Annotated in this window: 38 protein-coding genes; 12 read left to right on the top strand and 26 right to left on the bottom strand. The window is 31.0% G+C overall.

Annotated elements, in window-relative coordinates; genetic code table 11:
- Window positions 1-972: 972 nt before the first annotated feature.
- The 5 genes from AQ1689_RS13190 to AQ1689_RS13170 form a co-directional block, all read right to left on the bottom strand.
- Entirely contained in the window at window positions 973-3222 is a 2250-nt protein-coding gene (locus AQ1689_RS13190) for an inorganic phosphate transporter (RefSeq protein ID WP_101915762.1), read from the bottom strand.
- A 71-nt stretch (window positions 3223-3293) separates the two neighbouring features.
- Window positions 3294-4520: a porin gene (locus tag AQ1689_RS13185; protein ID WP_101956394.1), complete on the bottom strand. Its 1227-nt coding sequence runs from the start codon at window positions 4518-4520 to the stop codon at window positions 3294-3296.
- 232 nt (window positions 4521-4752) lie between these two features.
- The gene (locus AQ1689_RS13180; protein ID WP_101915764.1) at window positions 4753-5637 is read right to left on the bottom strand and encodes a metallophosphoesterase; all 885 of its coding nucleotides are present in this window, start codon (window positions 5635-5637) and stop codon (window positions 4753-4755) included.
- A gap of 80 nt (window positions 5638-5717) precedes the next feature.
- Entirely contained in the window at window positions 5718-7712 is a 1995-nt protein-coding gene (locus AQ1689_RS13175) for a DUF5689 domain-containing protein (RefSeq protein ID WP_101956393.1), read from the bottom strand.
- Between the two features lie 38 nt (window positions 7713-7750).
- Complete coding sequence (locus AQ1689_RS13170; protein ID WP_101956392.1) at window positions 7751-10537, bottom strand: carboxypeptidase-like regulatory domain-containing protein; 2787 nt, start codon at window positions 10535-10537, stop codon at window positions 7751-7753.
- 175 nt (window positions 10538-10712) lie between these two features.
- Between AQ1689_RS13170 and AQ1689_RS13165 the strand changes: the two genes are divergently transcribed.
- Window positions 10713-11768, top strand: a complete 1056-nt coding sequence (locus tag AQ1689_RS13165) for an endonuclease/exonuclease/phosphatase family protein (protein WP_101915567.1) — start codon at window positions 10713-10715, stop codon at window positions 11766-11768.
- 50 nt (window positions 11769-11818) lie between these two features.
- On the opposite strand, the gene AQ1689_RS13160 is transcribed toward AQ1689_RS13165, so the two are convergent.
- The 4 genes from AQ1689_RS13160 to rimP form a co-directional block, all read right to left on the bottom strand.
- A complete protein-coding gene (locus AQ1689_RS13160) occupies window positions 11819-12163 on the bottom strand; it encodes a hypothetical protein (RefSeq protein WP_058884136.1) in 345 nt (114 codons plus the stop codon).
- A gap of 142 nt (window positions 12164-12305) precedes the next feature.
- A complete protein-coding gene (gene infB, locus AQ1689_RS13155; RefSeq protein ID WP_101915568.1) occupies window positions 12306-15167 on the bottom strand; it encodes a translation initiation factor IF-2 in 2862 nt (953 codons plus the stop codon).
- A 130-nt stretch (window positions 15168-15297) separates the two neighbouring features.
- Entirely contained in the window at window positions 15298-16554 is a 1257-nt protein-coding gene (gene nusA, locus AQ1689_RS13150) for a transcription termination factor NusA (RefSeq protein ID WP_058884134.1), read from the bottom strand.
- 12 nt (window positions 16555-16566) lie between these two features.
- Window positions 16567-17028, bottom strand: a complete 462-nt coding sequence (gene rimP / locus AQ1689_RS13145) for a ribosome assembly cofactor RimP (RefSeq protein WP_101915569.1) — start codon at window positions 17026-17028, stop codon at window positions 16567-16569.
- Window positions 17029-17193: 165 nt separating this feature from the next.
- Here rimP and AQ1689_RS13140 point away from each other — a divergent pair, with 165 nt between their 5' ends.
- A complete protein-coding gene (locus AQ1689_RS13140; protein ID WP_101956391.1) occupies window positions 17194-18021 on the top strand; it encodes a universal stress protein in 828 nt (275 codons plus the stop codon).
- Window positions 18022-18092: 71 nt separating this feature from the next.
- On the opposite strand, the gene AQ1689_RS13135 is transcribed toward AQ1689_RS13140, so the two are convergent.
- Both AQ1689_RS13135 and AQ1689_RS13130 read right to left on the bottom strand, forming a co-directional pair.
- On the bottom strand, window positions 18093-18839 hold the full coding sequence (locus tag AQ1689_RS13135) for a glycosyltransferase (protein ID WP_101915576.1): 747 nt from the start codon (window positions 18837-18839) through the stop codon (window positions 18093-18095).
- Between the two features lie 13 nt (window positions 18840-18852).
- A complete protein-coding gene (locus AQ1689_RS13130) occupies window positions 18853-19968 on the bottom strand; it encodes a hypothetical protein (protein ID WP_101956390.1) in 1116 nt (371 codons plus the stop codon).
- 102 nt (window positions 19969-20070) lie between these two features.
- On the opposite strand from AQ1689_RS13130, the gene AQ1689_RS13125 reads away from it, so the two are divergent.
- The 5 genes from AQ1689_RS13125 to recJ all read left to right on the top strand — a co-directional run bounded on the left by AQ1689_RS13125 (window position 20071) and on the right by recJ (window position 24519).
- Window positions 20071-20682 carry a thymidine kinase gene (locus AQ1689_RS13125; protein WP_101915572.1) on the top strand — a complete coding sequence of 204 codons (612 nt, stop codon included), beginning with the start codon at window positions 20071-20073 and terminating at the stop codon, window positions 20680-20682.
- Complete coding sequence (gene alr / locus AQ1689_RS13120) at window positions 20675-21775, top strand: alanine racemase (RefSeq protein ID WP_101956389.1); 1101 nt, start codon at window positions 20675-20677, stop codon at window positions 21773-21775. Before AQ1689_RS13125 ends, alr begins: the two co-directional genes overlap by 8 nt.
- Before the next feature lie 51 nt (window positions 21776-21826).
- Window positions 21827-22228 carry a large-conductance mechanosensitive channel protein MscL gene (mscL, locus tag AQ1689_RS13115; protein WP_198913880.1) on the top strand — a complete coding sequence of 134 codons (402 nt, stop codon included), beginning with the start codon at window positions 21827-21829 and terminating at the stop codon, window positions 22226-22228.
- A 160-nt stretch (window positions 22229-22388) separates the two neighbouring features.
- Window positions 22389-22814 carry an OsmC family protein gene (locus AQ1689_RS13110; RefSeq protein ID WP_101915574.1) on the top strand — a complete coding sequence of 142 codons (426 nt, stop codon included), beginning with the start codon at window positions 22389-22391 and terminating at the stop codon, window positions 22812-22814.
- Between the two features lie 19 nt (window positions 22815-22833).
- Window positions 22834-24519 (top strand): single-stranded-DNA-specific exonuclease RecJ, encoded by a 1686-nt coding sequence (gene recJ / locus AQ1689_RS13105; RefSeq protein WP_101956388.1) that lies wholly within the window; start codon window positions 22834-22836, stop codon window positions 24517-24519.
- A gap of 130 nt (window positions 24520-24649) precedes the next feature.
- Here the strand turns inward: recJ and AQ1689_RS13100 are convergent, their stop codons facing one another.
- From AQ1689_RS13100 to AQ1689_RS13070, 7 genes are all read right to left on the bottom strand, one after another.
- Window positions 24650-26134 (bottom strand): S41 family peptidase, encoded by a 1485-nt coding sequence (locus AQ1689_RS13100; RefSeq protein ID WP_101914462.1) that lies wholly within the window; start codon window positions 26132-26134, stop codon window positions 24650-24652.
- 377 nt (window positions 26135-26511) lie between these two features.
- Window positions 26512-27387 carry an acyl-CoA thioesterase gene (locus tag AQ1689_RS13095; protein ID WP_101956387.1) on the bottom strand — a complete coding sequence of 292 codons (876 nt, stop codon included), beginning with the start codon at window positions 27385-27387 and terminating at the stop codon, window positions 26512-26514.
- 2 nt (window positions 27388-27389) lie between these two features.
- Entirely contained in the window at window positions 27390-28598 is a 1209-nt protein-coding gene (locus AQ1689_RS13090; RefSeq protein ID WP_239759783.1) for a GNAT family N-acetyltransferase, read from the bottom strand.
- A 52-nt stretch (window positions 28599-28650) separates the two neighbouring features.
- Window positions 28651-29610, bottom strand: a complete 960-nt coding sequence (locus tag AQ1689_RS13085) for a hypothetical protein (protein ID WP_101956386.1) — start codon at window positions 29608-29610, stop codon at window positions 28651-28653.
- Window positions 29611-29709: 99 nt separating this feature from the next.
- The gene (locus AQ1689_RS13080) at window positions 29710-30330 is read right to left on the bottom strand and encodes a hypothetical protein (RefSeq protein WP_101914459.1); all 621 of its coding nucleotides are present in this window, start codon (window positions 30328-30330) and stop codon (window positions 29710-29712) included.
- A 104-nt stretch (window positions 30331-30434) separates the two neighbouring features.
- A complete protein-coding gene (locus tag AQ1689_RS13075) occupies window positions 30435-33752 on the bottom strand; it encodes a leucine--tRNA ligase (RefSeq protein WP_101956385.1) in 3318 nt (1105 codons plus the stop codon).
- Between the two features lie 167 nt (window positions 33753-33919).
- Window positions 33920-34462, bottom strand: a complete 543-nt coding sequence (locus tag AQ1689_RS13070; RefSeq protein WP_101956384.1) for a DUF2911 domain-containing protein — start codon at window positions 34460-34462, stop codon at window positions 33920-33922.
- A gap of 291 nt (window positions 34463-34753) precedes the next feature.
- On the opposite strand from AQ1689_RS13070, the gene AQ1689_RS13065 reads away from it, so the two are divergent.
- From AQ1689_RS13065 to AQ1689_RS13050, 4 genes are all read left to right on the top strand, one after another.
- A complete protein-coding gene (locus tag AQ1689_RS13065; protein WP_101956383.1) occupies window positions 34754-35275 on the top strand; it encodes a hypothetical protein in 522 nt (173 codons plus the stop codon).
- A gap of 107 nt (window positions 35276-35382) precedes the next feature.
- The gene (locus AQ1689_RS13060) at window positions 35383-35730 is read left to right on the top strand and encodes a type II toxin-antitoxin system RelE/ParE family toxin (RefSeq protein ID WP_101956382.1); all 348 of its coding nucleotides are present in this window, start codon (window positions 35383-35385) and stop codon (window positions 35728-35730) included.
- A 2-nt stretch (window positions 35731-35732) separates the two neighbouring features.
- A complete protein-coding gene (locus AQ1689_RS13055) occupies window positions 35733-36023 on the top strand; it encodes a helix-turn-helix domain-containing protein (protein ID WP_101956381.1) in 291 nt (96 codons plus the stop codon).
- Window positions 36024-36092: 69 nt separating this feature from the next.
- Complete coding sequence (locus AQ1689_RS13050; protein WP_101918633.1) at window positions 36093-36272, top strand: hypothetical protein; 180 nt, start codon at window positions 36093-36095, stop codon at window positions 36270-36272.
- An 80-nt stretch (window positions 36273-36352) separates the two neighbouring features.
- On the opposite strand, the gene AQ1689_RS13045 is transcribed toward AQ1689_RS13050, so the two are convergent.
- The 8 genes from AQ1689_RS13045 to tyrS all read right to left on the bottom strand — a co-directional run bounded on the left by AQ1689_RS13045 (window position 36353) and on the right by tyrS (window position 45160).
- Complete coding sequence (locus AQ1689_RS13045) at window positions 36353-37624, bottom strand: PepSY-associated TM helix domain-containing protein (RefSeq protein WP_101956380.1); 1272 nt, start codon at window positions 37622-37624, stop codon at window positions 36353-36355.
- Window positions 37625-37722: 98 nt separating this feature from the next.
- A complete protein-coding gene (locus tag AQ1689_RS13040; protein WP_101956379.1) occupies window positions 37723-40122 on the bottom strand; it encodes a TonB-dependent receptor in 2400 nt (799 codons plus the stop codon).
- Between the two features lie 23 nt (window positions 40123-40145).
- Entirely contained in the window at window positions 40146-41123 is a 978-nt protein-coding gene (locus AQ1689_RS13035; protein ID WP_101956378.1) for a hypothetical protein, read from the bottom strand.
- Complete coding sequence (locus tag AQ1689_RS13030; RefSeq protein WP_101956377.1) at window positions 41104-42138, bottom strand: cytochrome-c peroxidase; 1035 nt, start codon at window positions 42136-42138, stop codon at window positions 41104-41106. Before AQ1689_RS13030 ends, AQ1689_RS13035 begins: the two co-directional genes overlap by 20 nt.
- Before the next feature lie 72 nt (window positions 42139-42210).
- Window positions 42211-43011 carry an MbnP family protein gene (locus AQ1689_RS13025; RefSeq protein ID WP_101956376.1) on the bottom strand — a complete coding sequence of 267 codons (801 nt, stop codon included), beginning with the start codon at window positions 43009-43011 and terminating at the stop codon, window positions 42211-42213.
- Window positions 43012-43119: 108 nt separating this feature from the next.
- Window positions 43120-43509, bottom strand: a complete 390-nt coding sequence (locus AQ1689_RS13020) for a hypothetical protein (protein WP_145993615.1) — start codon at window positions 43507-43509, stop codon at window positions 43120-43122.
- 144 nt (window positions 43510-43653) lie between these two features.
- Complete coding sequence (locus AQ1689_RS13015) at window positions 43654-43812, bottom strand: hypothetical protein (RefSeq protein WP_180947600.1); 159 nt, start codon at window positions 43810-43812, stop codon at window positions 43654-43656.
- 46 nt (window positions 43813-43858) lie between these two features.
- The gene (tyrS, locus tag AQ1689_RS13010; protein ID WP_101956375.1) at window positions 43859-45160 is read right to left on the bottom strand and encodes a tyrosine--tRNA ligase; all 1302 of its coding nucleotides are present in this window, start codon (window positions 45158-45160) and stop codon (window positions 43859-43861) included.
- A 161-nt stretch (window positions 45161-45321) separates the two neighbouring features.
- On the opposite strand from tyrS, the gene AQ1689_RS13005 reads away from it, so the two are divergent.
- Complete coding sequence (locus tag AQ1689_RS13005; RefSeq protein ID WP_101956374.1) at window positions 45322-46440, top strand: hypothetical protein; 1119 nt, start codon at window positions 45322-45324, stop codon at window positions 46438-46440.
- Window positions 46441-46549: the final 109 nt, after the last annotated feature.

The following is a 46549-nucleotide window of genomic DNA, read 5'->3' as shown; positions in this document are numbered from 1 at the left end:
GGTTGCAAATATACATCTTTTAATTTGTTTTAAACAAGCTAAATTTAGCTTGTTTTTTACATTTTAATAAAATGTTTTCTGCAGATATTTTAATGATCTTTTGTTAACTTTTAAACTTGCGTTTTGTTGTTAGCGGTTGCAAATCTACGTCCTTTTATTGGACTGACAAGGGCTTTTATTTATTTATTTTTGAAGTATTTTTTTAAGTCTTGATTTTTAATGGGTTGCCTTGTGTGTTTTTTATACTGTTTCGCTTTTAAAAAGTAGTCTTCTACTAAAATTAACACGTATTAATATCTGAAATTATGTTTTTTTTGGAGTGTTAAAAGTGATTAAAAACAGCTTCGAATGTTTTGTATTGCTATTTTAGTAATAGATTTTTATTTGTTTTTTTGATTTTAAGACTGATAAAGTTCTCGATACTATTTTTTTGAAGGAAAAAAAATCACTCGAACTGACAGGGGTTTTGTGGTTTTTCGTATGGAAATTTTAATCAGGTGTAATTACTGAAGATGATTGCCAATCGGGAAAACTCATAGGTTCGTCCCTACGGGTTTTTGTCCTTATATAGGATAGCTTTTCAAATTTAAGATTATTTTGGCTCTTCTTGGTGTGGTCGCGAGCAAGATCCTCGCGATAGCAAACTGATATTTATTATTTGTTAATGGAAATTTCGTTTTAAATTCTCCAAACAAGAACAAACCTCACAGGTTTTAAAAACCTGTGAGGTTTAAATTTTACTGCTCGAAATGATAGTGTGAACTTTGCCTAAATTATAGTTGATTTATCAATTTATCGAAATTAGTACAAATGCCTAGCCCCGATTGACGCTTTGTTTGAGCTCTTTTTTGTTTTTCTTTTTAAAAAACAAAAAAAGCGAGTGCGGAAAGCGGGAAATTGCTGCTAAAAAAAAATCAATAAAAAAACCCTCAATTAGAATTGAGGGTTTTAATGAATTTTAGTAAAAACGAATTAACTGTTTTTACTACTTATATGAAATTCTTCGTAGGTTTCTAACAAACTCATAAGCGCAGAAACTAAATCTTGTGTTTCTAATAAAACACTAAAGTATAATGTAGTGTTTTTAGGGCTTGTTTCGTCTGTTCTAATACGTGCTACTTGTTTTTCAATTGAAGTTGAAACGTCTTTTAATAACTGCTTCTTTTCATTGATTATAAGTTCTAGTTTTTCGAAACTTCTGTTTTCAAAAGTTGTACTAATATCGTCTAATAACTTAGAAAGTGTATCGTCAATATGTTTTAAATCGGTTAATTGTTCTTTCTTTAAGTTTTTATGATTGTTGTTTACATGCTTAAAACTTGCTTTAGATATGTAACTGATAGATTGTGCTACATCTTGTAAATAACCTAATACTAAAATGTAAAATCTACTTGCTTGTACCGAGGTTTCATCTAGTGATTTAATGAAGTAGAATACGCCGTCTTTTAATCCGTCAATTTCATCGTTTAACTTAGCTACATGCTTTTCTGTTTTACGTAACTTGTTTAAATCGTGTTCTGCTAAATCATTTACAACATTAGTGTATAATTTATTTACACGACTTGCTACTCCTGCAATATGATCGGCGCTTTCTTCAATTACTCCGTTAATGGTAATTAATTCTGCGCGTTCTATATGGATTTGCTTCTTTTCTTCTTTTGATTTCTTTCTGTGGATTAATGTGTTTCTTGTTATTAAAAGTATTACTACTAATAATAATACAGGAATCATTACCATGCTCCAACTAATTAAATAAGCGATAATTCCTGCTGCTGCAAAGGCGATTATTGCCGTTAAAAACCAGCCTCCTACTACATTAATTACACCCGCAACTCTATATACTGCGCTTTCACGCCCCCAAGCTCTATCGGCTAAAGAAGTACCCATTGCTACCATAAATGTTACATAGGTTGTTGATAATGGTAATTTCATTGAGGTTGCTATTGATATTAAAATACCTGCAACAATTAAATTTACTGCTGCTCTTACTAGGTCAAAGGCAGGCATTTCGTATGTTTTATCTTTAGATAAATCTATAACTGGTTTTTGAAATTTAGCATCGACAAAAGCAATTGTTTTTGCTGGAAATACTTTACGAATACCAGCGTTAATTAACATGGCGATTCTAACAACAATTCTTGATAATGGGTTTGGTTGAAATTTTTCATGCCCTTCTCCTTGTCTTGATAAATTAATACCTGTTTTAATAACGTCTTGTGCTTTACTAGAGGTCCATAAAGTAACGACCATAATAGCTCCCGCTACTAATAATAACCATACATTAGATGGTACTTTTTTTGCTAAAATACCCATTGAAAATGCGTCGGCAGAAACTCCTGAGGCTTTCCATGCTTCATAAGAATTTAATGCTGCAATTGGTACTCCAACAAAGTTTACTAAGTCATTTCCTGAAAAAGCCATTGCTAATGAAAATGTTCCTATTCCAATAATTAATTTTAAAATGTTAATTTTAAAAACACTTATTAAAAATTGAGATATTAAACTCCAAGCAACAAAACTTCCTGAAATAATTAATAAGGTATTTCCTTCTATTGAATCTTTAATATCGGCATACCAAGGCGTACCTTTCATTCCTTTTATAATGATGAAATAGGTAATTGCTGTAATAGCAAAACCACCAAATAATGCACTTATATAAGTTTTTCTTTTTGCAAAATTAAAGGTATATATTATTCTAGATATGAACTGAACAATTGCACCTACTGAAAAAGCAACAACGACGGATAGTAGTATTCCTTTTATAATTTCTACCGCTTTTTCATGGTTAATATAGTTCCAAATATCGGCAAATGATTGTGAATCGTTTGCTGAAATTTTTAGTAATGATATACAAACAGCTGCTCCTAATAATTCAAATACAATGGAAACCGTTGTAGATGTTGGCATCCCTAGGGAGTTAAAAATATCGAGTAATAAAACATCGGTAATCATCACTGCCATAAAAATAAACATGATGTCTTGAAACATAAACATGTTCGGGTTAAAAATCCCTTTACGAGCAACTTCCATCATACCACTAGAGGTTACGGCTCCAAAAAATACACCAACACTGGCGATTATCATAATATTACGAACCCGAATTGCTTTTGAACCAATTGCTGAGTTTAAAAAATTAACAGCGTCATTACTAACACCTACTACTAAATCGATGATAGCTAAAATAGCTAGCCCGATTAACATCAAAATATATGGATCTCCCATTTTTGGCTTTTATTTTTTTTGCAAAATTACAAACAGTACTATACTACCTATGTTAGGTTTATGTTATTTTTTTAAAAATGTATGTCGATTTGTAAGCGATACACTAGCTTATTGCCACTATTAACTACGTCTAAATAACTGATATCTGTTTGTACCTTAAGCTTATGCCCTACCATATATTTTGACAAACCTAAGGTGTATTGACGCTCTAAATTTCTTCTAGTAATTTTTTCTAAATCAATATTGGTGTAGCGCCCAGATACTTCCCAGTTTTTTGCTAATAAATAAGCTACTTGTAAATTTAAACCGCTACCTACCTGAACAATAGCACCTGTTGAAGTTCCATCAGAATTTCTTGCAATAGGGTTTTTAGCGTCTCTATAAGCATATTCACCCATAAAAGAAAATCCTCTATATTTAAACATTGCATCAATAAATAAGGTTGAAATATCCGTTTTATGGTATATTCTATCGGCTAATTTATGGTCTTTGCTATTATCTATATACATATAAGCTCCTTGATTGCTTCTATTTTTAACGGCATTATTGTTAAAATCATAACTAGTACCAATAGCTAATTTTGGCGTTTCTTCTCTTTTTAAATCACTTCCTTTATAATCGCCTTTACTTTTGAAATTTCCGAAAGGTAAAAATTCTAATCGTGCCGTATATTGATGCCCTCCAATATTTCCAGTGGTAATGTTTCGTCCTTCTCCTTGTGCTATGGATAAAATTTCACGAACAACAAAAGTATCTGCTATTTTAAAATGATGCCTTAATTGCAGCCCCATATCTCTATCGATATTAAAGCGCTTATTTAATAAAGACCTGTCTACTCCTTGAAGGTTTCCAGAAGAAACAATTCGCTCTCTATTTCCTGGTAATTTAGTTTGCCCTAGCCATAATTCAAAATTTTGATGAAAATTCCATTTTAAAACAGCATCTAAAATATACCGAGGCGCATTGTTTGTAAATACCGATGCACCGCCAATATCTTTATTAGAAAGTCCTAACTCTACTTTATAGCTTAATTTTGGAGAAAATGCAAAACCATTAAATTTTAAACGGGCTCTTCTTATTAAAAATGAAGATTTTGGGTTTGATAAACCATTGGAATTTGAATGCCATTGTGCAGTTGTTAAAAACTGTACTCTTGCAGCAATATTCATTGACCAAGAATTATCATCTCCCTTTAAATTAAAGAGTCCTTTACCAAATTTAGGAGCATTTGATTCTTGTGTGTAGGCATGCGATAACACAAGCATACTTACAATTGTAAGTGCTATTTTGATGTTCATTAGTAAGTATTAATTTTTGTCGCTGCAAAGAACTACTACTAATGTTAACTTATCGTAAACACGATGTTAAATAAAAAAAACTGCCTTGATCAGAGGCAGCTAGCCTAATAAAATAGTCGACAAAAACTAATATTTACCCAATGGCTTTATTTCTCATAATAAGAGATACCAAAAATATTCCTTTAGCTACAACTTGGTATTAAGAGAGGTTTACTAAATTGTTATTTGTATTTTAAATGTATTGTGAAATAGGCTCAGGACCTTCTAAAATAGCTTTTGATATTTTCATTGTGCCATTTTTACTTATTGTTACAAACCATTTGACAAGCGTTATAGTATCATTTTCTATTTCTAAGCCAGTAATACAACGCGGATGTACACAACTGCCATCATTAAAATGTGGCAATTCATTAGAATTTGGAAACCGAGGACGATGGGTGTGCCCAGTTACCACCATTTGCTGTTTATTTTTTTTAATCCAATTTTCTAAACGATGTTCTACTTTTATCAGTTCTTTATAATTTTGAGCGGGGCTTGTAGGGTCTTTAATGCCTATAATTTGTAAGGGTCTCCATAAAAAACGAACTAGAAATCGGCTAAATTTCCAAAAAACATAATTAAACCAATCTGCTTGATGCCCGTGCAACAAAAATATAGAAGCGCCATTTTTTTGCTCTAATAGAATTGCTTCCGAAAAAGAAACATTAGGCAGTAATGCTGTTTTTTTTCCTGTGGATGAATCAATATAAGTACTTAAATTTTCTTGAACTTTTTTAGGGTTTTTATATGCCATATCATGATTTCCCCAAATAAAATACAAGTTGTTTTTTGCATGAAATTCTTTTAATAGCAGGTAAATATTTTTGTTTGCATTAAAAATAGCATCAAATTTATTTTCCCAAAGCTCATCGCCATCTCCCAATTCAATATAAGTGAAATCGGCCGCCAAATATTCCGACAATGCGTACTCAAATATTTTTCTATTATGCGAAAAATCATCCGCAAAACTATTATCGCCCCTATGACAATCTGAAAATAAAATATATTTAGAATCCTTATTTAAAGGTAATTTTTTAGCCTGATTAAAAGCACGGGTAATTCGATTGTTTGATGACATTTTTACTATTTACTAGGTAAATATGCGTAAAAAAAACCAAGTTATAAAACTTGGTTTTCAATAATACCCTAATTTTGAGGTTATTTTTTTCCTACGGATGAAAAATCATCTTGCTCTTTTACTTCCCATTGAGAATTATCGGCAGTTGTGCCAGCGCTTGCATCCCAAGTAATACTCCCTTTAACCACGCTCGATTTTCTAACTAAAGTATGATTTTGAGTCGCATTTTCAATACCTGCAACTGCCCAACCTTTGCCAGGATCTTCTCCTAATAAACCAATTACATCTATAACAGTATCGTTATTTTTTAAAACAAGCGCATCATCACCATTAAAAGAAGCTACCGATGAGCTACTAGTTCCATTGTTTTTAATAACATCTGAAGCTCTCGAATTATAGATTACCAATACGCCACTTTTTACTAAAATAATATTTGTCAAACTACTTAATGCTAAAATTTTAGGCTTATCTGTTGATCCATTAATATGTAATTCAATCGTATAATTAGACAGGTCTATATCGATATTTGTGCCATTGTAAATTTCAATATATTTGTTATTACTTGACCCTTCGGCATATTCTGAAAAGAATAAATCGCCCGTTGGTGCCGGATTAATTGGCGGAGGAATAACCACAGGTGTACATCCGTAAGTTTCAGTAAAATTCACATCCAATTCGTCTCTGATATATAATTTAACACCATTATTTTGGGTTATTATTCCTGTAATAGCGCCTTTTTTAGTGCTGACTAAATTATTAGCAAACACAGCTTCTTTTTCTACGGATAAAAGCGCTAATTCATTTTCACAATTAGTAGTTAGCATGTTTTCACCTTGATAATTTTTAGTAATATCTTTAAACTGAACACCTTCAATTTTAACCAATTTACTTTGATAAACACCCGATAAAGCATCTTCAAAAGTAATAATTTCGGGCGTTGGTAATGTACCTGATTGTAAGCTTATTATATTTGAATTTTCAACATTTAAAGTAAGTACACCATTTGGATTGGTTAATTTTAATCCGCCAACGGCTATTTCTACTTGATCGCCTATATTTAAGTTATGAATCGCTGTAAAATTTAATGAAATTCCTGCGGAAGCGTCTTGTGCAAAAGCATTTTTAGCTGAAATAGTCCCTTTAGTAGCATCCGAAGTTATACTTATTTTTAGTTTTAAATTATCAGAAATTACGGTTTCTTCTTCTTTAAAAAAAGCTTTTATCGTAGCTACATCAGCAAGTGTTGGATTATTAAAACAGCCATATTCTTCTGTAAAATTAACATCCGAAGTATTTCTAATCGTTAGTATTTTTTCACTTTCTAACATGGTAAAAACCCCTGTAATACTTCCTTTTTTATCAGGAATTAACAATCCTTTAAAATCTGAAAAAATGCTATTTCTGAAAATTATTTTTTGCAATGAATCACAGGAAATTAATGTTCTATCAATTGAATAATCGACACTTCCTGCTTTTGGCCAGGCATATTTTAAACCTTTTATTTCAGCTTGTACTTTTTTAATTTTGATTAAAATATTTTGATGTTTTTCATTTAATTCACTTATTTTCAAAAGAACAGGCGTAATTTTTGCAATTTCAGCGCCTCTGTCTATAAAACGAACATAATCGTTTACCCCAATTCTGTCAATGCCGTTCCCGAAGCTATTTCGAACACCTATTTGATAACTTCCATCTTTACTTTTACTTAAAAATAAACCTTTTAGTTTGATGAAAATTTTACGCCCAACAGCATAGCGCTCATGTAAATTGGTAGCGTTAATTTTCATTTCAAAACCAATTGTTGGGTTTTCAGGTGCATCTTGAATAAAGATGGATTTAAAAAAATTCCCTGCCCTATCACTAGAAACTACATAGCCCGATGTTGTTAGTTCTTCTTTAATTTCAACCAAACTCCCTTGATATAAACTAGCAATTTGCGTTAATGATTTTAAATTTTCGTATTCTTTTTCCGCTGATAAAGTTGGAAGTGAAAACTCGTCATCTCCTACACAAGAAGAAAAAGGCAGTACTATAAAAATGATAAAAACCAGGATACTTAGCTTAACTATTTTCATTTTTGATATTTTAAATTTTTGAATTTTTAGAAGTATTTTTAAAACCTATAATTGACATTCAGGAAATAACTCGCCCCTCTTCCGTACCAATATTTTGTACCAAAAACAGGTGTTTCATTAGCGTTATCGGCACTTTCTAAACCATAATTAGCGGTTCGTCCTTGCTCGTACCCACCTGTTTTGTAAGCTTTATTTAACAAATTACTAACGCTTGCAAAAAAACCGATGTACTTATTTTGACCAACCCGCCAGGTTTTACCGCCAATGGCATTTAAAGTAAAATATCCGTCAAATTGTTCTTGAGTTAATAGTTTTTTAGCCAAATCGGCATCATAATTTGGAAAAAGCTGAGTATCATCTGAAATAAAAGAAGTCGTTCTTTTTATCGCCGAAGGAGCAACATATATTTTATCTAAATAATTACCTGTTACCCCTACAAACCAATAATCTGGATCTCGATAATCAAAACCAAAAGAGTAACTTCTTTGCGGTCCTGAGGCTATTTTATAGTTTTTAAGGCTTGCTTTTCCGTAGTTTTTGATACCTCTTTTATCAAAACCTGCCTTTTGTGAATCGGCACTTATTTCTGATGCTAGCGTAATATTGGGGTTATTATTATAAATATAGTGTCCTAAATTTGCGGCTGCCCGTAAGTTAAAAGTTGATAATATAGGCGATTCAATACCTAATTCAGCTCCTAAATGCTGTTTGTTTATTCCTGTTAAAACTTCTTGAACAAAAAGATTTTCAGAACCTGTAAAATAAAAAGCAATATTACTAGCGTCTTTAATTGTAGTATAATATCCTGTAAGTTTTGCTTTTAAAAAGGGCATTCTTACAATATAACTGGCATCAAAAGTGCTTATTTTTTCATTTAATAAACGACTAACCGAAGCAACGGTTAAATTATTTGATCTTGAATTGGCAAAAGAATTTCGAATTGAAGGTGCTTTGCTAGTATAGCCCCCGTTAAAATTTAACAAATGCCGTCCTGAAATTTTATAAGTAGCCCCCGCTTTTGCGCCATAACCCATAAAATTTAACTTTTCAGAATATCCTAAAGAGTTTGGGATTTCTGGGTTTGTAATATCACCAGGATAAATACCATTTTTAAACAAGCCTTTTCGCTGATAACTGCTACTATTAACAGTTCCTGCGATAAAAAAATCTACTTTATTATATTTAAATTGTAATTGTGTAAAACCACCATATACTTTTGCCGCTATTTCATAATGATATTTAAATTTATCGCCAACTTTTGCTATTTTATTAGGATGTAATAAGTCATTTTGATAATCATCTTCACCTAAATTTCCGAATTTATTGATATCTACATACCCCGTTGCGCCAAATAAATCAACAATACTTGCATAATTTTCAGAAGACAATATCGTATAATCTAAACTACCACTTAAGGTAATATTCTCATTTATTTGGGTATTTAGAATTGTTTTAAGGCTTAATTGAGTATCATCGGTACAATCTTCATAAAGTGAAAACAAGGCATTATCGGCAGTTTTTTCATTTCCTACATATAAATTTTTCCAATTTAGCTGTCCATCATTTTGAAAATTCACTAATGATTTATAGGCATTTTCAAAATCTTTACCGTAATAAGAATCTTTTAAAAAATAATTCGGCAATTTTCGATAATAGGTAGGGTTTGGATCATTTCCTCCGTTAAAATCAAGACGAGAATTGCCCATTTCTCCAAATTGATACGCAATTCCTGTTTCTAAAGTAGTTTTATTAGTCATATTCCAATAATGATTTAACATCAAAATAGGTTCTTCAATTCTTTTTACGCGGGCATTTCTAATTTTCCCGTTTTGATAGCCCCAATACGGATTGTATTTAATACCCTTAATATCGTACACTTCCTGTGTATTTGCGGCAGATTTTCCACGGGTATTTTTAGCATAAATAGCCGTGGCATTGATACTATGATTTTCATTTATTATTTTTTCTAAAGAGATAAAAAAGGAGTTTGCGTTATACATTGTGCCGTTAATAAATCCTTGGGATGCCGTTCTTTTACTTGCTGATGCGGTAACTGCCCAGCCATTTTTTAAAATCCCTGAAGCATACATTGCCATAAAACGATGGGAATAACTTCTGTTGGAAGAAGCGTAGGAAATTCGGGCACTTTTTCTATAATCTGAAGCTCGAGTATTCATATTTGTTGCGCCTAAAACACCGCCAAACGTATAATTTGAAGGCGATAAACCACTGCTAAAATTTTGATTTCGCAATACATCATTCAAACCACCCCAATTACTCCATTGCGGACGACCGTTGTATAATTTATTCATTTCAAAACCATTGATAAGCACTTTTGAATTTTCAGATCCCAGCCCTTTAATACTATAAAAAGAAGCACTCCATTGGTAGGCGGCAGTTCGTAAATAAACATCTTTTGAGGCTTGCAATAAACCCGCAATATTATCGGCGGTATTTGCATCATCGCTTAATTCATCATCTGTAAGTATAATAGTACTTAAATCTTGGTATTGCGTAGTGGCTTCATATAAAAAAATAGTCCCTAAATTTATAGGAGTCTCGGATACTTGCAACGGAAAAGTTTGAGTTTCAAACCCGTTTAATGATACAGTAAGGAGTTGATTTCCTTTGGGTAAATTGTTTAAAATAAAAGTACCATCAACAGCGGTTATACTGGTAATAGCTGTTTTTTTTATATGGATACTAACGCCCGACAATGCTATTTCAGTATCGGCATGTACAAGAGTTCCTTTTACACTATTTTGTGCATTTAAATCAAATAAACTTAAAAATAATAATAAAATTGTTATTGTAAATTTCTTCATAAACAGCCCTTTACAGATATTAAACCACTAGTACAAAACACGTTAGATTATAGCGTGTAAATTAAGCGGTATAGCTGTTTTATTTGTTAAGAAATTGTTAAGAAATTTAGATATTTTTAATTGCGGTATTTTTAAGCTTAAAATTTGATTTATTTTTGATGTAAAATTTCTTATGATGAAAAAAATAATAGTACTTACAAGTATGCTAGTTATTAGCTTATTTTCTGACAGACTATATGCTCAAAAAAAATATAAAATAAGAACTATTGGTTTTTACAATCTTGAAAATTTATTTGATACGATTAATGATACTTCAAAAAATGATGAAGCAAGCCCTATCATGGCTATCAAAGGAAATAAACAAAAGATTTATTGGGATAAAATTGATAAACTTAGCAATGTTATTTTACAATTAGGGGCTGAAAAAACAAAAACAAGCCCTGCTATTTTAGGCGTTGCCGAAGTTGAAAACAAAAAGGTTTTAGAAGATTTAATAGAATCGGAAAATCTTAAAAATAAAAAGTACGGCATTATTCATTTTGACTCTCCTGATAAACGAGGTATTGATGTTGGTTTATTATATCAGAAAAGATATTTTAAACCGATTCATTATGAAGCTTTCAATCCTCGTATTTATAAAAATAATAGAAAAGTATATACCCGTGATATTTTATGGGTTGCCGGATATTTAGATGATGAATTGATTCATATACTTGTAAATCATTGGCCGTCTCGCAGAGGTGGCGAAGCAAAAAGTAGGCCTTTACGAGAAAAAGCAGCCTACAGAGTTATCCAAATTATTGAAAAAATTAAAATAAATGACCCAAGCCCTAAGCTTTTAATTATGGGTGATTTTAATGATGATCCGATTAACAGTAGCTTTAAAAAAATTTTAAAAACAGTAGCGAAAAAGAAAAATCTAAAAAAAGAAGACCTTTATAATCCTTTTGAAAACATGTTTCGACGAGGGTTTAACACCTTAGGATATCGCGATAATATTAATTTATTTGATCAAATAATTATAAGCAATAAATTAGTTTCTTCTAGTAAAAGGAAAAAAGATTTTACGAGCTTTAAGATGTTTAAAGCAGGGGTTTTTAATAAGCTATTTTTAACACAAAAAAAAGGACGCTACAAAGGCTATCCTTTTAGAAGTTTTTCGTTTGGTAAATACAGTGGCGGCTATAGCGATCATTATCCTGTTTATATGTACTTAATTAAAGAAGACTAATTTTGTTTGATAAAAAAGATTGAGCTTGTAGAAATACAAGCTCCTATTTTTTAATTTTTACACAAATCGTCTAAATAGTTATTCATGCGCATTTGAAATAATGTTCCTTTTAATAAATCGTCTATTTGCCCTAATTCAATTTGTGATACTGCCATACTTACTTTATCTGACGGGGTTTGTAATAAAATAGACTTGCAATTATTTCCTTTAGTACAAGTAGCACAGTTTTTTTGGCTTTTAGAATCGAGTACTTTTTCTAAAAATGATTCAATTTGATTTTCATTTAAATGAAAGCCTGTATCTCTAAAGATTATTTGAATTAAAGTGTTCGTTGTATCTTTCCAACAAAATGAAATACCTATTTCATTGTCGTATATTTTTATAATGTTTTCCATAGTTAAAGTTATTACGGCAACAAATATACATCTTATTTAGATTTACTCTAAATAAAATTAACGCTATTTTTACTACTTCTTATAAACAAAAAAAAGACACCTTAATAAGGTGTCTTTTTTTAATTATATATTTTAGAATGTTTTATTTCAACTTCTTCTTAACTGCAATTTCAGTATAAGCTTCAATAACATCTCTTTCAATAATATCGTTGTAACCTTTTATCTGAAGACCACAATCGTATCCTTTTGTTACTTCTTTAACATCGTCTTTGAAACGTTTTAATGAAGATAAGAAACCATCATGAACTACAATACCATCTCTAATAATACGGATTTTAGCATCTCTGGTTACTTTACCATTCATTACCATACATCCTGCAATATTACCAACTTTAGAAATTTTATAAACTTCTCTAATTTCAATATTACCAAGAATTTCTTCTTTCATATCAGGAGATAACATTCCTTCCATGGCATCTTTCAAGTCATTAATAGCATCATAAATAATAGAATAAGTTCTAATATCTACTTCTTCTCTATCAGCAATAACTCTTGCATTTGATTGTGGACGTACATTAAATCCAACAATAATTGCATCTGAAGCTGTTGCTAATAATACATCAGATTCTGTAATTGCTCCAACTCCTTTATGTAAAATATTTACTTGAATTTCTTCCGTAGATAATTTCTGGAATGAATCGGTTAAGGCTTCTACTGAACCATCTACATCTCCTTTTAAGATAATGTTTAATTCTTTGAAATCTCCTAACGCAATACGACGACCAATTTCGGCTAATGTTAATGTTTTTTGAGTTCTTACAGATTGCTCACGTTGTAATTGAGAACGTTTTGCTGCAATTTGTTTCGCTTCACGCTCATCATCAAATACATTAAATTTATCACCAGCTTGTGGTGCTCCGTCTAATCCTAAGATTGATACTGGTGTTGATGGTCCGGCAGCTAAAACTTTAGCGCCTTTATCATCAAACATAGCTCTTACTTTACCACTATGTTTACCAGCTAAAATATAATCTCCAATTTTTAAAGTACCAGCTTGCACTAAAATTGTTGATACATATCCTCTACCTTTATCTAATAAAGCTTCCACAACTGCTCCTGTTGCTTTTTTATTAGGATTAGCTTTTAATTCTAATATTTCAGCCTCTAATAATACTTTTTCAAGTAATTCTTCAACTCCTTGTCCTGTTTTAGCTGAAATTTCTTGTGATTGAATATTACCACCCCAATCTTCAACTAATAAATTCATAGCTGATAATTGTGTTTTAATATTATCTGGGTTCGCATTTTGCTTATCAATCTTGTTGATAGCAAAGATAATTGGAACGCCAGCTGCTTGTGCGTGAGATATTGCTTCTTTTGTTTGAGGCATTACATCATCATCGGCAGCAACTACAATAATTACTAAATCGGTTACTTGAGCTCCACGGGCACGCATTGCTGTAAAGGCCTCGTGACCTGGTGTATCTAAAAAGGCAATTTGTTGATCTCCAACTGGTACTGAATATGCACCAATATGTTGTGTAATTCCTCCTGATTCACCTTCAATTACGTTCGCTTTACGAATATAATCTAACAACGATGTTTTACCGTGATCTACGTGACCCATTACCGTAATAATTGGCGCACGATTTATTAAATCTTCAGGTTTGTCTTCAACTTCTTCAATAGATTCCTCTACTTCAGCGCCAACAAACTCTACTTTATAGTTAAATTCTTCAGCAACAATAACTAATGTTTCAGCGTCTAAACGTTGATTCATTGTTACCATCATTCCTAACATCATACATGAAGAAATAATGTTTGTTACAGGAACATCCATCATCGTAGCAACTTCACTTACAGTAACAAATTCTGTTACTTTTAAGATTTTGTTGTCTAACGCTTGTGCTTCTAATTCAGCTTCGGTGTGTTCTCTGTGAGCATCTCTTTTATTTCTACGATACTTTGCTCCTTTTCCTCTTTTAGATTTACCTTGAAGTCTTTCTAAAGTTTCACGTACTTGTTTTTGTACTTCTGCTTCAGTTGGTTCTTCTTTTTTAACGGCTGGTCTTTGAGCTGCTCTACCTCTAAATGGTGTACGGTTTCCACCGCTTCTATTTTGAGCAGGTCTAACGACTCTTTTTTCGCCTGGTTTTGTTGGAGTTCCTGGTTTACTAATACGTTTACGCTTTCTTTTGTCAGCGTCTGTTTTAGCTTCTGGTTTCTTCTTTTTAGGACGTTCAAATTGTTTTAAATCAATTTTAATTCCTGTAATTTTAGGACCGTCTAATTTTTTATACTGTGTTTTTAACTTTACAGCGTTTTCGGCAGTAATTTCAACAGGTTTCTCTGCTTTTACTTCCTCAGGCTTTGTTTCCGTAACCTTTTTTACTTCCTTAATGTCTATTTTCTTAGGTGTTTCTGCTTTCACAACCTCGGGCTTAACTTCTTTAATCTTAATTTCTTTAGGTTCTTGAACCTTAACTTTAACTGGTTCAATTTTCTTTTCAGCTACCTTGATTGTTTGTTTTTCAACAATCTTAGCTTCTTGAACAGGTATTTCTTTTTTAGGGGTTTCTACAACCGCTTTTGGTGCTTCTTTTACAGGCGCAGCTGGTTTTGTATCTTCTACTGGTTTTCCAGTTTTAATATCAATCTTCCCTACGGTTTTAACCTCTAATCTTTTAGCTTTGGCTTTTAAAACTTCTTGCTTTTTAGCTTCGTCTTCTACTCTTTTCTTCTCCTGATCCTCTTCAACACGTAGGCGATTAGCTTCTTTTTCCTTGCGCTTTTCTTCGCTTACTTCTTTAGAGGCTACCTTCTTAGATTTATCTGTTTGAAACCCATCAAGTAATATTTGATATTCCGCATCAGAAATTTTAGCAGTAGGACGTGATTCTACTTTATGACCATTTTTAGCCAAGTGTTCTACAGCTCTATCTAAAGAAATGTTAAATTCTCTTAATACTTTATTAAGTCTTATTAATTTGTTGCCTTCAGCCATAAATTATTTTATACTTTATATTCAAAAAACACACTTTACACGCTAGCATAGTTACGTTCTTTTTCTCTGGTTATCAGATTTCGTATTGATTATCATCAATTTAGCAGGAGACTGATTTCCTTTATATTGATTATTCTTCAAATTCTTCTCTTAGAACTCGCTGAACATCTAATATTGTTTCTTCTTCTAAGTCGGTTCTTTGTACTAACATTGAAACGTCTTTTTCAAGTACACTTTTCGCTGTTTCTAAACCTATTTTATTAAATTCTGCAATAACCCAATCTTCTATTTCATCAGAAAACTCTGTTAACTCTACATCTTCTTCTTCTAACCCTTCACGTTGTACGTCAATTTCGTATCCTGTTAACTCACTTGCTAAACGGATATTTACTCCTGAACGACCAATTGCTTTTGATACTTCTTCTGGTTTTAATAAAACGCTTACACGTCCTTTTTTACCATTTTTCTCTTCTTCGTAAGGCTTAATATCTACAGAAGTTACTTTAGCAGGGCTTAACGCTCTTGCTACAAATAATGCTTCGTTTTTCGTGTAATTAATTACGTCAATGTTTTCGTTTCCTAATTCACGTACAATTCCGTGAATACGAGATCCTTTTACACCAACACAAGCTCCTACAGGGTCAATTCTATCATCATAAGAATCTACGGCAACTTTTGCTTTATCACCAGGAATTCTTGCTACACCTTCAATGGTAATTAACCCATCAAATACTTCAGGAATCTCTTGTTCAAATAACTTCACTAAAAATGCTGGCGAAGTTCTTGATAAAATAATAGCAGGCTTATTACCTCTTAATTCTACTGATTTTATAACACCACGAACTGAATCTCCTTTTCTGAAAAAATCTGAACGAATTTGCTCACTTTTAGGCAACACAATTTCGTTTCCTTCGTCGTCTAACAAAATTACAGCATTATGACGAATATGGTGTACTTCAGCACTATAAATTTCTCCTTCTAAATCTTTAAATTGCTTAAAAATATTAGTACTGTCGTGTTCTTGTATTTTAGAAATTAAGTTTTGACGTAATGCTAAAATAGCACGTCTTCCTAAATCTATTAATTTTACTTCTTCTGATACGTCTTCACCAATTTCAAAATCTGGCTCAATTCTTCGTGCTTCAGCAAGTTCTATTTCTTCATTATCATCTTCAGAAAAACCGTCTGCTACTACAATTCTATTTCTCCAAATTTCTAAATCTCCCTTATCAGGATTAATAATTATATCAAAGTTTTCATCTGATCCAAACCTACGTTTTAATGCTGCACGAAATACTTCCTCTAAGATAGACATTAGAGTTACTCTATCTATACTTTTATTATCTTTAAATTCTGAAAATGACTCAATTAACGCAATATTTTCCATTTCATTCTCTTATTAAAATATGATCTTCACTTTTGCTTCACTAATATCTTGATACAACAAAACCTTTGTTTTCTCTACCGTATGCTTACCTTTACCTATTGGCTTAGGTTCTCTTGCTTTCCAAAACAGGGTAATATCTTTATCGGTTGCTTGGGTCAACGTACCTTCAAATTCTTCGGTTGCTGTTTTAACCTTCAAAATTCTGTTTATATTTTTTTTATACTGACGTTTAACCGTTAAGGCATGCGCAATATCGGGTGTTGTTACCTCTAAAGAAAAATCGTCCTCTTCTCTATCTAAATTATGCTCTATTTTTCTACTAATACGCATACATTCGTTTAAAGGGACTCCTGAATCACCATCAACAATCACCTTTATTTTACTGTTTGCTAAAAATTGCAAATCAATTAAATATAATGATTCATTTTCTAATAATGCTTCGTCTAATAATTCTTTAACTTTCTCTTGATTCATGCTAAGGTATAAAAAGAGGGGACTCTCGTCCCCTGTATCAATCTAATTAATAAATTTGGTGCAAATATAGTAAGTTATTCATTAACATACAAATGTCTTTTGGTTTTCTAATTTAGAATAATTTTCGTAACTTAACAGCAGTATCTATCTTTAAATCTTTTAATTATGAAAAAAATATTACTTCCTATTGATTTTTCTAAGCATTCTAAATATGCTGCGAAACTAACAGCCAAAATAGCTAAAAAAACAGCTGGCGAAATACACCTAATTCATATGATTGAACTACCTAGTGGTTTTAGAGACATGGGTTCTGGTGCAAATATTAGCATTCCTGAAAGCATGCTATACATTCAAATGATTAAAGAAAAATTACTCGATTACAAAAACACTTTCTTTGCTGATTTTGACAATGTATATCATTCAATACGTTTTCAAAATCCGTATGAAGGAATTCGAGATTATGCTAAAAAAATCAATGCCAATTTAATTATTATGGGCTCTAAAGGACAAACAGCTTTAGAAGAAATTATCATTGGTTCGAATACTGAAAAAACAGTTCGAAACTCTGAAATACCTGTAATTATCACTAAAAAAGATAATGATAATTTTAAATTGAAAAAACTAGTTTTCGCCTCTTCTTTTGAAAATAAAGAAACAAAAGCATTTGAAGGCTTCTTAGAGTTTGCTGCAAAATTTAAAAGCAAAATTTACTTATTAAAAATTAATACTCCCGATAATTTTGAAAACACAAGCGATTCTAAAAAAAGAATTGAAACTTTTATTGAACCTTACAAAATAGGGAATCACACCATAAAAGTGTACAATGATACTTCAATACAAGATGGAATTTTAAATTTCTCAAATGAAAATAATGTTGATTTAGTTTCTTTAGCAACACATGGAAGAAGCGGTTTATCTCTGTTATTTAATTCAAGTATTTCTATTGATTTATCTAAAAATGTATTAAAGCCCGTACTTACTTTTAAGGCATAATAACAACAAATTAAAGTGGCGTTAAGTTTTTTCAAGTCCCCCTCTTAACCCTTTATTTACTTCATTTCACATTACTGAATCCAATAATCAGCAACCCAAGGCGCAGGGCGAACATACCTGTACCACTTACCTCTTCCTCCTTTTATAGCATTATGTGGATTAATTTCTCCATGAAAAATTATAATTTTAGCTCCTTCAGGTATTGTAGGTTTTTTCCAAAAAGCTAAAGGGAATCTTGAAACACAATCATACTTAAAACTAGGACACCATTTTTTATCCCAATATTGAAGGCTTGAATTATCGTTAATACTATGTGTTAAATATTCTTGCTCATTTCTATGGATTTTTCTTAATTCGTCAAAATTTTTGATAAAATCATTAAAAACATAGCCATGCTTTCCTATTTCAAATCTATAAACAGATGAATTTCCTGTTATTCTCCAAGTTCTCCAACTATGGTCTTTGATAATTCTGAAAGAACCTTCAACGTCAAAAAAGCAATCAATTTTATCAACAATAACAATATCTAAATCTAAAAACAAGGCTGTTCCTTCAAGCCCATACAAATCATCTTTAAGTGTTGTTAATTTTTTCCACATTCTTTCAGGTATGTCTGTACGGATTTTCATCTCTGGAATATCATAACAATCAACATCGTCTATAATTCCAGTGCTGTCATCGGTAAAACAAACCATTTTAAAATCATATGATAAATTCTTTTTTACCATAGCATGCAGTCTGTTTACGTATTCAGGACCGTACAACGTACCCCATTTCATGCAAAATATATACTTCATTCCTGTATTTTTATTACTCATAATGTACTGTTTTTTAAGCAAATCTTCTTTCAATAATTTCAAATAATCGAGCTTCGTGAACCTCTTTACCTGACCAATTATACTCAGGCTTTATCATCTTATTGATAAAATTTTTAGCTTCTTTTTCTGTTTTAAAAGTATTCAGCTGCGAAATTACTCTATTAAAATCATTTTGATTGCCATTAAACAAATGTCTTACAAAAACAATCCTATCATTTAAGTCTATTTGAATAGTACTTTGTAAAAAATCGTTTAATGATTTTTTCACTGGTGCTTTTTCAAATAAATCAGCCATAATATCAACAGAAATTGTTCCGTCTAACTCTTCTTCAAGGGTTTTTGTTTTTAGTTCATCAGTATTTTTAACATCATTTTCAACTTCATTTTTACCCGTATCTTTTTTACTTGCATCTTTTTTACTTGCATCATCAGGATCAGATAATAAACGAGCTATTTCATCAAAAGGCTGTTCTGTAATTTCTTCGACGGCCTTTAAAACAACTAGCTTTTTAGGTTTTTCTTCAGGTATTAAATTAATTGACTCATTTAAAGCATCCTTTACCGATACAACATCTTTCTTTTCGGTTCGTTTTTCTGTTTGTTTTACGAATATTTCTTCAATCTTTTCATCAAGATTTTTATCATTTTCTTTTGTGATTTTCTCTTGATTTTTCCCTTCAATTTTCACTTGAATTTTTTCAAAAGGACTTACTAAATGATTTTTAACAGAAGTATCTTCAATAATTTTACTATCAAAAACAGTAGTATCAGCAATTTTTGTTTCAATTATCTTATTTTCAGGGATTTTAAATTTAGGAATTTCGTCAAGTTCTTCTTCTAGTTGATAAACGACTGTTTCTTTTTTTAATAAAGAAATTTCAAGGTCTCTTTTTTCAATTTCAATTCTGGTTCTGTTTTGTTCTGCCAATAAAACATCACTCAATAACTCTTCTTTTGATTTCGAAGGATTTGGCGTATTATTTATGTATTCTTCTATATAGACTAAAACCGAAAGTTTTTCATAAACTTCATATGCCTTCTGCTTTAACTCAAACACATCTTCCTTATTTTTCATCTGTAAAATAGCGTGTGCTAAACTGGTTAAATCTGACGCTAGCTTTTTGTGCATAAGTTGTTCTTTTGATTTTAATTTTTACTGTTTAATTTTAATAAATTTGTTCTTTACTCGAAAGTAAGACAAAAATCAATAATTAGCGCCTAAAAATACAAAATGTTTCTCGAAAATACAGTAAATCATACAGGGCAATTTGGTTGGATTGAAGTAATATGTGGTTCAATGTTTTCAGGAAAAACTGAAGAATTAATCCGCAGACTCAAACGTGCCGAATTTGCAAAACAACGTGTTGAAATTTTTAAACCAACTATAGATACTCGTTATGACAATCAACAAGTAGTCTCACATAATGCGACCAAAATTAGATCAACACCCGTTCCTTGTTCTTCCAATATCTTATTACTAGCAAACAATGTTGATGTTGTTGGTATTGATGAAGCACAATTTTTTGACTCAGGCATCGTTGCTGTTTGTAATGAACTAGCCAATAGAGGTGTTCGAGTTATTGTGGCAGGTTTAGATATGGATTTTAAAGGAAATCCTTTTGGACCAATGCCCGCTTTAATGGCTACGGCAGAATATGTTACAAAAGTACATGCTGTTTGCACACATACCGGTAACTTAGCACATTATAGTCATCGAAAAGCGGCCAGTGATGACCTTGTTTTATTAGGTGAAGTACAAGAATACGAGCCTTTAAGCAGAGCTGCTTATTACAAAGCAGTACAAGAACAACATAAAAAGAAAGAAAATTTATCCGATGAATAATCATGTAACTATTTTAGAAATTGATGCAAAATCAATTGAGCATAATCTTGCTTTTTTTAAGCAAAAACTAAATCCTGACACTAAAATTTTAGCTGTTGTAAAAGCTTTCGGATACGGAAGTGAAGCCACAGAAGTTGCCAAATTAGTACAAGATAAAGTTGATTATTTTGCCGTAGCCTATTCAAATGAAGGAATTGTTTTACGTGAAGCAGGGATTAAAACACCTATTTTAGTATTACATCCGCAGCTTCAAAATTTAGAAGATATTGTAAAATATAGGCTAGAACCAAACTTGTACAATTTTAAAATATTTGATGCTTTTTTAAAATTAGCAGATCAAAAACCCCTGATGAACTATCCTATTCATATTAAATTCAACACGGGTTTAAATAGATTAGGGTTTTGGCATACCGATACACCAAAGCTTATTTCGGAATTAAAAAAATCGAATAATGTTAAGGTAGAATCTGTTTTTTCGCATTTAGCTGCTAGTGAAGACCCGAATGAACAAGAATTTACCATCGGACAAATTAATAACTTTGCTTATATTGTAAAACAAATTTATGAACACTTAGGCTACAAGCCGATGATTCATATATTAAATACCTCAGGCGTTGTTAATTACCCACAGGCCCAGTTTGACATGGTGCGTATTGGCATCGGATTGTATGGTTTTGGAAATAATCCTAAAGAAACTGCTCAGTTAAAAAACACCCATACTTTAAAATCAATTATTTCGCAAATTCATATTATTCAACCTGGTGAAACTGTTGGCTATAACCGTGCATTTGTAGCAAATAAACCTACCCGTAGTGCAACAATTCCTATTGGTCATGCCGATGGAATTTCACGTAAACTAGGTAAAAAAGAAGGCTTTATTTTTATCAACAATAAACCAGCGCCTATTATTGGAAATGTTTGCATGGATATGATTATGGTTGATGTAACCAATATTGATTGCAATGAAGGTGATGAAGTTATTATTTTTAACCATCAGCAACATATCGAATACATTGCCCATAAATGTGAAACCATTCCGTATGAAACACTTACCGCTATATCTCAACGTGTAAAAAGAGTGGTTAAACACTAATTTTTACTTATAATTGCAAAGTATTAACTATTAAATCAAAAAAACATGAGTATGCTTAAGGAATTTAAAGAGTTTGCAATGAAAGGTAACTTAGTCGACATTGCTGTTGGTTTTGTTATGGGTGCTGCTTTTAAACAAGTAGTAACTTCTTTTACAGGCGGAATTGTATCTCCATTAATCGGGTTATTATTTAATGCTGACTTTAAAGATTTAAAATACATCGCTAAAGAAGGGGTTGCTGATGCAGCAGGAAAAGTAACTGGTGAAGTTGCGATTCTTTATGGTGAATTTTTAACTAACATTATTGATTTTATCATCGTTGCTTTTGTAATGTTTATGGTTGTAAAAGGTGTGAACGCTTTAAAGAAAAAGGAAGAACCAGCTCCTGAAGCTCCAAAAGGACCAAGCCAAGAAGATTTATTAGCTGAAATTAGAGACTTATTAAAAAAGTAATATAACCACTAACTACTATATTAAAGGCGATAAAATTATTTTTATCGCCTTTTTATTTTCTACAAATATTCTAAATAATTTCTTAAGATAAATTTATTCGAATATTGAACAAGTATTATTATCGCTTCCTTAAATTTGCTTGTATCAAAATACACAAAATATGGCATCGCATACAGTTACAACAGTTTGGAAAGAAAACATGCAATTTGAAACCGACAACCCTAGCGGGCATAAAGTTTTTATAGATGTTGGCGAAGAAAGTGGTGGAAAAGGTGAAGGTTTAAGACCAAAAGCAATGATGTTATCGGCATTAGCAGGCTGTTCAGGCTTAGATATTATTCCTCTTTTAAACAAAATGAGAACTTCAATAACTGACCTTAAAATGGAAGTTACTGGCGAGTTAACCCAAGAACATCCTAAATATTACCACATAGTTACTGTTGATTATCATTTTTATGGAACTGATTTAAATGAAGAAAAAATTAATAAAGCAGTACAATTATCTGTAGATAAATATTGTGGTGTAATGGAAATGTTTCGAAGATTTGCAGAAGTAAAAATCACATCTCATTTTCATAATCAATAACAAATAAATATCAGAAACTATGCGTTGGACGTTAAAACAAACTCCCGATTTATTAAAAGTAACTCAATTAGCTAAAGAATTATCTGTTGAAAAAACGCTGGCTAAAATTTTGGTACAACGAAATATTGATACTTTTGATAAAGCAAAACAGTTTTTCCGTCCTTCTTTAGATGATTTGCACGACCCTTTTTTAATGAAAGACATGGATTTAGCCGTGCAACGCATTGAAAAAGCGATTGCAAACAACGAAAATATTTTGGTTTTTGGCGATTATGATGTTGACGGAACCACCGCAGTTTCGTTACTTTCTTCTTATTTAAAAACAATTCACCCAAACATTTTCACCTATATTCCTGACAGATATGCCGAAGGATACGGCGTTTCATACATGGGAATTGATTTTGCTGATGACAATGATTTCTCTTTAATTATTGCCTTAGATTGTGGAATTAAAGCTATTGATAAAGTTGCTTATGCTGCTGATAAAAACATCGATTTTATTATTTGCGACCATCATAAACCAGGTAAAGAAATTCCGAAGGCTGTTGCTGTTTTAAATCCGAAGCAAATAGATTGTTTTTATCCTTATGATGAATTATGTGGTTGTGGCGTTGGTTTTAAATTGATTCAAGCATTAGCCTCAAAAACAGGGCAAACTATTGATGATTTAATACCATATTTAGATTTGGTAGCCACCGCAATTGCTGCCGATATTGTACCGATGACAGGCGAAAACAGAACCTTAACCTACTTCGGATTACAAGTTATTAACACAAAACCACGCAACGGAATTAAAGCCATTATTGAACAGTTAGATAAAAAAGAATTAACCATTACCGATGTTGTTTTTATCATCGCTCCTCGGATAAATGCCGCAGGAAGAATGAAACACGGAATTCATGCCGTAAATCTTTTAACAGAAATGGATTTTGATACAGCTGTTGAATTTGCTTCATCAATTGAAAAATTTAATGCTGATAGAAAAGGAATCGATAAAAAAATCACCCAAGAAGCTTTACTTCAAATTGAAGAAAATAATGAAACTGAAAGATTTACTTCGGTTGTTTTTGATGAAACTTGGCACAAAGGAGTTATCGGAATTGTAGCTTCTCGATTGATAGAAACCTATTACAGACCTACGTTAGTTTTTACAAAAAGTGGCGATAAATTAGCGGCTTCGGCACGTTCGGTAAAAGGATTTGACGTGTATAATGCCTTAGAACAATGTGCTGAATTTATTGAACAATTTGGTGGACATAAATATGCTGCGGGTTTAACTTTAGAACCAGAACAATACGAGAATTTCAAAAATAAATTTGAAGAAGTCGTTGCTAAAACTATTGATAAAAATTTATTAACCCCTGAAATTAGTATTGATGCAGAATTAGATTTATCGGAAATATCGCCTAAGTTTTTTAGAATTATTCAACAAATGGCGCCTTTTGGACCTTTAAATTTAAAGCCGACTTTTTCAACAACTGCCGTTAGAGATAATGGTTTTGGAAAACAAGTAGGTGCTGATAAAACACATTTAAAACTAAATATTATTTCTGCTGCCGATAAAAAAACATACAGCGCTATCGGTTTTAGTTTAGGAAAAAAACTTCCTTTAATTAAAAACGATTTTGATATCGCATACGCACTAGATGAAAATACTTGGAACGGAAATACCAGTATTCAACTGCTTTTAAAGGATATAAAATAAGTTTATCGTCATGCTGAATTTATTTCAGCATCGCATTAACCTTTACTATATGGTTAATGACGTATTAAAAAACTAAAACTTTCGGTAAGTAATGAATTTATAAAAAAGAATTTTACTTTAAGTTTAGCAGTTATTTTTTGTTTTCAATCTGCTTTAAAATATATTCTAAAGCTGCGTTTACATTACTATTATATTGCTCAAAAGTTGGTATAACTTTATAGTCAGGAATTACCCCACTTCCAAAAGGAAGTTTTTGTTCAACATTCATAACAAATTGTAAAGCAGGAATGTCTATTTCAATTTTCGAATTTGGTAAAATAAGTTCTTGGCTATAACCACTTGTGTTTCCCAAATATCCACCGCCAGTTTCTTGCCCAACAAAAGTCCCTCTATCATTTGAATAAACCATATTGCTAAATTCACTTCCACCAGAATAAGTTATTGGACTGATGATGACATATAGCTTTCCTGTAAATTTGTTTTTCGGTGCTTTTTTGTACGCCATTAAACCATATCCAATCCATTTTTTCCTTTCTAAAGAGCCATCTGGCATTTTTTTGTTTACAAATGTCCTTTCTAAAAATCCAAATGTTTTTAATGTTATTGGCTTGTCAATACCATTATCAAGAACTGCTTTTTGAGTTTTTGCCCTGACTTTCTTATATTTTTGATAATTGTCTCCTAAATATGAATAAACGATTCCTTCATTACCTTCATTACCACCTCCGTTTTCGCTTACATCAATTATTAAATTTGTAATATTATTATTTGAAATTGACTCAAAACTATTTTCTAAAAATTTACTCAAACTTCTTTCTTTAGTTTGCTTTTTTATATCAGAATTAGAAAACGAATGAAGTCCTAAATAAGCAGTTGTTTTATTTAATATTTTAAACTCTAATAGGTCTTTTTCTTTAGCATCTTTATTGTTTGAATTTCTTGAACGTAAATGGTTGTTGATATTTTCAATTTTTAAAGATTTAATAACTATTAGGTGCTCTAATTCTTTAAATTTAATATTTACATCTTTAATATTTCCGTAGTGGTAAAAATAATATTTAGAGAAATTAAACCCTTTTAGATCACTATATTTAACTGTTTTTATAAAACCATCTGAAGCAAATAAGCTTCCAATTTTCGCAACAATATCGATAGGTTTTTCACCATTTATCAATTCAATTTCCTTTCCTTCAATTTTCAACTCTTGATAATTCGAACCATTTTTGAAACAATATAGTTTTGTGCCAAGAAAGACAAAAGTTAAAGGAATAAAAGCAGCTTCTTTATTTATCTTTTCTTTTACCCTTTTCGGTAAATATATATCTGTATGATCTTCTCTTGAAAGCCCTACTAAAGGCGCAATGAGTTTATGAAATTCAAGCACATTCAGATCTTTATTTATTTGTGTTTTTACTTTTTTGAAAGCATTATCTACACTGTCTTTTGGTGTGTACCAATACATTCCAGCGTGGAACTTATTCAATCCTTGATAGAGAATCTCTAAATCGTTGTGTAGTTTTTGTTTCTCAATATTCGGGAAATTGCCAAAATTTTGACCAAGAGAAATTTTAAATGATAAAGTCAAAATAATTAAAAGGATTGATATCTTATTCATTAGCGTTTTTTTTAATTGGCTACGGAAAATTCAGGTTGACCGATGCAATTTCTTATTTTTCTGCTATATTTTTTTTCAGATGAAATTTAAACAAGCTCTTCGTTTTTTAGTTAAACTTAGACCTCACAGGTTTTAAAAACCTGTGAGGTCTGTTAATATGGCAGAAGATTCTATAAATCTGTATTCACGTATTCGAATTGAATTTCTGTTTTATCTTATATTCTTTTTAGATAAAATTTAGTTTTAAGTACAAATGCCTAGCCCCGATTGAAGCATTTGTTTGAGCTCTTTTTTGTTTTTTTCAAACAAAAAAAGCGAGTGCGGAAAGCGGGAAATTGCTTCAAAAAATCTTTAATCTGTTTTATATAATTCTGATTTTATGATTCCTTCTTTTTAATTGCACGCATCAATCCTTCTTGCGCAACCGATGCCACTAAAACGCCTTTTCGGGTGTAAATATTACCTGTTGCAAAACCTCGAGCGCCAGATGCACTAGGGCTTTCGATTGAAAATAATAACCAATCGGAAAAATCAAAATCACGGTGAAACCACATAGAATGGTCTAAACTTGCCATTTGTGTATTGCCAAAATTAGCAACGCTCGCATTGGGGTTTAAGCAGGCGGTTAATAGGTTGTAGTCGGAAATATAGGTTAAAATTTGCTGCTTTAAAGCCAAGGTTAAATTACTTGGAGCGTCTTTTAATTTGAACCAAACATCGACAACTGCTGGCAAATTTTTTAAGTCGAGCGGGTTTGCTAGGTGAACAGGTTTAAAATCAATAGGGCGATCAATGCTTAAAAATGCTTTTAATTTTTTGGGCAAAAAATGATCAAATTCAACCAACATATCTGACCAACTTAACAATTCTTCAGGTTGTTTGATGTCTTTTTTAATGGGCTTTTGATGCTGATAACCTTCCTCCTTTTTATGAAAAGAACAGGCTAATATAAAAATTGTTTTATCGTTTTGAGAGGCGGTTATACGTCGGGTTGAAAAACTTCCGCCATCGCGAATTACCTGTACATTATAAGTAATTGGCAGTTCTAAATTTCCTGCTTCTAAAAAATACGAATGCAAGGAATGTAAAATACGCTGGTCTGAAACCGTACGATACGCAGCATTTAAAGACTGTGCCAAAACTTGTCCGCCAAATACAATGGGACTTCCAATATCTTTACTTATTCCTTTAAAATTATTGTTATCTGTATTTTTTAAGGTTAATATACTTAATAATTCTGCTGTATTTTTCATAGCTACAATTTAAGTTCTGATAGTGTTTTTTTTTCTTTAAAAGGATATTGCTGTTTAAATTCTGATGGTTGAATTTTTTTCAAAAACAAACTTAAAATACTGTTTGTAATGGTTTTTTTGTGGCGTAAATAAATAGTCAAATCTTGTGGAACAGCACCGACTGAACTTTTTATTTCGCTAGCGGTTCGTCCAAAATTTATGGTTTTTACTTGATTTTCTATTCCTAAAGAAATATAATCGTATAACATTCGCTGATAAATAGCGTACTCTTTATTGTTCTGATAATCGATTCCTACAAAGTGAGCATCTAATGAATTTTGATTAAAAATCCCTGATAAAAAACCAACTAATTTATCTTCTAACCAATAGGCTTTTAAAAAATAAGCATCACCTAAATTATCTTTTAAAGTTTGAAAAGTTTGTAAATTGAAATCGCCTAAATTAAAACTCGCTTTGCTTGAAACTGTTTTATATAAAAAAGTCATTTCAGGTAATAAATCTTTTAATCTGTCTGCGGTAATATCTTCGGTTTTTAAAACAGCACTATTTTTAAATGCTTTTCTGGCTTTTACTCTGAATTTTGTTTTTAAAGCGGCTAAATAATCATCTAATGAATTCCAATTTTCAGCTACATGTAAAATCATATTAGGATCTACATTAAAAGAATTATAATTTTTTTCTTTTAATACCGATTTACTAAATAATGATTTATTTTCAAAATCTTTTAACATAAAAGCATCGGCTGTGTTTTCAATTTTCAAATTAGAAAATTCTGTTATAGCTTGGGCTATTTTGGGAATAATTTCATTTCTTTTTTGATTTTTTTTGATAAAAATACCGTGCTCACCACTTACAAAAGTATTACCACAAGTAAGTATTTTAAAGGCTTTTTCAGGAGATAAAAAACCCGATTTTCGTCCCATACATTTTACCCAATGTACAATAGATTGCATCTCATTTTTAACGCTGTCTAAATAAAAATCGACTATTTGAAGGGTTGCAAAAGCAATTGCTGTATTTTTTTCATCAAACAAAACAATATAAGCAAATTGTATTTTTGAATTATTTTGCTGTAATGCTTTTAAGTACTTCGGATGAAAATACCAGTTGTTTGTACAGTTTAATGCTGCCCAAATATCGGTAGATATTTCATGAACATCATTAAAATATTGAGCATTTAAATTGGGTTTATTACAAGATAAAATACACACAGGTTTTGGTTCTATTTTTGGTGTAAAATACTAAAAGTTTATCTAATCGATGTTATACAACGCCATTATTCCAAACGGGTACATTTAAGAGTTTGCTAATTTTTAGCATATCGCTTAAAATATAGGTTTTATCACCGTGATTTAATAAATTATAGCGTTCACCGTTTTTAGTGATTAAGTTCAATTCATAGGAAAAATAACTTCCCGAAGAACTGCTGCCTGATATAAATTTCTCTAAAACCTGTAAGGCGTGTACTTGCTGAAATGTTAATAATTCTGCTCCTACAATTATTTTTCTTTTTCGAGTGTATATATATGCTTTTGGCGAAAACATAAATAATAAAATAACTCCTACAATGAAGAAAACACCTCCTGATGTAAAAAATAATTTTCCGCCTTTCATAAAAGTAAGCGGAATATCGGAAGTTTGATAAAATTCGTAAAATGAAACAGCGACATAATTTAATCCTATCAAGAAAAAACTCCAGGCAAAAACTTTGGTAAATGAACTTCCTGTTATTTTATAACCTTGTGCTGTTTTTTTAAATGTTTCACTCGCAAAATTGCTTCCTGAACTTTCTAAACCATCCCACGAAATAGTTTGTCCTATTTGATCGGTCGTAAAATCATCAAAAATAAAATCGATTTGTTTGTTTTTAGAGGATGTTTTTTTTCTATTAGATAGATAACTTGTTACTAGCATACCGATTCCCATAAAAACTAAAACAAGTAACATTCCGCCTGTTTTATAATATAGAAATTTTTGTTTACCATACACTTTTTGATGAACAGGCACAGTTATTTCTAGTTTTTTAAGTAAATGTGTGCCTTTTCGATTTAGTTTTTTGGCGTGTTTTAAAGAGTCTAAAGTGCGAATATCATTTTGAAGCGTTATTTGCTGTTTATTATATCTTTCATATTGCTTTTGAATTTGCGGTACAAATACAAAATAAATCATTCCGATAGGTATTAATAAAAAAAGCCAAGAGCTTTTGAAGGGTAATTTTTGCATTTACTGTTTTTTAGTACACGTTATTAATGATTAAAACTATAAATTCTGATAAACAAACGGGTTATTTATCAGAATTTAAATTAGAAAACAAACGCTAAGTTAGTCTAAAACAACTAGTTTAATTGCGTGATATCCGTCAGATCGTACGCCGATTAACCCTGAAACTGTTGCGCCTTTTTTAATGGTAGTATTGGTTATATTATAGTCGAATAACTCTTTTTTAAATTTTTTATTTGCCGAATTTGCAGCAATCATATTTCCTCCTGCTATTGTTGGCCCTACAATTAAACCAACAGGTGTTGAGCTTGTTTGTTGATTGTAGCCATTGCTAGAATCGGTGGTGTAAAATCTTAAAGGTGTTAATAATAAATACCATAAATAAGAAGCAACGCTTTGTTTTAATGATTTAAAAACCATTTCATTTTCCATAATATATAAACCTGCGCCATCGTCGTAGGTTAATTTTAAGTCTTTATCAAAAACAATATCTTTATCAGAATTATTAGTCAATTTAACTGCAATTAACCGAATACCTTTTGAAAGTTCTTTTTTATGATATTTTTTTTTCAATAACTCGTATTTATATTCAAGAATAACCCCTTTATCGGTACTTTTTGATATATAATTAAGTGTTTCAGGACTAATAGTTTTATAGCCTGAAGCACAGCTTGTTGCTAAAGATAGTAGTACTAAAAGGGAAATTGTTTTAAATAAATTCATTTTATATATTTTTATGATTCAAAAATAGCTTAAAAAATAAAGCCACAAACAATTAATCGTTTGTGGCTTTATATAAAAAATTTAGTGACTTATTTATAAGGTAATTACCCTACAAGATTAATTATTTTTCCAGGAACAATAATTATCTTTTTAGGAGCTTCTCCTTTTAATTGCGCAATTGTACGCTCGTCTGCTAATACAATTTTTTCAATTTCTTCTTTTGATAAATCTAATGCTAACTCTAAAGTAAAACGCATTTTTCCGTTAAAAGAAACTGGGTAGTTTTTAGAACTTTCTACTAAATAAGAGGCATCAAATTCAGGGAAATCAACGGTAGAAATTGAACCTTCATGCCCTAATTGATTCCATAATTCTTCCGCAATATGTGGTGCATATGGAGATATTAAAGCTAATATTGGCTCTAAAATAGCACGTTTATTACACTTTAAAGCAGTTAACTCATTTACCGCAATCATAAAAGTAGAAACCGAAGTGTTAAAAGAGAAATTCTCTATATCTTCTTGTACTTTTTTAATGGTTTTATGTAAAATTTTAAATTCTTCTTTTGTCGGTTCAGCTTCGGTTATAATAACTCCTTCTTCGCCAACATATAATTTCCATAATTTCTTTAAGAAAGAATATACTCCTGAAATACCTGAAGTTTTCCAAGGTTTAGTTTGTTCTAAAGGACCTAAAAACATTTCAAATAAACGTAATGCATCTGCTCCAAATTCTTCACAAATTAAATCAGGATTTACAACATTGTATTTAGATTTTGACATTTTCTCAACCTCTCTGTAACATACAAATTGATTATCTCTTCCAAAAACAAACTCAGCAGTTTCAAATTCTGATCTCCAAGCTTTTAATTTATCAATATTTACATTGATATCTCCTTCTAAAGTACTTACACAAATATGAATTGGTCTGTACGTTAAAGATTCTTCTGTTTCTTCTGTTAAACCTGCTTCGACTAATTTTTTATGTAATCGAGAACCTAATTTATCATCAGCTTCAGTATCTTCTATTTGATTTTCTCCTTGAAAATAATCAGCTGAAACATATAAATTATGTTTTTTACCATCAAACAATGCTTCATAAACAAGTGCTGATGTTCCTAAAATCATTCCTTGATTGATTAGTTTTTTTGCAAATTCATCAACAGGTAAAGCGCCTTTATCGAACAAGAATTTTTGCCAAAAACGAGCATATAATAAATGTCCTGTTGCATGTTCAGAACCTCCAATATATAAATCGATTTCTTTCCAGTAATCAGCCGCTTCTTTGCTTACAAATTCTCCTTCGTTTGTAGCATCCATATAACGGTTAAAGTACCAAGAACTTCCTGCCCAACCTGGCATGGTGTTTAATTCTAAGTTAAAAACAGTTTCGTTATTAATTAAATCGTTAGAAACTACTTCGTTTTTATCAGTATCCCAAGCCCAAACCTCCGCATTTCCTAAAGGTGGTTTTCCATCTTCGGTTGGCAAATATTTTTCAACTTCTGGTAAAACAATTGGCAAGTATTTTGCATCAATCATTTGTGGCATTCCGTCTTTATAAAAAACTGGAAAAGGCTCTCCCCAATAACGCTGACGACTAAATACAGCGTCACGTAAACGGTAATTTATTTTTCCAAAACCGAAACCTTGCTTTTCCATTTCATAAATGGCTAATTTCATGGCTTTTTTATATGATAAACCATCTAAGAAATCAGAATTTGCAATTTTAGTTCCTTCTTTATCTGCATGTGCAGTTTCAGAAACATCAACATCAGCAAAAATATTAGGAATTGCTAATCCGAAGTTTTTTGCAAAATCATAATCACGTTGGTCACCACAAGGAACTGCCATAACAGCACCTGTTCCGTAGTTTACTAATACGTAATCACCAATCCAAATTGGTACTTGTTTTCCTGTAAATGGGTGTAAAGCATATGCTCCTGTAAATACTCCCGAAATAGTTTTTACATCTGCCATTCTATCTCTTTCAGAACGCTTTGCCGTTGCTTTGATATACGCATAAACAGCTTTCTTTTGAGATTCACTTGTAATTTTAGCTACTAACTCATGTTCTGGAGCTAATGTCATAAAAGATACTCCGTAAATAGTATCAGGTCTTGTAGTAAAAACGTCTATTACATAATCGTTTTGTACAACTGTTTCTGCTACCTCAACTGTTGATTTCTCAAGAGGTTTTGCAAATTGAATGGTATTATTAATTTTAGATACAACACCTAAAACATTTTCTAAAACCTCTTCATTTGTAAAACGAACGATATGAAGTCCTTCATTTGCAAAATACGTAGTTCTTGCCGCTTCATCTTCTTTACCAGAAAATTCAACAACAATATTTTTTGCTAAACATACATAATCTACTAAAAATGTACCGATAGTATATTTTTTTCTAAATTTTGATGCTCCTTTTTTATTTTTTAATTCATTCCAAAGTACTTCTTCAGCCTTTGATAAGTTTAAACGCATTTCTTTTAATGCCTCTAATTCTTTGAATGATAATTTTACACCAGCTTCCACTTCTAAAGCATCTACTTTAAAAGTTACCATTGCTCCTTGGCTTCTTCCAATCCAATTTGTTTGGCTATCTTTTAAAGGTTGTGGCCAGTCGATGTTTTCTAAACCATCTAATAAACGTTGTGAATATGCTGAAATTCGCATAGACCATTGGGTCATTTTTTTGCGAACTACAGGATGCGCTCCACGTTCTGATACACCGTTTATAATTTCATCATTTGCCAATACTGTTCCTAACTCAGGACACCAGTTTACTTCGGTATCAGATAAATAAGTTAAACGATATTGTAATAAAATAGCTTCTTTTTCTTTATCAGAAAAGCCATTCCAATCATCCGCAGAAAAAACAGCGATATCTTCTTCTGAAACTGCATTTACAGATGTGTTTCCTTTTGTTTCAAATACAGAAATTAAAGTTGAAACATCTTCAGCTTTATCTGAATCTTTATTATACCAAGAATTAAATAATTGGATAAAAATCCACTGTGTCCATTTATAATATTCAGGACTAGAAGTTCTCACCTCACGAGACCAATCGAAAGAAAAACCGATGGCATCTAACTGGCTACGGTAGGTTTCTATGTTTGTTTGGGTCGTAATTGCAGGATGTTGTCCTGTTTGAATTGCGTATTGTTCTGCTGGTAAACCAAAAGAATCATATCCTTGCGGATGCAATACGTTAAATCCTTTATGACGCTTATAACGTGCATAAATATCAGATGCAATATATCCTAAAGGATGCCCAACATGTAGCCCCGCTCCTGAAGGATAAGGAAACATATCTAACACATAATATTTAGGTTTCTCTGATTCATTACTGGCTTTAAATGTTTGGTTATCTGCCCAAAACTGTTGCCATTTCTTTTCTATCTCTTGATGATTATATTGCATTGTATTTCGTTTAAGAAGCTACAAATTTACGTTTATTTTAAATACTATTTTTGTTTATTTTTTATCCATCGAAACAAAAACATAATACTATAGAGCAACAAAAAATAGGTTTAAAAATCGGGGGATTTAAAAACCTATTTAATGCACTATATATTGTTGTTAATTTTTTATCCTTTTACAGGCACAGATACGATTAATTTTCCCCATCCTAAATACATGGTTGCATCATTTTCTTGTCCGTTGAATGCAATTGAAAATGCTTCAATCGATTTTTTTGATGTTGATACACTTGCTGATACTCTTACTACATCTTCCAATTCACTATAAGAATAAGCTCCCCAAACATTTTTGGCGGTACTTAAAATTACCGTCCATTGTTTATCTCCAGGAATGGTAAATAACGTGTAAGTTCCTGATTTAACTTCTTTACCTCCAAAATTTACATCTTTATAAAAGGTGATTTCAGCAGCTTCATTAGCGCCTGTTCTCCAAACTTTCTCATTAGGTGCTAATTTAGTAACGCTTCTTCTTTTTAATTGCGGACGGCTATAAACTACTTTCACTAATTTATCTGAAATTCGATAACTACTAGGGTATGCTGCTACATCCATCGGGCTTTTATCTAATCCTGCAAAACTTTGTGCATTTAGTTGATTAGAAAATAATACTGTTAGTATTAAAACTGCTGTAACAAAGATTATTTTTTTCATGTTGAAATTATTTTAAAGTTGATTAATTTATAATTACTGTTTTCAAAATTACAAACCTTTACTTGAATTATTTCTTAATTATACCCCATACTTCTGTTAAATTTACAACGTACTTAATCAGTTTTTATTTTTTAGATAGTTGTTCGAATAGTACTTAATGACTTCTTTGCTATATGAATTGAAAGTGTTTTAGATTAATTATATTAGTACCCTTGAAACAGAAATAAGTGTGCCTTTTATTGTGAAGGGTTTGTTTGTTTATTTAGTTGTTTTGTGTAATTAGAAAAAAATATGAATTTGAAAGAAATATTTAAAACCTATATTTTTCCTATAATTTTATTATTAATAGGAGCTTATATTAAAGCTGGAGAAAATTTAAAAAGTATAACTGATTATTTTTCAAATAGTACAAGTAAACTTTTGAATTTACTCGATTATCAATTTCATTTATGGCAAATAATTGTGTTTATTGTTTTATTTTCAATATTAAAAGTGGCAATAAGAAAAAAATCTATAAATGAAACAAAACGTGAGAAAAAGATGAAAAAATCAATAAAGAAAATAGGTGATGAACATTTGGTTTATATAAATAATTCAACAGATAGTTTTCTTTTTAAATTCAATGCTAAAGTAAAAAACGAAAGATATAAAATTTTAGATTTAAGACCATATTGTAAAAACAATCATGAATTGATATTAATGACGGAGTTATGTTATGGTGAATATAAGTGTAATTGTGGAAAAGAAATTAATCATAATTTATTTAAAGATGTTGAAAGTGGAATTATTACTTCACTAGAAAAAAATGAATAAAAACTAGCTACAACAAAATCAACCATTACACCCCATTAAAAACATAAATAACACATTCAAAAACAGAAAAAGTTGCCAAATAGTAACTTTTAAGTTACCTTTGTGATATGGATAATAAAGTGCGTAAAGTAATTGCTTATCAGAAATATTTTGAAGAATTTCTATTAAATCAGCCTCAAAAAGTTCAAGACAAAATTTTTAAAGTCATCGAAATTATTGAAACTTACGAGCGAGTTCCTACTCAATATTTAAAAGCAATGGTTGGAACAAATGGACTTTATGAAGCCCGTATAAAATTGGCTTCTAATATTTGGAGGGTATTTTGTTTTTTCGACAAAGGAAAACTTGTAATCCTATTAAATGGATTTCAAAAAAAAACGCAAAAGACACCTAAAAAAGAAATCAAAAAGGCTTTAATATTAATGAATTCGTATTTCGAAGAAAAAAACACATAAAAATGAACACGACAAGCTGGAAAGACATAAAAAATAATGTTTACGGAGAAAAAGGAACTGAGCGTAGAGATGAATTAGAACGTGATTTTGAATCGTTTAAAATAGGTCTTTTATTACGAAACGCAAGGGAGGAAAAAAACTTAACACAAAGCCAGTTAGCAGATTTGGTGGATAAAAAACGAACCTATATCTCTCGAGTTGAAAATAATGGGAGTAATTTAACATTGAAAACATTATTTGACATCGTAGAAAAGGGACTTGGTGGAAAAGTGAATATTCAGATTGAAATATAACACTTTACAACAAAAGCAACCATTTTTGATATTTCAAGGGATAATAATAAAGTTTTAAAACCACCTTTTATGGAAAATTTAATTAAAAATCTTTTAGAAAAATCTAAAAAAAAGACTACTGTTTCTTATGCAGCTAAGAATAGTAGAATAAAATTTGATGAAAATTTCGGGAAAAACAAAATGGAAATAGCCTCAAAATTAATTGGCGAAAATTCAAATTCTCTTTCTGAAAGATTAGCTTCAAAATAAAAAAGACTAAATAAACTACAAAAACCTCTTAAAAAGAGGTTTTTTGTTTTCCAATAATATCACAAGGAAATATACTTTTGTTAAAAATGCGTTTTTTTAAATTTAAATAATTGTTCAAATAAAAATATCAACAACAAACTCACTCCAAACATTGGTAACAATACCCCTAATAAAACAAGTATAAAAACAATCAGTTTGCCTACTTTAAATTGAGATGATACTTTTGGAACGCCCCAACTTCCTTTTTGTTTTCTTGATAAGTACGAAAATAAACCCGCAATTGTCATTATTGTTAAACCGATAGCAACGCCAAACATTAGCCACCAATTCCAGCCACCAAACTGCCCTTGATGAAATGCCATTACCCACATTCTTCCACGCATTAAAAAACCGACATCACTCCAAGTATGCTCTTTAATTAATTCACCTGAATACTGATTAAAATGTAACTTTTTCTGAGCATCTAAAGGAAATGTTTTATTCGAAACACTAAACGTACTTTTTGCTGATTTTGGCAAACCAATGCTAATTACTCCTTGTAATTTTTGCTGATTTGTAATGGCAACCATTTCATCTATTGATAAGGTTTTTATCTTTATAGTTTCTTTATTTTTTACTTCGGATATTAAACCACGTCCGCTCCATGTTTTAGGAAATCCTGTATTGCTTACTTTTTGAACCCATTTAAAATTACTTCCAAAAACATCTGTCCACGGCAAACCTCCCGCTAAAACGAGTAATAATAAAATCGACATCCAAAAACCTGTAACAGCGTGTAAATCTCTAAATAAAGTTCTTTTTCCTTGATTACATCGAATTGTAAAAAGCCCTTTTAAATCTTTAAAATTAGAAAATGGAAACCAAATATATACTCCTGTTATAATTAAAACCACCATCCAACTGGCAATTAATTCAATAAGTAATGTTCCTACTTTTCCTGCTAATAATTCGCCGTGTAATTTTCTTATAGAATACATCCACGAAGTTTTAGGCGAAAACATTCCTGAAACTTCGCCTGTATATTGATTTATAAAAACAGTTTTTTTATGACTAAACCTTCCAACTACAAATTCCGTAGCTTTTTGAGGATTATCATTAATAACCATTGAATTTGGTTTCTTTTTTAATTTTTTAATAGCATTCTCCCACTGTTGTTGATACGAAATTGGTGTTGTTTGCAAAGTTTCAACCTCTTGAATGTTTTGAATTTTCGCAATTGCATTACTTTGTACATCAGGATTGAACAAATAAACAGCACCAGTTATCGATAACATCAATATAAAAGGCAAGGAAATAAGCCCAGCAATAAAATGCCATTTCCAAAGCCATTGATTTAGTTTTCTATTTTTCATTTTATAAAATTTTAAAAGTCTTTTTACTTTAGTTATTAAAAAAATAAAAAGGGAGTAAAAAGACTTTTTATTTTAAAAATTTGATATTAAACGGAATATTAAAAGTTGTACTTCACCCCAAAATGAAATGCTCTTGGAGCACCTACACCATATTTTGTACTTCCATATCTATAAGAAGCCCTTGTTGAATATAACGTGTCAAAAATATTTAAGCCCTGTGCCCAAACATCAAATTTTTTGTAGGTATAATTTGCCTTCAAATTAAAAATCTGATGCCCATCATAAGTACTTGTTCCCATTATTTTATTTCCTGAAGCATCCTTTGCTATAATAGCTTCATTTTCAAGACTCGTATTATACGCTCCTATTTGTTCGTGCTGAAATGTTACTAACAAATTATCGATTGGCGTATATTTTAACGACATCGAAGCAATATAATTTGGTGCCGTTGGCATATCGGTATTTGAATGATCAATTTTTGAATATGCCTTTGTTTTTTTATCTTTTACAGCCTTGTAAAACTCCAGATATTTATGTGTAGCGTAACTTGCATTATAATCAAAAGTTAAATTGTTTAAAATTTTCCAATTAACCCCTAACTCAATTCCTTGCGAACGTGTTTTTCCTGCGTTTTGCTTTAAATAATTTCCACTAGCATCCGAAGTGGTAACCAGCCTGTTTTTACCATCTAATCTGTAGGCGGTAACATCTAATTTTATATCAGAATTTATAGCTACATATCCTCCAACTTCATAATTATCAAAATTGGCAGGTTTTAGGGCATAAACTACCTCATCAACACCACTATTTCTAAACAACGACCCTACTTGTGGCGGTGTAAATCCTTTTGAATAATTTGAATAAAAACCAATATTGTTGGTAACATTAAAATTCATTCCTATTTTAGGAGATACATTATTATAACTTACTTTTTGGTCTTTTACACCCGATTTTCCTTCATCTTTATTATCGTAATCATAGTTAAAACCATCATAACGCAACGCAGCAGTTACCTTTAAGTTTTCTAGTGGCGAAATTTCAAACTGTGCATACCCTGCATAATTTAAAATATCAGCCTGATAAAACATTTTATATAGGTCTGTTTGCTGATAACCCGTAAATTTCTTGGTGGTTTTATCATAATTCACCTTTATTTTTTTCGCATAATAATCTTGTGGCGAATAATCAACCGTACCTCCTACAATTAAAGAAGCATCTGCAAAATTAAAATCTAATTTATGTTGAACCAACGCTACTGCACTGGTAAATTTATTCGAATTAATTTCACCAAAATCACTTCTTGTTGACATTCTGTAAGAAGGGATTTGATTCATTTCATTATTTCTGTAGATAAAATTAAAAGACGTTTTATTGCTGTCGTTCCATGTTTTATCTAAAGTCGTACGAAAACGCAATGCCGTTGCTTCTCTTTCAGCAAACGTATGATTACTCTTATATTTTCCTGCCAAATAATTTTCTTCGGATAAAGAGCTTGACCCCATATCAGAACGAAAATCGATAAAAGAAACGGTATTTGTCCAACGTAACGTTTCAGAAAAATCATTTACATTTTTAAAGGTAATAGCAAATTTCTCATAATCAGAATGTTCAAGCAAACCATTTACACGGCGCACCTTATGAACTCCTAGGTAAAAACCATGCTTGTCTAAAGCCGTTGTAGATACTTCTGCTTGTACTTTTTGTAAGCCCAAAGTATTTGCTTCCATCGCAAACGAACCGCCAAATTCTTTTCTAGGATTTTTAGTGATAAAATTAATACTTCCTCCAATTGCTTCACTTCCGTAAATACTCGATGCAGGTCCTTTTACCACTTCTACCCGACCAAAAGCAGTACTGTTCATTTCTAACAACGCATTATGATTAAACACTGCAACAGGGCGGATTGGCAAGCCATCTTCCAAGTATAAAAACAACGATTTTGTTGATATTGGCGTACGAATTGCCATCATATGTTGCTCGTTACTTGCCGCCATTGAAGTACTCATATACACCCCAGGAACCTGATTTACCAATTGCTCAATTCCAAAAGCCTTAGACTCTTCAATATCTTTTTCAGTAACCAAACCAATTGCCGCAGGAATATATTTACGTTTTTGAGCTTCACGAGAAGCCGAAACAATAACTTCTTCTAAACTTTCTAAATCTTCTACTAATTGAATTGTGTTTAACTTATTTAAAAGTGTTACAATTTTTGTTTGATAGCCGACACTTGTAATGTTTACTTTTACATTTTTCTGATTTTTTAAGCTTGTTAATTTGATAGAGAAATCGCCATTTAAATTTGAGGCGGTTCCTATATTTTTATTATCTATAGAAATAATAGTAGCTCCAACTATTGGATTATTATTTTTATCAATAATTTTTCCTTGATATTTTTTATATATTTTTTGCTGATTTTGTTGATTTTTTTGTTGTGCAAAATTCTTAGAAATAGGCATAAGAAATGCTATTACTAGGATTAGTACTATTTTTTTCATGATTATAATTTTGTAACTATTTTTTAAAAGTTATAGTTTAAGTATAAGCTTGTTCGGAATTTTACTTCCACCTTTGCTTGTGCTAAATTTTGATTTATTGGATACATTCCTGATGCTCCAAAAGTTATTTTATTGGTATTATATTCCAAGCCAATACTCGAAAACAAGGCGTGTCCGTCAGAACCTTTTACCTCCATGTTAAATTGTTTGTTAACACTGTAAAACTCTCCTGAAATTCCTAATGATGGAATAAATACATTCTTTTTAGTATCTTTTAAAACGTAAAAAAGCGTGCTATTAAAATTAAATTGATTCCCAAAACGGTATTTTTTATTATTCGTGTTTTTATAATAATAACTTAGGTAATTTGTTACACCAAAATCATTATATTTAAAAACATACTGTAGGTTCGACATATAATCAACACTACCGGTTCCTAATTGAAAACTTGGGTTTGTTGAATTGTTAATTTCTTGGGTATATTTTCCTGTAGGAAGCTTTACACCAACACCCACTTTTACAACATGATTTACCATCGATGTTTTTTCGGTTTTCTCGTTATAATCACCTTGTTTTTTATCAAGAATCGTATAATTTGAAAGCAGTGTAATATCGCCTAAGCCCGTTATATTTGTTGTTTTATCGACATAATTTCTATGATGCGCATGATACGGCACAAATACCTGCAATTCTAAATTTGTAGCCACAGGAATTCTTGACCAAAGCTGAATAGTATTAAAAGATTCATCAATTTTAGACGAATCTGTAAAAATTCCATCTTTTGATTCATATTGTTGATACAAATACCGAACCCCTACAAAATTATTGTCGATAATTCCGCCCATTCCTAGGCTTCCACCGTTATTACTACATCCGCAGGCATCACATTCTTCTTCTAAAAAAGCTTTGTATGACTTTGGAAATATCGTATTTGAAAAACCTTGTATTGCAATACTTAAGACTGCTATTGTTAGTATAATTTTATTCTGAAAAACGTTCATCGGTTATAAATTCTAAATCGGTTAATGTGTTTAAAAAGACAAGAATATTTTCTTTTTCTTCTTCGGATAATGCAATTCCTAAGCGTCCGTCTGAATGTTTTAAAATAGGATCTAAATTTGGCGTATTTTGAACATCGTTGCTATAAAAATCAAGCACTCTTTTTAGGGTATAAAAACGCCCGTCGTGCATATATGGTTTTGTTAAGGCGATGTTTCGTAAACTTGGCACTTTAAACTTAAAATTGTCTTTTTCATCTAAAGTAACCTTAGCCCTTCCTAAATCTTTCAATATCGGATGTTCCGCCAAACCATTATTTCGAAAAGAATCGTCTGTAAATAAATCTGTTTGATGACAAGAAGCACACTTTTGTTTAAAGCTCGCTAATCCTTTTTTTTCTTGAGCTGTAAAATTTCCACCTTCTTCATTTCGTACATATTTATCATATTTAGAATTTGAAGAAACTAGCATCATCATAAACTGCGATAAGGCTTTAAGCATGTTTGACATGTTAATTTTACCATCATCAAAAGCCTGTTCAAATAATTTCTGATATTCGTTATCGGCTTTTAATTTATCTAAAACGCCTCCTATTGTTTCATTCATTTCAACAGGATTTGTTATTGGTAATATCGAAAAACGATTAAGGTTATCGGTGGCGCCATCTGCCATAAACTGCTTTAAAAAAGCGGCATTTTGAATAGGTGGCGTATTTCGAACCCCTTGCTGATCATCAATACCATGGCTAAATTGATGCCCGTGATGTGTAAACGCATTTGCTTGCAGATGACAAAAACCACATGAAATAGTTCCATCCGAAGATAATTTACCTTCATAAAATAGCTTTTTACCCAATTCAAAACCTTTTTCGGTTGGTGGGTTTGCCTCTAAATTATATGCTAAGTCGGGGAAATTAGCAGGTTTTTCAAAAACTAATGGAATTTTCACATAAGGTGCTTCTGCTTCTTTACATGATAACATCAATAAGAAACTAAAAAAAAACAGTGTTTTTTTCATAAAAACATTTTAGAAACCTCATCAATTTTTTAATCGATGAGGTTGATAAATATATATTTTACAAGGCGCTAATTAATGGTGCGCTCCTGAATTATGTACGTGATCTACAGTAAACATATGGTCTAATAAATTGTCAAATATCTTCCCTGCTTTTACACCGCCCATAATACTACTTTGTTCTGATAATTTTATAGTGTTTTTTCCTGCTAAAGTTTTAGAAACATCTACTTTTAAATGTACTTGAGGTGCATTTTCTTCAGATACCGCAACATGTTCAATTGCTAAGGTTATTTCTTGATATAAAACAGTGTTTGCAAGGTGTACAGCATAGCCTGTTTCTTCTTTATTCGTTTGAGAAGTAAAAGAACCTTCAAAAGCTAAATTTTTATAACCTGCTGTCCAACTCCAAGTTAAACCGTATTTTCTTGCAGCTACCCAAAGGTCAATATTATCACCTGATTTATCTGCTTTATACGTTTCTTCGTGGTTTAAATATGTTTTTTTATCAACACCGATTCCAAATTTCATTTTGGTATATTTCCCAGCAGGAACATCTTTTAAATCAACTTTTAAATTTTTCACTTTTGTACCGCCACCTTCACTAATAATATAAAAACCTGGTACTGCTACTTCTTTTCCTTCTTCGTTAGTTAATGTAAAATTCCCTACAATATAATCTAAAGCATCAGGGGTTATTTTTTCATCATTTAAAGTATAGGTAGTTCCTAATATAAAATCGCCGTCGGCCATTGCATGGTCAAATTCAACTGAAATATCGTTTTTTCCTTTTAATGCTAATTCATCATCATTATTACTACATGATACAGATACTAATAGTGTTGCTGCTGCAACTAAACTTAAAATTTTATTCATTTTATACGTGTTTACATTCTGATGAACTTTTTTAAGTCATCAGAAAATTATATTTTAAAAAATTTAATAAACAGCCTATAAAACCTATGTTAAAAACACAAGTATAAATTAGGCTAACCGATATAAAAAAGAAGTGTTGGGTGGATGAAATGTAGCATTTTCAAACAGATAAGAATATGTTTGATTGTAGGTAAATAATGCTTTTTTATGATAAGCTGTTAAAGTGTTTTTTGGTAAATTAACCAATTCTATAAAACCTATCGGATAATCTTTAAGAACAATTTGAAGCGATTCAAAATCGTCTTGCTGCTGCTGTTCTATTTTTAACATTAATTGACATTTACCATTACAGGCAAGTTCAGGCTTGTCTTTATTAATACACAAAACTTTAGAAATATAATCATAATTTATTGCATACTCCACAAACGGAGCCACTGGGCGCAACATAGCTACCAGATACAATAAAATAAAAAAATAGATACTTAATTTTTGTAACAAAACGTGTTTTTAAAATAGAAAGAGCAAATATAGTTTAAGTATTTTTTTTACTACATTTTTTAGAGAATATAATATTATTTTTATTTGTTCTAAATAATTATTACATTTGCAGCGAAATTACAGCAAAATGATTATATTTTACACTCAAAATAAGGATGTTAAGAAATTAACGCCGATTATTCCAATACAGCCAAAAGTGGTAGCAAAAGTACTTACAGCAACTTCTTGTAGTAGTGTTTGCTCTTCTAGTTGTATAAAACCTAAAACTAGGTGTTGTAATAAGTACCAAAAAAAAGGCATCAACTGTAAGCGATGCCCTTTAACTTTTGATATAAAAATTGCTTCTTAATTAAAGAACTTTTAATAAAAAATAGCTCTTTTTTCCACGTTGTAATAACACGTATTTATCGGCTATTAAATCTTTGGATGTAATTAAAAAATCTTCTTTTACCTTTTCTTTATTTACTGAAACAGCATTTTCTTTTAAAGCTCTTTTAGCATCTCCGTTCGATTTTAAAAAGCTTGTTTTTCCTGATAAAGCATCAATCATTGATAAACCTACTTGAATATCATCTTTAGAAACTTCGGCTTGTGGCACACCATCAAACACATCTAAAAAAGTTTGTTCATCTAAACTTTTTAAATCATCCGCTGTTGATTTTCCAAATAAAATATTTGACGCTGCAATAGCTTTTTCTAATTCTTCTTGCGAATGCACAAAAGTAGTAACTGCGTTAGCCAATGTTTTTTGAAGCGCTCTTTCGTGTGGTACTTCTTGATGTTTTTCAATTAAATCGGCAATAGTTTGCTGATCTAAAAATGTAAATATCTTAATATATTTAGCCGCATCTTCATCCGAAGTATTTAACCAAAACTGGTAAAATTTATAAACGGATGTTTTATCGGCATCTAACCATACATTTCCGCCTTCTGATTTCCCAAATTTTGAACCATCGGCTTTGGTAATTAATGGGCAAGTCATTGCGTAGGCTTTTGCCTCTTCACCAACATGCATTCTACGAACTAATTCTGTTCCTGTAGTAATGTTTCCCCATTGATCAGAACCTCCCATTTGTAATAAACAGTTGTGGTTTTTATATAAATGATAAAAATCGTATCCCTGAATTAATTGGTAGGTAAATTCGGTAAAACTCATCCCTCCGGTAGTATCACCTGAAATTCTTTTTTTAACAGATTCTTTTCCCATCATGTAGTTTACGGTAATTCGTTTCCCTACATCTCTAGCAAATTCGATGAAGGAGAAATCTTTCATCCAATCATAATTATTTACTAATAAAGGAGCGTTTTTAGCAGTACTTTCAAAATTTAAAAAACGTGCTAAAGTTCGTTGAATTCCTGCTACATTTTTGGCTAATGCTTCTTCGTTTAATAAATTACGTTCGTCTGATTTTCCTGACGGATCACCAATCATTCCTGTTGCGCCACCTACTAAAGCTACGGGTTTATGCCCTGCTTTTTCTAAATGAACAAGTAATATAATAGGTACTAAACTTCCAATATGTAACGAATCAGAAGTTGGGTCAAAACCAATATATGCTGCCGTCATTTCTTTTAGTAATTGCTCTTCAGTTCCTGGCATCATGTCGTGAATCATTCCACGCCAACGTAATTCTTCTACTAAGTTATTCATTTTATTACTTTGTTAAAATTTGCTAAAAATGTGACTTTAAAACACAAAATGTTTCTACTATTTAGAAATATTTATGTTTTAACACAAATATAAAGCTCTTTGGCATATATTTTGAAAAAGAATATATAGTTTTATCAAAAATAATTTAAACAAAAAAAAGAATGAAAAATTTATTGAAACCATTATTTATCGCCTGTAGTGCATTTTTAATCGGAACAACATTTACAAGCTGTGGAGATGATACAGGATTAGTTGAAGGAGGTGAAACTAGTACAGAATATAAACTAGATGTAACTGCAACAAAATTAGACCCTGTTTTAAAAATAAATTCGACAGCAAACAGTTTTGAAACTGTAAAGGTACATTTTGAAGGGGCTGAAAACAAAATGAGACGTTTATACATTACACAAAGTCTTGACGGAGCTACCACTGAATTATATGACGTTGCAACTTCGAATATTACCGTTGAATTAAATAAAGATGATAACTCTTTGAATTTAGGTGATGAAGCAAAAGACGGCTTTACCTACGATATTGTTTTTAAAGCTCCAACAGGTAATAATCAAACTTATGTATATCAATTATGGACTACTCATGGAGGATTTGCTAACTTAAATAGTAAAGGAGATATTTCTAATCCATATCATAAAAATTCATATGATGAGGGAGCTGTTGGTACAATTATCATCAATACAGGAAATGGAATTGGCGATGTAGCTGTAACCGAATTTACTACGGAATTATCTAATTCAGTTCAATTATATGCACCTGATGCTACTGGAAAATTAAAAAGTTTCGTTTCTATTTTAGATGGAAAAACATATAAAATTACACAACAAACAAAAGATATTACTCAACCAGGAGTTACCTTTACTGAACAAGAAAAAAATATCAATGCTGATTACGTAGCTTATTGGGATTTTGGATATTATTATACAACAAAGGCAAGTTTTGCTTCTACAAATGTATATTCTGATAAATTCACATTTATTGATATAAATAAATTTTCTGGATTAACAAAAGAGCAATTAAATAAATTTTACTTCAAAAAATCTTCTTTAGATTTTGATGCTGTTACTAAAAATTCTGATTTAGAAAGTATTACAAAAGGAGCTCAATATATCGAAGACCTTAAAACAGGAGATATTATTGAATTTGTTGATGGTAGAACTGGTGCTAAAGGATTAATCAAAATTGATACTCTTAAAAAAGGATATACTAATAACGATTATATTAAATTTAGCGTAAAAGTTCAAAATGCTAATTTTCTTAAATTATAATTTTCAATAGTTATACTTTAAGAGCCTGTTTAAATTTGTAAAATAAAAAGAAAAAGGTTTCTGAAATTCTATTAAAATGTTTCTTTTGTGGTTCTCAAAACAAAAAAGA

Origin of the sequence: Tenacibaculum finnmarkense (genome assembly GCF_900239185.1) — a bacterium.
GTDB classification, from domain to species: domain Bacteria; phylum Bacteroidota; class Bacteroidia; order Flavobacteriales; family Flavobacteriaceae; genus Polaribacter; species Polaribacter finnmarkensis.
The sequence above is the reverse complement of the archived record's forward strand: the minus strand, read 5'-3'. Positions and strand labels throughout refer to the sequence as shown.

Bases quoted from the DNA above. Each gene is read 5' to 3' on its own strand.
- AQ1689_RS13190 (WP_101915762.1), bottom strand. From the start codon at position 3,222: ATGGGAGATCCATATATTTTGATGTTAATCGGGCTAGCTATTTTAGCT.
- AQ1689_RS13185 (WP_101956394.1), bottom strand. From the start codon at position 4,520: ATGAACATCAAAATAGCACTTACAATTGTAAGTATGCTTGTGTTATCG.
- AQ1689_RS13180 (WP_101915764.1), bottom strand. From the start codon at position 5,637: ATGTCATCAAACAATCGAATTACCCGTGCTTTTAATCAGGCTAAAAAA.
- AQ1689_RS13175 (WP_101956393.1), bottom strand. From the start codon at position 7,712: ATGAAAATAGTTAAGCTAAGTATCCTGGTTTTTATCATTTTTATAGTA.
- AQ1689_RS13170 (WP_101956392.1), bottom strand. From the start codon at position 10,537: ATGAAGAAATTTACAATAACAATTTTATTATTATTTTTAAGTTTATTT.
- AQ1689_RS13165 (WP_101915567.1), top strand. From the start codon at position 10,713: ATGAAAAAAATAATAGTACTTACAAGTATGCTAGTTATTAGCTTATTT.
- AQ1689_RS13160 (WP_058884136.1), bottom strand. From the start codon at position 12,163: ATGGAAAACATTATAAAAATATACGACAATGAAATAGGTATTTCATTT.
- infB (WP_101915568.1), bottom strand. From the start codon at position 15,167: ATGGCTGAAGGCAACAAATTAATAAGACTTAATAAAGTATTAAGAGAA.
- nusA (WP_058884134.1), bottom strand. From the start codon at position 16,554: ATGGAAAATATTGCGTTAATTGAGTCATTTTCAGAATTTAAAGATAAT.
- rimP (WP_101915569.1), bottom strand. From the start codon at position 17,028: ATGAATCAAGAGAAAGTTAAAGAATTATTAGACGAAGCATTATTAGAA.
- AQ1689_RS13140 (WP_101956391.1), top strand. From the start codon at position 17,194: ATGAAAAAAATATTACTTCCTATTGATTTTTCTAAGCATTCTAAATAT.
- AQ1689_RS13135 (WP_101915576.1), bottom strand. From the start codon at position 18,839: ATGAGTAATAAAAATACAGGAATGAAGTATATATTTTGCATGAAATGG.
- AQ1689_RS13130 (WP_101956390.1), bottom strand. From the start codon at position 19,968: ATGCACAAAAAGCTAGCGTCAGATTTAACCAGTTTAGCACACGCTATT.
- AQ1689_RS13125 (WP_101915572.1), top strand. From the start codon at position 20,071: ATGTTTCTCGAAAATACAGTAAATCATACAGGGCAATTTGGTTGGATT.
- alr (WP_101956389.1), top strand. From the start codon at position 20,675: ATGAATAATCATGTAACTATTTTAGAAATTGATGCAAAATCAATTGAG.
- mscL (WP_198913880.1), top strand. From the start codon at position 21,827: ATGCTTAAGGAATTTAAAGAGTTTGCAATGAAAGGTAACTTAGTCGAC.
- AQ1689_RS13110 (WP_101915574.1), top strand. From the start codon at position 22,389: ATGGCATCGCATACAGTTACAACAGTTTGGAAAGAAAACATGCAATTT.
- recJ (WP_101956388.1), top strand. From the start codon at position 22,834: ATGCGTTGGACGTTAAAACAAACTCCCGATTTATTAAAAGTAACTCAA.
- AQ1689_RS13100 (WP_101914462.1), bottom strand. From the start codon at position 26,134: ATGAATAAGATATCAATCCTTTTAATTATTTTGACTTTATCATTTAAA.
- AQ1689_RS13095 (WP_101956387.1), bottom strand. From the start codon at position 27,387: ATGAAAAATACAGCAGAATTATTAAGTATATTAACCTTAAAAAATACA.
- AQ1689_RS13085 (WP_101956386.1), bottom strand. From the start codon at position 29,610: ATGCAAAAATTACCCTTCAAAAGCTCTTGGCTTTTTTTATTAATACCT.
- AQ1689_RS13080 (WP_101914459.1), bottom strand. From the start codon at position 30,330: ATGAATTTATTTAAAACAATTTCCCTTTTAGTACTACTATCTTTAGCA.
- AQ1689_RS13075 (WP_101956385.1), bottom strand. From the start codon at position 33,752: ATGCAATATAATCATCAAGAGATAGAAAAGAAATGGCAACAGTTTTGG.
- AQ1689_RS13070 (WP_101956384.1), bottom strand. From the start codon at position 34,462: ATGAAAAAAATAATCTTTGTTACAGCAGTTTTAATACTAACAGTATTA.
- AQ1689_RS13065 (WP_101956383.1), top strand. From the start codon at position 34,754: ATGAATTTGAAAGAAATATTTAAAACCTATATTTTTCCTATAATTTTA.
- AQ1689_RS13060 (WP_101956382.1), top strand. From the start codon at position 35,383: ATGGATAATAAAGTGCGTAAAGTAATTGCTTATCAGAAATATTTTGAA.
- AQ1689_RS13055 (WP_101956381.1), top strand. From the start codon at position 35,733: ATGAACACGACAAGCTGGAAAGACATAAAAAATAATGTTTACGGAGAA.
- AQ1689_RS13050 (WP_101918633.1), top strand. From the start codon at position 36,093: ATGGAAAATTTAATTAAAAATCTTTTAGAAAAATCTAAAAAAAAGACT.
- AQ1689_RS13045 (WP_101956380.1), bottom strand. From the start codon at position 37,624: ATGAAAAATAGAAAACTAAATCAATGGCTTTGGAAATGGCATTTTATT.
- AQ1689_RS13040 (WP_101956379.1), bottom strand. From the start codon at position 40,122: ATGAAAAAAATAGTACTAATCCTAGTAATAGCATTTCTTATGCCTATT.
- AQ1689_RS13035 (WP_101956378.1), bottom strand. From the start codon at position 41,123: ATGAACGTTTTTCAGAATAAAATTATACTAACAATAGCAGTCTTAAGT.
- AQ1689_RS13030 (WP_101956377.1), bottom strand. From the start codon at position 42,138: ATGAAAAAAACACTGTTTTTTTTTAGTTTCTTATTGATGTTATCATGT.
- AQ1689_RS13025 (WP_101956376.1), bottom strand. From the start codon at position 43,011: ATGAATAAAATTTTAAGTTTAGTTGCAGCAGCAACACTATTAGTATCT.
- tyrS (WP_101956375.1), bottom strand. From the start codon at position 45,160: ATGAATAACTTAGTAGAAGAATTACGTTGGCGTGGAATGATTCACGAC.
- AQ1689_RS13005 (WP_101956374.1), top strand. From the start codon at position 45,322: ATGAAAAATTTATTGAAACCATTATTTATCGCCTGTAGTGCATTTTTA.